The following is a 57,671-nucleotide window of genomic DNA, read 5'->3' as shown; positions in this document are numbered from 1 at the left end:
AAGACCCGCGCCGAGTTCCTCAAGAACCTCAAGCAGATCGGCGAGAAGACCGACGCCGAGCCGATCTACCTGCCCGGCCAGAACTGGTACCACTTCGTCGGCCTGACCATCGGTGAGGGCGCCGAGCTGGTCAAGAAGGACGGCGACAAGTACGTCTCCAACCTCGGCGACCCCAAGGTCGGCAAGGCCATGAAGACGTACAAGCAGTTCGCGGACCTCTCCAAGGCCCCCAAGAACAAGGACGAGGCCACCCCGCAGCAGGCCGAGGTCTTCGCCAAGGGCAAGACCGGCGCCTTCATCGGGATGAGCTGGGAGGCCGCGACCGCGATCAAGGCCAACAAGAAGATCGAGAAGGACATCGGCTACTTCACGATCCCCGGCGCCACGGCCGACAAGCCTGAGGGCGTCTTCCTCGGCGGCTCCAACCTCGCCGTCGCCGCGACCAGCAAGAAGCAGGAGCTCGCCAAGGAGTTCCTGAAGATCGCGCTGTCCGACAAGTTCGAGGGCCAGCTCGCCAAGGAAGGCGGCGTGATCCCGAACAAGAAGGCCCTGGAGTCCAACCTCAAGGGCAACCCGGCCGCCGAGGCCGCTGCCCCCGCCACCGCCGGCGGCGGCACCACCCCGCTGATCCCGGAGTGGGGCGCGGTGGAGAACCCGCCGAACCCGATCAAGAACTACATGACCGCGGTGCTCAACGGTAAGTCGCCTGCCGACGCCGCCAAGCAGGTCGAGGGCGAGCTCAACAAGCGCCTGTCGCAGAAGCAGTAACAACCCCCCTCTTGCCGGGGGCGGCGGGTGACACGCCCTCGCCGCCCCCGGCATACCTCTGCGTACCGCTATGCCCACGAAAGAGATGGCGAGCATGACCGTGCAGAAGACCGAACGGCCGCCCTCCGGCCCGACGGAGGTGCAGACACCGGCAGGCGGGCCACGGCCTGGTGCCCCGCGCAAGGCGACCGGGCGTCTCGCCGGCCTGACGCCCTATCTGCTTCTTGCCCCCGCGATCATCGTCACCCTGCTGCTGCTCGGCTGGCCGCTGGTCAACAACGGGATCCTGTCGTTCCAGAACCTCAACATGCGGCAGTTCATCCTGCACTTGACCGAGTGGAACGGATTCGACAACTACAAGGACGTCCTCACCGGCGAGGACTTCTGGCGGGTCGCGGGACGCTCGGTCGTCTTCACCGCCGTCAACGTCGTCCTGATCATGGTGCTCGGCACGCTGGTGGGACTGCTGCTCGCGCGCCTCGGCCGGAAGATGCGCACGTTCCTCCTGCTCGGCCTCGTGCTCACCTGGGCGATGCCCGTCGTCGCGGCGAGCACGGTCTACCAGTGGCTGTTCGCGCAGCGCTTCGGCGTCGTCAACTGGGTGCTCGCCGAGATCGGCTTCGAGTCGATGGCCGACCACGACTGGCTGGCCACGCAGTACTCGACCTTCTTCGTCGTCCTGCTGCTGATCGTCTGGATGTCCATCCCCTTCGTGGCGATCAACCTCTACGCCGCCACGACCACCATCCCCAAGGAGCTGTACGAGGCCGCGGCGCTGGACGGCGCGGGGGCCTGGAAACAGTTCACCCAGGTGACGCTGCCGTATCTGCGGCCCTTCCTCTACGCCACGACGTTCCTGGAGATCATCTGGGTCTTCAAGGCGTTCGTGCAGGTCTTCACGATCAACGAGGGCGGCCCCGACCGGCTCACCGAGATCCTCCCCGTCTACGCCTACATCGAGGGCATGGGCAACCAGCACTTCGGCATGGGTGCCGCGATCGCGCTGCTCACCATCGTCATCCTGCTGGCCATCACGTCGTTCTACCTGCGGATCGTGCTCAAGCAAGAGGAGGACGAGCTGTGAAGCGCTCGCTGATGGGCCGCCTGTGGCCCAACCTGACCGCAGTCGTCATCTTCATCCTCTGCGTCTTCCCCGTGTACTGGATGTTCGCGACGGCCTTCAAGCCGACCGGCGACATCATCGCCGAGGACCCGGTCTGGTTCCCGACCGACGCCACTCTCGAGCACTTCAAGACGGCGATGGACGCCGACCACTTCTGGACCATGGTCGGCAACTCCCTCATCGTGACGATCCTCGCGGTCGTCTTCTCGCTCATCATCGGCGTGACCGCGGCGTTCGCCCTCGCCCGGATGCGCTTCAAGGGGCGGCGCGGCTTCATCATCGGCTTCATGCTGGCGCAGATGGCGCCCTGGGAAGTCATGGTCATCGCGATCTACATGATCGTGCGCGACGCCGACATGCTGAACAGCCTGATCCCGCTGACCCTGTTCTACATGGTGATGATCCTGCCCTTCACCCTCCTCACGCTCCGCGGCTTCGTCGCCGCCGTGCCCAAGGAGCTGGAGGAGTCCGCCATGGTCGACGGCTGCACGCGCATGCAGGCCTTCCGCCGCGTGATCCTGCCGCTGCTCGCGCCGGGCCTGATGTCGACCTCGCTCTTCGGCTTCATCACCGCCTGGAACGAGTTCCCGCTGGTCCTCGTGCTCAACAAGGAAGCCGAGGCCAAGACCCTGCCGGTGTGGCTGTCCAGCTTCCAGACCGCCTTCGGCGACGACTGGGGCGCCACCATGGCCGCGGCCTCCCTCTTCGCCATCCCGATCCTGATCCTCTTCGTCTTCCTGCAGCGCAGGGCCGTCAGCGGCCTGACCGACGGCGCAGTGAAGGGATAACGCCTGATGACGACACTCACGACGCACGCCGGTGACACCCTCACCCGCAACGCCCTCGCCGTCCTGCAGCCCGGCTTCGACGGCACCACCGCCGCACCGGACTGGCTGCGCCGCCGGATCGACGAAGGCCTCGCCTCCGTCAGCCTCTTCGGCCGCAACGTACGCACCGCCGAACAGGTGGCCGCCCTCACCGCGCAGCTGCGCGCCCAGCGTGACGACCTCCTGATCGCCATCGACGAGGAGAGCGGCGACGTCACCCGCCTCGAAGTGCGCACCGGCTCCTCCTACCCGGGCAACCACGCACTCGGCGCCGTCGACGACACGACGCTCACCCGCGAGGTCGCCGCCGACCTCGGCCGGCGCCTCGCCGCCTGCGGCATCAACCTCAACTGGGCGCCGTCGGCCGACGTCAACGCCAACCCCGACAACCCCGTCATCGGCGTACGCTCCTTCGGCTCGGACCCCGACCTCGTGGCCCGGCACACCGCCGCCTACGTCGAGGGCCTGCAGTCGGCCGGCGTCGCCACCTCCGCCAAGCACTTCCCGGGGCACGGCGACACGGCGATCGACTCGCACCACTCCGTGCCGGTCATCGACGTCGACCGCGACGTGCTGAACTCCCGCGACCTCGCACCCTTCCGCGCGGCCATCGCCGCCGGCACCCGGGCCGTGATGAGCGCCCACGTGCTGGCCCCGGCCCTGGACCCGGACAACCCCGGCACGCTCTCGCGCCGCATCCTGACCGGCCTGCTCCGCGAGGAGCTCGGCTACGACGGCCTCATCGTCACCGACGGCATGGACATGCAGGCGATCGCGGGGACGTACGGCTTCGAGCGCGGCTGCGTCCTCGCCATCGCCGCGGGTGCCGACGCGATCTGCACGGGCGGCGGCCCCTCCGACGAGGGAACCGTGCTGCGGCTGCGGGACGCCTTCGTCGCGGCGGTGCGCTCGGGCGAACTGTCCGAGGAGCGGCTCGCCGACGCGGCCGACCGCGTGCGGGCGCTCGCGGGCTGGGCCGCGTCGACGAAGGTGCCGGGCGCGGCCGAGCGTTCGGGGGGCGCGCCCGACACCGGCATCGGCCTGGTCGCGGCCCGCCGCGCGCTGACGGTCACCCGCGGCGAGACGTACGCGGCCCCGGTCACCGAGGCCCCCTACGTCGCCACCTTCTCCCCGCTCCCCAACATCGCCGTCGGCAACGAGACCCCCTGGGGCGTCACCGCCGAACTGGAGCGCCGCTTCCCCGGCACCGAGTCCGCCACCTACTCCGGCGAAGGCTCGGGCAGCGAGGCCCTCGCGGCGGCCGGCGAGCGCCGCATCGTGGCCGTCGTCCGCGACGCACACCGCCACACCTGGATGGCCGAGGCCCTGCGGACCCTCGTCACGGCCCGACCCGACACGGTCGTGGTCGAGATGGGCGTCCCCCAGTCCGCCCCCATCGGCGCCCTCCACATCGCGACGCGCGGCGCGGCCCGGGTGTGCGGCGAGGCAGCGGCAGAGGCCATCACCACGGGCTGACCCACCCGGCAGGCGGGGCCGGTCTGCCCGTAGGCGGGGCTGGCTTGTCCGCAGGCGGGGCCGGTCTCTCCGGCAGGCGGAGTCGGCCTGTCCGCAGGCGGGGCTGGTCTGCCCGCAGGCGGGGCTGGCCTGTCCGCACGCGGAGCCGGCTTGTCCGCAGGCGGGGCCGGTCTCTCCGGCAGGCGGAGTCGGCCTGCCCGCACGCGGAGTCGGCCTGTCCGCAGGCGGGGCTGGTCCGCTCGTACGCGGAGCTGGTCTGCCCGCACGCGGGGCTGGTCTGCCCGCACGCGGGGCTGGTCCGCTCGTACGCGGAGCCGGCCTGCCCGCACGCGGAGTCGGCCTGTCCGCAGGCGGGGCTGGTCCGCTCGTACGCGGGGCTGGTCCGCTCGTACGCGGAGCCGGCCTGCCCGCACGCGGGACTGGCCTGTCCGCACGCGGAGCCGGTCCGCCCGCACGCGGGGCTGGTCTGCCCGCACGCGGAGCTGGTCCGCCCGTACGCGGCGCCGGTCCGCCCTCTACGCGAAAGGGGCGCCCCCGACGGGGCGCCCCTTTTCGTGCGTTGCCGCCGTCGTTTCTACAGGCCCTGCCACTCCGGCTTGTTCGCGTACGTGTGCCGGAAGTACTCCGCCAGCTTCAGCTTCGACGCGGCGGCCTCGTCCACCACGATCGTGGCGTGCGGGTGCAGCTGCAGCGCGGAGGCGGGCACGACCGAGGCGACCGGCCCCTCCACCGTCGCGGCCACCGCGTCCGCCTTGCCCTCACCCGTGGCGAGCAGCACCAGATGCCGGGCCTCCAGGATCGTCCCGATCCCCTGGGTGATGACGTGGTGCGGGACTTGGTCTATGTCCCCGTCGAAGAAGCGCGCGTTGTCCACCCGCGTCTGCTCCGTCAGCGTCTTGATGCGCGTCCGGGAGGCGAGCGACGAGCACGGTTCGTTGAACCCGATGTGCCCGTCCGTGCCGATCCCGAGCAGCTGGAGATCCACACCACCGGCCTCGGCCAGCGCCTTGTCGTACGCCACGCAGGCCGCCTGCACGTCCTCGGCGCTGCCGTCCGGCCCCATGAAGGAGGCCTCGCTCAGCCCGAGCGGCTCGACGACCTCGCGGAGCACCACGGAGCGGTACGACTCGGGGTGGCCGGGCGGCAGCCCCACGTACTCGTCGAGCTGACAGATGCGCGCCCGCGAGGCGTCCACGGAACCGGACGCGACCTTGGCGGCCAGCGCCTCGTAGATGGGCAGCGGGGTGGAGCCGGTGGCGACACCGAGCAGGGCGTCAGGCTTACGGCGCACCAGGGCGGCCATGGCCTCCGCGATGAGCTCGCCGCCTGCCGTGGCGTCCGGGACGATGACAACTTCCACGCTGGGCCTGCCGATCTGGAGAGGGGCTCGAAAGTACTGGTGGTATAGACCAATCTAGCAGAGCTGCGCCGCTGGAACAGCAGTGCGGCATCGCCAGAACAGCCGATTCCGCCGCTCTTCGATCCATGCTCGACTCTCCGCCCCGGCTCCGCCCGTCGAACCGTGCGCGGAGCCGGAAATCGCCCGGTCACACGCCCAGCAGCGAACCTCCCGTCGCGTCGATGTACTGACCGGTGATCCAGCGCGCGTCGTCCGAGGCCACGAAGGAGACGATGTCCGCCACATCGGCGGGCTGGCCTATGCGGTCGAAGGTCGAATACCCCGCCATCTCCGCCCGCTGCGCCTCGGGGATGCCGTCCATCATTTCCGTCTGGATGATGCCGGGCGCCACCGCGTTGACCGTGATCCCTCGCGGGCCGAGCTCCTGCGCCAGGGTGTGCGTCAGCACATTCACCGCGCCCTTCGTCATCGAGTAGGCCACGGTGACCGGGAAGGCGATGCGCGTGACGCCCGACGAGATGTTGATGATCCGGCCGCCGTCGCGCAGCCGGTCGAGGCCCTTCTGGACGATGAAGAACAGCGCTTTGGTGTTGACCGCGAACACGCGGTCGTAATCCGCCTCCTGGACCTCGGTCACGTGGCTGTAGAGACCGATGCCCGCGTTGTTCACCAGGATGTCCAGGCCGTCCGCGTGCCGGTCGAACTCCGTCCAGAGCGCCTCGGCGTCGCCGGGCACGCCCAGCTCCGTGCCGAACGCGAAGGCGGAGCCGCCCGCCGCCTCGATCGCGGCCACCGTCTCCTTCGCCGCCACTTCGTTGCTGCCGTAGTGCACGGCGACCCGTGCCCCGTCCCGGCCGAGGCGCTCGGCGATGCCTCGCCCGATGCCCCGGCTGCCCCCGGTGACCAGGGCCGTCTTCCCCGCGAGCCTGCCCCGCTGGTTCCCCTGCTCGACCCCGTGCTCGGTCCCCTGCTCGGTCCCCTGCTCGGTCCCCTCGAACGCACCCATGTCAGGCGCCCCCTCTTTCTCCGGCGATTTCTCTAGTGGTCGCTACAGAAAGAACGCTACCCCACGCCCCGTCGCTTTTTCTAGTGCCCGCTATACAATTCACCCCATGGCGACGAAACAGCGCGGACGCCCCCGCTCCTTCGACCGCGAGACGGCCCTGGAGCAGGCGGTCCGTACTTTCTGGGAGAACGGATACGAGGCGACGTCGGTCTCGGACCTCACGCGCGTCATGGGTATCGGGGCGCCCAGCCTCTATGCCGCCTTCGGCGACAAGCGGAAGCTCTTCGACGAGGTCGTCGTGCGGTACGGAGCGACGCACGGCGCCTTCGGCGGCCGGGCCTTCGACGAGGAGCCGACCGCGCGCGCCGCCGTCTCGCGGCTGCTGCACGAGGCCGCGGTTCAGTTCACCGACCCGGGCCACCCCCGCGGCTGCCTCGTCATCACCGCCGCCACCAACTGCACGACGCCGGAGGTGGAGCAGACCCTGCGCGAGCGGCGGAACGCCAACATGGCGGGCATCGAGTCCCGTATCCGCGCGGCCGTCGCGGCGGGGGAGCTGCCGGACCACACCGACCCCGCGGCTCTCGCCCGTTACACGGCGGCGGTCTTCCAGGGGATGTCGCAGCAGGCCAGGGACGGCGCCACCAGGGAGGACCTGGAGGCGGTGGCCGATCTCGCCATGCGGGCGTGGCCGGACCACCAACAAACATCCGTCGACGCATAGACATAAGAGAATGGTCTAGTCCACAATGCGTGGGTAAAGCCTCCGCTCTTCCCGCACAGGAGAGCGGATCGAGGAACCGGCGCTCTCTGCCCTGACCGCGTCGGATCCTCACGATCGGCTGTTCAGGACCGCACATTCTGGCGGCCGATGCACCTGAAGGGCTGCGGTGCCGTGGGTGGGTTGAGGGTCCCACCCTGGCGCCGCGGCTCGTCGGGTACGACCAGAGGTCGTCACGTAGGCCCCTTGTCGGACACATCCGGAGCCCGGCGGGTATGCCGGAGCTTCGAGGCGCGGGCCCACCGGACGCGAAAGGTACGCTCGCACACGTGCCCTCCATGAACGACCTCGTACGCCAGCACACCGCCCTCGGTGACTCCGACCTCGAGTGGCTGCATCTGCTGGTCTCGGAGTGGCAGCTGCTCTCCGACCTCTCCTTCGCCGACCTGGTCCTCTGGGTTCCCACGCGCGACGGGACCCGCTATGTCTCCGTGGCGCAGATGCGGCCCAACACCGGCCCCACCTCCTACCAGGACGACATGGTCGGCCACCTCGTCCCGCGCGGCCGCCGGCCCCTCCTCGACGCCGCCCTGGACGAGGGCCGCATCGTGCGCGAGGGCGACCCGGAGTGGCGCGAGGAGGTGCCGGTGCGGGTCGAGTCCATTCCCGTACGCAGGGAAGGGCGCGTCCTGGGCGTGATCGCCCGCAACACCAACCTGCTGACCGTGCGCACCCCTTCACGGCTCGAGCTGACCTACCTCCAGTCGGCGTCCGATCTCGCGCAGATGATCGCCGCCGGGTCGTTCCCCTTCCAGGGGCAGCAGGTCGACATGGACGCCTCCCCGCGCGTGGGTGACGGTCTGCTGCGGCTCGACGCCGAGGGGGTCGTGCAGTACGCGTCGCCGAACGCGCTCTCCGCGTACCACCGCCTCGGCCTCGCGTCGGATCTCGTCGGCCACCACTTGGGCAAGGCGACGGCCGAACTCGCCCCGTCCCGCGGGCCGGTGGACGAGGCGCTTGCCAAGCTCGCGAGCGGGTGGGCGCCGCGGGAGTTCGAGATCGAGGGCGGCGACGGAGTGATCCAGCTGCGCGCGATCCCCCTCAAGCCCAAGGGTCCCCGCATCGGTTCGCTCGTGCTCGTGCGGGACGTCACGGAACTGCGCCGCCGCGAGCGCGAGTTGATCACCAAGGATGCGACCATCCGGGAGATCCACCACCGGGTGAAGAACAACCTTCAGACGGTCGCCGCGCTGTTGCGGCTGCAGGCCCGCCGCATCGACTCCGCCAAGGGCCGCGAGGCGCTGGAGGAGGCCGTGCGCCGGGTGGGCTCCATCGCGATCGTCCACGAGACGCTCTCCCAGAACCTCGACGAGCGCGTGGAGTTCGACGAGATCGCCGACCGGGTGCTCGCGATGGTCGCCGAGATCTCGCCCGGCAAGGTGGCGGGCCGGCGCACCGGCCGCTTCGGCATCCTGGACGCGGAGGTCGCGACGCCGCTGTCGATGGTGCTCACGGAGATTTTGCAGAACGCTCTGGAGCACGGCTTCCGCGAGGGGGACACCGGCACGGTCGAGGTGTCCGCCGTGCGGGGTGGCACCAGCAAGGAAGCGCGGCTGCTGATCACCGTCCAGGACGACGGCATCGGCCTGCCCGAGGGCTTCGACCCGCACCGCTCCGGCAATCTCGGCCTGCAGATCGTCCGCACCCTGGTCGAGGGGGAGCTGGGCGGCACCTTCGACATGGTCCGCGCCCCGGAGCGCGGCACGCGGGTCGTCCTGGACATTCCGGTGCGCGGCGACAAGTAACGACGCGCCCACAGAAGAAGGACGCGCCCACAGAAGAAAGCAGTGAGCCCCGGACCTGTGTGGTCCGGGGCTCACTGCTCACGTTGCGATGCGCATCGGGGGTACTGCGCGGCTGCGGCTCGGGGGCGGGAGTTGCGTACTCGCTGTACGCGCCGCCAAGCTCAGGCTCGTGGGGGGCGTGGGCGTCAGGCGCTGGCCTGGCGTGCACGGTTGCGAGCGGCGCGGCGCTTCATTGCACGGCGCTCGTCCTCGCTGAGGCCACCCCAGACGCCGGAGTCCTGGCCGGACTCGAGCGCCCACTGCAGGCACTGCTCCATGACGGGGCAGCGGCGGCAGACGGCCTTGGCTTCCTCGATCTGCAGCAGCGCAGGACCGGTGTTGCCGATGGGGAAGAAGAGCTCGGGGTCTTCCTCGCGGCAAACGGCGTTGTGACGCCAGTCCATGGCTGCTACCTCTCCTTGGTATTACATGCGGGTTGCTTGTGAATGTGAACGCTTTCACGAATCCCCCCGCACGGGAAGGGCCGACGCCCAGTTACCTGGTGTGGACCTGTGGTGGAGGAGGGGTTCTGGCGATCTGTGGGGCCGATGTTGCGGGCCGTCCCGATCGCCATGTAGAGATTCGCAAACCTCGGCTGCGGATACAACCCCTTCAGGAAAGTTTTTTTTGATTCCTCAGTGTCGACTGGGTCACAGCCGTACTTCTATGGGGTGGACCCTGGTCTAAACGTTCGAGTGAAAGGACTTTAGCCCCTTCTGCTCACACAATCACACGCAGTGCACGGCGTACGCCTGTGAACGTCACGCTCGTCCGGAGCCCCAAGTGGTCACCGTCCATCTGGAGGGGCAGGGGCACCTTCGAATGCAAGGTGAAGTCGGTGAGGTCGTGGAGCGTAACCGCGTGCTTACCGTGCGGTCCGCGCTCGGGTGTCGAGGTCAGCAGCTGGGTGCCGTACCGGGCCACCGCGGCCGTCGAGAGCTTCTTCAGACCGAGCACGTCCAAGCCCGTGTCGAAGGAGGCCTGCGGGGACGCGTACAGAGGGCGATTGCCCAGGTAGGAGTACGGAGAGGTGTTGCAGACTATCGACATCACCAGGTCCGTCACCGGGTCCTCGCCGGGCCGCTCCAGGGTGATCATTCCGTGCCTGCGATGGGGCTCGTCGATGAACTGGCGGAGCACCTGGCGCACATAGAGGGCGTGCGTCGAGCGCCGCCCGAGCTCGCGCTGCTGTTCGACTCTGCCGACCACTCCACCGTCGAAGCCGAGACCCGCACAGAACGTGAACCAGCGCGACGGCACGGCCTCGTCCTCCGTGCCCGGTGTGCCGCCCGCGATGCCGAGGCCCACCGTGCGCTCGCTGCCCTCGCGCAGGGCGTCCAGCAGGGCGCCGGTGGCCTCCACGGCGTCGTTGGGCAGTCCCAGGGCGCGCGCGAAGACGTTGGTGGAGCCGCCGGGGACGACGGCCAGCCGGGGGAGGCGGTCCGGGTCGGGGCCGTGGTGCAGCAGGCCGTTCACGACTTCGTTGACGGTGCCGTCCCCGCCGAGGGCGACGACCAGCTCGACGTCCTTGCTCTCCGCGGCCTGCCGGCCGAGGTCCCTGGCGTGGCCGCGGTACTCCGTGGTGACCGCGTCGAGTTTCATCTCGCTCGCCAGTGCGTGCACCAGCACATCACGCGTACGCGCACTGGTGGTGGTAGCCGCCGGGTTGACCACGAGGAGTGCACGCATGCGAAGCAGACTACCTAGCGGTCTTGAGACGGCCTAGACCGAGGTGCCGGGGCGGAGGGGCCCGGAGCTACCCTGCTGGAGTGAGTACTGAGCGGAAATCCACCCCCGAAGCCCCGGAGTCGCCCGAGCCGGGCCAGCGGCCCGCGCGGGTGACCGCCGCCGCGGCCCTGGTCGCACTGGAGGGCGTCGCCCTCCTCGCCGGGGGCGTGTACATGCTCGTGATGGGCCTCGCCGGATCACCCGACGATCCGCGGTCGGCCGAGACCGGCGGCATCACGCTGATCGTCCTCGCGCTGCTCCCGCTGCTCGCCGCGCGCGGGCTCCTGAAGCTGCGCCGGTGGAGCCGCGGACCCGCGATCATCACCCAGATCATGGCGCTGCCGGTGTCGTGGCAGATGCTGCAGGCCGACAGCGTGGCGATCCCGGCCGGCATCGTCCTCGCGGTCACGGCCGTCGCCTCACTCGTCTTCCTGATCAACCCGGCGACAACCGAGGCCCTCGGCATCCAGGGCCCCGGCAACGTACAGGATCAGAAGTAAGACGCTCGGACTGACGCTCGGGATCAGGAAAAAGCGACTCTACGGAGAGTGACTACTCCTCGACGAGGAGCTTCTCCCGCAACTGTGCGAGCGTGCGCGCCAGCAGCCGGGAGACGTGCATCTGCGAGATGCCGACCTCCTGCGCGATCTGCGACTGCGTCATGTTGCCGAAGAAGCGCAGGAGCAGAATGCGCTTCTCGCGCGGGGGCAGGTCCTCCAGGAGGGGCTTGAGCGACTCGCGGTACTCGACGCCCTCCAGGGCCTCGTCCTCGGCGCCCAGGGTGTCCGCGACGGCCGGCGACTCGTCGTCCGTGTCGGGGACGTCCAGGGACAGCGTGGAGTAGGCGTTGGCCGACTCCAGGCCCTCGAGGACCTCCTCTTCGGAGATGGCCAGCTTCTCGGCCAGCTCGTGCACGGTGGGGGAGCGGCCGTGCAGCTGGGACAGCTCGGCCGTCGCCGTCGTCAGCGCGAGCCGCAGCTCCTGGAGGCGACGCGGGACGCGGACAGCCCATCCCTTGTCGCGGAAGTGCCGCTTGATCTCGCCGACGACGGTCGGTGTCGCGTACGTGGAGAACTCGACGCCGCGCTCCGGGTCGAAGCGGTCCACGGACTTGATCAGGCCGATGGTGGCGACCTGGGTGAGGTCGTCGAGGGGCTCGCCGCGGTTGCGGAAGCGGCGCGCCAGGTGCTCGACGAGCGGCAGGTGCATGCGGACCAGCTGGTTGCGCAGCTCCGCGTACTCCCGACTTCCGCCGTCCAGGGTGCGCAGCTCGATGAACATCGCGCGTGCGCCGCTGCGGTCCTGCGGATCGTGCCGGCCGTGCTGGTGCTCGCTCATGTTTCCCGCCCGTCGCCCGCCGCCCCGGCCGGAGAGCTGCTTGAGCTCGTCCTTGGCGGTCGGCTCTGCCTGCTCCGACACATCGGCCACCCTCAGCGGACCCGGCTGGTCCGGCTCCTCCGGGTGCGGTTTGGCCTGCTGCTCGGGGATTCCGGTGGTCATACGGCGCAACCCCTCCCTGCCGGCGGCGGGCAGACCCTGTGTGCCGCGCTCTTCGTCCCGCACCGGCCCGTCCCCGTCCCTCACGCCGGCCCGGGTCCCGCGCCGCGCTTCTTGTAGAGGCTGATCGAGACGGTGTTGTCCTCGGCGACCGTCGAGTCCACCTGGCCCGCGAGGGCCGACAGCACAGTCCAGGCGAAGGTGTCCCGCTCCGGGGCCCGGCCGTCGGTCGTGGGCGCCGAGACCGTCACTTCCAACGAGTCGTCGACGAGCCGGAAGACGCAGCTGAGCACCGAGCCGGGCACGGCCTGCTGGAGCAGGATCGCGCAGGCCTCGTCGACCGCGATGCGGAGGTCCTCGATCTCGTCGAGAGTGAAGTCCAAACGCGCCGCGAGGCCGGCAGTCGCCGTCCGCAGCACCGACAGGTAGGCACCCGCAGCAGGAAGGCGGACCTCCACGAAGTCCTGATTCCCGGGCTCGCCTGCGATCTGGGACACCCTCACCTCCAAGGTGGTACAAGCACTTTCGGGGTTCCGGGACCGCCGCCCAGCGGTGGTCCGGACTGCGTCACACGGGTAACGCACCACGTCGTTCTGCGGTGACGCTACCGCGCTCCCCAGCTCCGTGTCCCGGGGACCCCGCCTTGATGCTGTCACTCATAGTAAGCCTATGAGTACGGACAGTGGCTAGGGGTCGCGCAAGCCCAATTGGAAACAACGAGCGCCGGGTTGACGTACCCAGGCGTCAGACGATCGAACCGTCCACAAAGCACCAGCGCCAGCTCTCCCCCGGCTCGAAGGTCCTCATCACAGGGTGTGAGGTCTCCTTGAAGTGCGCCGTCGCGTGCTGGAAGGGCGACGAGTCGCAGCAGCCGACATGACCGCACTCCAGGCACAGGCGCAACTGGACGGGGTGGCTGCCGGCCGCCCGGCACTCGAGACACGTATCGCTCAGCGGGGACACCTCGGGGTGCGGTAGCGCTGCGACGTGCGGGCACTCGTTCATGATTGCCAGGTTACGACGGGAACACGGAGGGTGGAGGGGTCTGCCGATGGATGTATTGCCCCTGGTGGGACTGATCGCGGCGAGCGCCGTGGTGGCCGGGGCGGCGCGCAGGACCCCGGTGCCGGCACCGCTGCTCCTGGTCGGGGTGGGGCTCATCGCCTCGTACGTGCCCGGAGTGCCCGACTACCACCTCGATCCGCACATCGTGCTGCCGCTGATCCTGCCGCCCCTGCTGCACACGGCCGCCCTGGAGAGCTCCTATCTGGACTTGCGCGCCAACATCAGGCCCGTCGCGCTGCTCTCCGTCGGGTACGTCCTGTTCGCCACGGTCACCGTCGGCTGGCTCGCCTATCTGCTCGTCCCCGACCTGCCGCTGGCCGCCGCACTCGTCCTCGGCGCCGTGATCGCGCCCCCGGACGCGGTCGCCGCGACCGCCATCGCGCGGAGGGTGGGGCTGCCCTCGCGGATCACCACGATCCTGCAGGGCGAGTCCCTGGTGAACGACGCGACCGCGATCACCGCCTACAAGGTGGCCCTCGCGGCGGCGGTCGGCGAGGGCGCGAGCTGGTCGGGCGGGGTCCGGGAGTTCCTGGTGGCCGCGGTCGGCGGGGTCGGCGTCGGGCTGCTCCTCATGGTGCCGATCCACTGGCTGCGCACCCACCTGAAGGAGACGATGCTGCAGAACACGCTGTCCCTGCTCATCCCCTTCGTCGCGTACGCCGCCGCGGAGCAGGTCGGCGCCTCCGGAGTGCTCGCCGTGGTCGTCGTCGCCCTCTACCTCGGCCACCGCTCCTGGCAGGTCGACTTCGAGACGCGGCTGCAGGAGGCCGCGGTGTGGAGGGTCGTCGCGTTCATCCTGGAGTCGGCGGTGTTCGCGCTCATCGGCCTGCAGCTGCCCGTGGTGCTCAGGGGGCTCGGCGAGTACAGCGTGGCGCAGGCGGTCTGGTACGCCGTCGGGGTCTTCGTCTTCGTCGTGGTGATGCGCTTCGTGTGGTCGTATCCGGCGACGTACCTCCCGCGCGGCCTTTCGGCACGGATCAGGGAGCGCGAGGGGGACGTGGACTGGCGGCGGCCGCTGATCGTCAGCTGGGCCGGGATGCGCGGTGTGGTGTCACTCGCCATCGCCTTCTCCATCCCGCTCACCATGGAGGACGGGGAGCCCTTCCCGGCGCGCAACCTTGTCTTGTTTCTTACGTTCACCACGGTCATCGGAACGCTCGTCGTGCAGGGCCTGTCGCTGCCTTGGCTGATCCGTGTCCTGAAACTGCCCGGCCGTGACGCGCAGGCGCAGACGCTCGCCGAGGCGCAGGCGCAGAACGCCGCCTCAGAGGCCGCGGAGGCACGGCTGGAGGAACTCATGCAGGACGAGCGCAATGGCCTGCCACAGCCCCTCCAGGACCGTCTGCGCACCGTCCTGGAGCGGCGCCGCAACTCGGTGTGGGAGCGGCTGGGCCAGGCCAACCCGGTGACGGGGGAGTCCGCGGACGACACCTACCGCCGGCTGGCGCGCGAGGCGATCGCCGCGGAGCGCGAGGTCTTCGTGAAGATGCGGGACGAGCGGCGCATCGACGACGAGATGATGCGGACGCTGCTGCGCAAGCTGGACCTGGAGGAGGCGGCCGCCCACCGGGAGATCGAGGAGTGAGGCGGCCTACTCGGCGCCGGACGCGGCGGCGGGCTCCTCGCGGGTGCCGGTGATCACCGCGGTGAGGCGCGTGCCGGGCCGGAAGGCGCCCTCTTCGGAGAGGACGGTCAGGGCGTACAGGAGCTTCGCCACGTAAAGGTGTTCTACGGAGAGGCCGATTTCGCGGCCGTGCCGGTCCTCGAAGTCCTCGGCGAAGGCGATGAGCTCCGGTGGGGTGCGGGCGTAACCGCCCCAATGGAAGCGGTCGTCCAGGCGCCAGTTGGCGGTCGGTTCGCCGAACGTCCGCCGTTGCAGGGTCGCTATGTCGTCGCCCAGGAAGCCGCCCTTGAGCACCGGTATGCCGAGGGCCCGCCGGTCCGGGCCGAGTCCGGCGGCAAGGCCCGCGAGGGTGCCGCCGGTGCCGCACGCGACGGCCGCCACGTCGGTGTGCTCGCGCAGCTCCTCCCCGAGAGCCGTGCAGCCCCGCACGGCGAGGGTGTTGCTTCCGCCCTCGGGGATCACGTACGCGGCCGGGGCGCCCGTCGCGCGAAGGAGCGCCGCCAGGGTCTCCGGCTCGGCCTTCCGCCGGTACGTGCTCCGGTCGACGAAGTGCAGGCGCATGCCGTCGGCCGCGCAGCGCGTCAGTGACGGGTTGAGGGGGCGCCCGGCGAGTTCGTCGCCGCGGACGACGCCGATCGTGGCGAAGCCCAGGAGCCGGCCCGCCGCGGCGGTGGCGCGCAGGTGGTTGGAGTAGGCGCCGCCGAAGGTGAGGAGAGTGTCGTGGCCCGCGTCGGCGGCGGCCCGCAGATTCAGGGCGAGCTTGCGGTACTTGTTGCCCGGCAGGTCACGGTGGATCAGGTCGTCCCGCTTGAGGAGCAGCTGGACGTCGCGACGGGCGAAGCGGTCGTCCGCTATGGGCTGCAGCGGGGACGGCAGCCGGGGGCGCAGGCCGACGGGCGGGGTGGGACGCACCCCGCCATTGTCTCCCGTGGCTCGGGGTCCGACAGGGGGAGCCCTTCGCAGGGGGCTCCCCGGGCGTTCCTCGGCGCCGGGGCCTGCGTGGGAGTGCAGGGCCTGCGGCGCCTACGGGGTTACTTCAGGCGCTCCTCGATGCGGGCCCGCATCGAGTCCATCGTGAAGCCGCGCGGGTCGATCTTGCCCGGCTGCCACTCCAGGTGGCCGATCACCGAGCGCTCCGTCCAGCCGTGGACGCGGCAGACCGCCGCCGAGGCCCTCTCGATGGCATCCAGCTGGGCCTCGGGCCACGGGTCCTCGCCGTCTCCGAGGTTCTCGCACTCGAAGCCGTAGAAGTGGCGGTTGCCGTCGGTGTTCGCCTCGTTGTCCGGAGGCAGCCGCTTCTCGGCGATGACCGCGCGGAGCACGTCGTCGTCGCCGAGGCCCGCGTGGTTGGCGCGGCCGTAGCCGACGAGGTGGACACGGCCGTCCTTGGTGATGACGCCGTGGCAGAGCGGCCCGGGGAGCGAGGCGAAACCGTCGCGGCAGATCTCCACCGTGCGCTCGCTGCCCGAGGTCACGGTGTGGTGGATCACCACACCGTGCACGGGGCCCCAGGGGCCTTTGTGGTTGCGGTTGTGGTGCTCCCAGTCGCCGACCTCGACGACGGTCACGCCTTCGTCCCGCAGGGCCTCCAGGAACCTGCCCGCGGACATGGGTGGGGCCATGACCCCTCCTTTGCAAGGCGGGACGGCCGCCGGTCGCAGGCCGTCTCGTATGCCCTGCTTGTACCGGAACTCCGGTGCCCGGACCAGTTGTTCGGAATCGATCCGAGGGCTGTTCGGGCACCGTGCGAGCCGATCCGGTCAGTTGCCGTGCAGGAAGCCGTCCCCGTGCGTCGCGACATGGGACTCCACGGCCTGCAGCGCCTGCTGGGTTTCCTGCGAGGAGCCGGTGCCCCGGCGCTCCGCGAAGTACGCGGCGCCGAGCTTCTTCAGGAGGGCGTCGCCGGCCCGCTTCTCCTGGACCTCGTCGATCTTCTGCTTGCCCTGAGTGAGGCCCCGCTGGGCCTGCTCTTTCGCGCGATCGAGGAAGCCTGCCATTGCTGTCTCCTGCCGGTTGGTGCGGACGGGGCGAACGGGTTGAGCAGTGCCTCTTCCGCATGGGTTCAACGGTGTCGCGGATCTTGGAGTTCCCTGTGACTCCGAGCCCATCAGGCTGCCCGGTGCGACACCTCCCGAGTTGCGCCGAACGGGTGGAAACGCGCCTCCTGCCCCGCTGGGGCGTGATCCATTCCCGCTCATTTGTGTAATGGCGCGGCCACGTTCCGTGCTGGAAGGCTTGGGCGGGCACATCACCGCAGGCATCAGATCACCGCATCAGATCAGCGCAGGCATCAGATCACCGCATCAGATCAGCGCAGGCACCAGATCACCGCAGGTATTTCGGGAGGGCAAAGCCATGTCGGTAGGCGAAGAGATCCGGACCGAGTCGGAGAAGCCGCAGCAGAGTCTCTGCACATCCGCCGCACGGAATCTGGCCACCACCACCAAATCCGCGCCGCAGATGCAGGAGATCAGCTCCCGCTGGCTGCTGCGGATGCTGCCCTGGGTCCAGGTGCAGGGCGGCACGTACCGGGTGAACCGAAGGCTGAGCTACTCGGTCGGTGACGGCCGGGTGACGTTCGTGAAGACGGGCGACCAGGTGCAGGTCATCCCGGCGGAGCTCTGTGAATTGCCGGTGCTTCGGGACTTCGACGACCAGGACGTGCTGGGGGAGCTGGCACAGCGCTGCCAGCAGCGGGAGTTCGCCGCGGGCGAGGTCCTGACGTCCTTCGGCAGCCCGGCGGACGAGGTGTTCCTGCTCGCGCACGGCCGCGTCGAGAAGGTCGGCACGGGTCCCTACGGCGACGACACGGTCCTCGAGACGCTCGCCGACGGCTCCTACTTCGGCGAGCAGGCGCTCATCAACCCCGAGACCATCTGGGAGTACACCGCGCGTGCGGTGACCGCGTGCACCGTCCTCACCCTGCCCCGCCAGGACCTCGAACAGGTAGCGGAGCGCAGCGAGTCGCTCCGCGGCCACATCCAGCGGCTGCGGTCCATCCCGGCGCAGCGCACCAACAAGTTCGGTGAGGCGCCCATCGACCTGTCCGCCGGCCATGTCGGCGAGGCCGTGCTGCCGGGCACCTTCGTGGACTACGAATCGGCACCGCGTGAGTACGAGCTGAGCGTCGCCCAGACCGTGCTCCGCGTCCACACGCGCGTGGCCGACCTCTACAACCAGCCGATGAACCAGACCGAGCAGCAGTTGCGGCTGACCGTCGAGGCACTGAAGGAGCGCCAGGAGCACGAGCTCATCAACAACCGCGAGTTCGGCCTCCTGAACAACTGCGAGTACGACCAGCGGATCCAGCCGCACCACGGCGTGCCCAGCCCCGACGACCTGGATGAACTGCTCAGCCGCAGGCGCGGGTCCAAGCTCTTCCTCGCGCACCCGCGCGCGATCGCCGCGTTCGGCCGCGAGCTCAACAAGCGCGGACTCGTCCCCGAGACCATCGACATGGCGGGCAACAGGATCCCCACCTGGCGCGGGGTGCCGATCTTCCCGTGCAACAAGATCCCGGTCACCGAGGCCCGCACCACCTCCATCATCTGCATGCGTACGGGCGAGGAGGAGCAGGGCGTCATCGGTCTGCGCCAGACCGGCATCCCGGACGAGATCGAACCGAGCCTGTCCGTACGGTTCATGGGCATCAGCGAGCAGGCGATCATCTCCTACCTGGTGTCGACCTACTACTCCGCCGCGGTGCTCGTGCCCGACGCGCTCGGCGTCCTGGAGAACGTCGAGATCGGCCGCTGGACGTGACCCCGCGGCCGTGTCCCCGGGCGCGGCACGGGGTACACCCCCTCCGTACGCGCCCACAGGCCGAGGAACAGCCACCGTCCGCATCCTTCGCGGGGTGAGTCCATGACGGACACGACGACGGACCCGGCAGGCACAACGGCGGGCGCAGGTGCGGTGGCGGGGGCAGCGGCGGCGGGTGCGGCGGCAGGCGCGGTGGGTGTGCCGGGGAGCGACCCCGAGTCCGGTGACGGATGCGAGGCCGTGGAGATCCTGGCGTCGACGCGGGCGCACGTCGATCCGGAGCTGTGCAGGGCGATCGACACGCTGCCCGGGTCGTTGCGCCGGGTCGCGCTCTACCACTTCGGGTGGGAGCGCGCGGACGGCACACCGGCCGCCGGGCACGCGGGCAAGGCCATCAGGCCCGCCCTCGTGCTCACCGCGGTGCGGGCGCTCGGCGGGGAGCCCGCACTGGCCGTGCGGGCGGCGGCCGCCGTCGAGCTGGTCCACAACTTCACGCTCCTGCACGACGACGTGATGGACCGCGATACCACGCGCAGGCACCGGCCCACCGCCTGGACCGTGTTCGGCGTCGCCGACGCGATACTCGCCGGTGACGCCATGCAGGCACTGGCGCAGCGGCTGCTCGCCGACGACCCCCACCCGGGGGCCGCGGTGGCCGCCGCCCGCCTCGCCACCTGCGTCATGGAGCTCTGCGCGGGGCAGCAGGCGGACTGCGAGCTGGAGCGCCGCGACCCGGACGAGGTCACGCTGGACGAGTGCCTCGCCATGGCCGAGGCGAAGACGGGGGCGTTGCTCGGCTGTGCCTGTGCGCTGGGGGCGGTGTACGCGGGGGTGGGGCGGGAGGAGATCGACGCGCTCGACGGGTTCGGCCGGGAGGCGGGGCTCGCGTTCCAGCTCATCGACGACGTCATCGGGATCTGGGGCGATCCCGGGCGCACCGGCAAACCCGCGGGCGCCGACCTCGCCGTCCACAAGAAGTCCCTGCCGGTCGTCGCGGCCCTGGCGTCGGGCACGCCGGCCGCGGCCGAACTGGCCGAGCTGTACCGGAGGCCGCCCGGTGGGACGGAGGGGGATCCACAGAGCGCGGCGTGCGCGGCCCGCGCCGTGGAGAGCGCGGGCGGCCGCGACTGGGCGCAGGTGCACGCGGCCGACCGGATGTCCCGCGCGATAGTCCTGCTCGCCAGGGCGGTTCCGGACCCGGAGTCGGCGGGGGGTCTGCTGGCACTCGCCGAGTTCGTGACGCGGCGTACGCATTGAAGGGGCGTGCGTAGGTGAAGGGGCGTACGCACTGAAGCGGCGTACGGAGTGAAGGGATATGCGTAGTGAAGGGGTGTGCGGGGGCTCTCTGTGGGAGTGGGGGTGATCGCTTACGCTGCAACCGGCGGTCGGCGGCTCGTAGTTGAAGAGTGCGTGGACGCGCCGTCGGATGCGGGCGAGCGGTGAGGGGCGGGCTATGGGCGTGGCGATCCGGAGGGCCGGAGAAGGTGACCGGGAGGACGTGGTCCGGCTGCTCGACGCGGCGTTCATGCAGGACCCGGTGAGCAGTTGGATCTTCCCCGGCGAGGAGTACCGGCTGCGTACCCATGGTGCGTTGATGGGCGCCTTCTTCGACCTCGCGCTCGGCGAGGGATATGTCGACATCACCGAGGACGGCGCGGCCGTGGCCTTGTGGTGGTCCGTTCCCGCGGGCGAGCACCACGAGGGCGATGACGACGGCCCGGCCCTGCTGCGCCAAGCCGTCGACGCCGACAACGAACGCGTCGAGACCGTCGGCAGGCTGACCGAAGCGATCCACCCGACCGACCGCGCGCACGAATACCTCCACCTCATAGCCGTACACCCGGACCGGCAGGGCGAAGGGCTCGGCACGGCACTCGTCACCGCCGTACTCGACCGGTGCGACCGCGAGGGCCTGCACGCCTACCTGGAGGCGAGCAACACCCGCAGCCGCGACCTGTACGCGCGCCTCGGGTTCGCCTTCATGGGGACGACGCTCGATCTGCCCGACGGCCCCAGGATGTGGCCCATGTGGCGTGAGCCGCGGACGGCGGGGGAGGCGGCCGTCTAGCGGGCGGTCGAAGGGCTGCCCCGGCGGGCCTGACCGGAATACTCTGAGCGGTATGGGCAGCGAAGGGCCAGGGCCCGGCCCCGCCCCGCAGGACGAGCCGGTGTGCGCGGCCTGCGGAGGGCCGGTGGGTACGGCGATCCGGCGGCGCAAGGTGCTTGGGGTGTTCGTCCCCGTGTGGGGCCCCGGGCCGTGCCGCAACGCGCAGTGCGAGGCGTGTGTCGACGAGGTGGACGCGGAGTCGGCTCGGCCGGGAGGCAGGGGGAGCGGCCGGGCGAGTGGGCGCGCGAGTGCGAGGCGTTCCCGGTCGCGGTACGGCAGAAGGCCGGCCGGGCCCGGCGACGGCGAGAACAAGTAGCCCCCCCCAGGGCGGCACGGCCGCGTGATCGGCTGTGGCGGCAGTGGCGGTAGGGTCCCCGTTGGTTCGGTGAAGGTGCCGGTGGGGGGCGGGGTGCGATGAAGGAACGGTGGGGTGTGCTCGCCCTGGCGGCGGCCGTGTTGGTGGGATGCGGCTCCGGTGCGGGGACGGACGACGGATCGCTGCCCGCGTATGCGCGGGAGCCCGGAGTGCCACGCGTGGAGAGTGAGGACGATGTGCCCGCGCTCCCGCTGGAGCGTTACGAGTTCAGCAGCAAGGACGACAAGCGCATGGGGCAGGCGCGCAGTCGCCTGCAACGGAAGTGCATGCGGACCTTGGGGTTCGACGACTTCCCGCTCGATCCCGGCTTCGGCCCTCTGGGCGGGGCCCGTATGTCGGAGTCCTTCACCTCGACGCTGGTCCGGGTGTCCCCGTACGGGATGCTCGACCTCGACCAGGCCCGCCGCTGGGGCTACGGCCTCGACCCCGACCGTGCGAAGGCGCTGGAAGCGGAGCTGGAGCCGACGGGGCGAGACCTGACGTCGCGGGAGTACGAGGCGCTGTACGGACCCGACACCGGGAAGGGCGGCCGCTCGGTGAACGGCCGGAAGGTCCCGGAGGGAGGCTGCGCCGCGGAGGCGACGCGGCAGACCACGAGGGGCGTGGCCGATTCGGGGCGTCTCTGGGGTTATGTGCCCCAGCGCATCGAGAAGATCGACAAGGCCGTCGCCAAAGACGCCCGGGTACGCAAGGCCTTCCGTGACTGGTCGCGCTGTGTCGAGGACAAGGGTTTCAAGCGGTACGGGAGCCCGGCGCAGGCTTTCGGTGACAAGGCGTGGTGGAAGGGGGGCGAGGACGGCAACACCGGGCGTTCGCAACGGGAGTTGGGTACGGCGGTCGCCGACGTCGAGTGCAACCGGAAGCTGAACACCGCCGGTGTGTGGTGGAGCGTGAGCAACGAGAAGCAGCGCGAGGACCTGCGCCGCAACAGGTCCCGGTACGAGGCCGTGCGCAAGGACCAGGACCGGGTACGGGCCGAGGTCCGCGCGGCGCTCGGCGAGAAGTGACGCCGGGGCGGCGGGGCGGCGGTCGGGCTGGGCGACGGCTCGGCGTATCCGTGTTCCTGTGTGCCCGCCTGCCCGCCTGCCCGCCTGCCGCCTGCCGCCTGCCCGTCTGCCGTCTGCCCGCCCGGCCCCCCGGGCGTCCCGCTACCCCGTGATAGACACAGGGGATGACGATCTGCGGTCGGGTGTTCGATGCCGTGCTGTGTGACCTCGACGGTGTGATCCGGTTCTACGACATGGCGGAGCTGGAGGAGCTGGAGCGCACGGCCGGGCTGTCATCCGGCAGTACCGCCGAGATCGCCTTCCGGCCCGAGACCGACATGCCGCTGATGCGCGGCGAGATCACCAAGGAGCAGTGGATCGCGGCGATCGCGGACGGCCTCGCCGACCGGGTGCCGTGGGCGCGCGGGCACGAGCTCGGGACGGTGCTCGCCGAGACCAAGTTCCGGGCCGACGACGCCGTGGTGGGGCTGCTGCGGCAGGCGCGTACGGCCGGGCTGCCCGTCCTGCTCGTCACCAACGCGACGCCGTGGCTCGCCGACGATCTCGCCCTGCTCGGTCTCACCGGTCCTGGCGGCTGCCTCGACGACGTCGTCAGCAGCGCCGACCTCGGCATCACCAAGCCGGACCGGCGCATCTACGAGACGGCCGCCGAGCGCGCCGGTGCCGCCCCGGACCGCTGCCTCTTCGTGGACGACCGGCAGGAGAACGTGGACGCCGCCGTCGCGCTCGGCATGACCGGCCTGCTCTACCGCGAACCGGCCGACCTGCGCGCGGTGTTGGCCCGGCTGATCTGACCGCGGCGGTCGTGGGCGGCTCTCAGCAGGAGTCCTCCAGATACGTGCGGGCCAGGGCCGCGGCGCCGGTGAGCCAGTCGGTGATCACCGCGAGCTCCTCCGCCGAGTACCGCGCGCAGAGCTCGGTGAGCAGCTTGGAGTACGGGCCGTAGACGGCCTGCACCCGCTCGGCGGCGGCCGGGACCGGGGTGACGAGCACCCGGCGCCGGTCGGTGGGGTCGGGTCTGCGCTCCACGAATCCGCCGCGCTCCAGGCGGTTCAGGATGCCGGTGACGGCGCCCGTCGTGACCTGGGCCCGGCCGGCCAGGTCACCCGCGGTGACCGGCGCGTCCGCCTCCAGGACGTGGGCGAAGCAGACCAGGTCCTTGACGCTCAGGCCCAGGTTGCGAGCCAGTTCCTGACGGCCGATCAGGTTGGTGGCGACGAGGTCGTCCAGCGCGCCGATGGCGTCCGCCGCGGAGACGGCGGGGCGGGTCTTCCCCTGCTTCCCCTGCATTCCCGGCATTGAACTCCCTTACTGGCTAAGATAAATTACTTACCTGCTAAGACATCTTACGGCGTGTGTGCGCGTACAAGAAGGAGGCAGGAACGTGAGTGGACTCCACGACGAGGGCCACACTGTCGCGGGGTGGACGGGCTCCCTCATCGCGATGCTCGGGGCCGTGTCCGCGGGGGTGGGCGTCGTCGGCTGGCGCCCCGGGCTCTGGCTGGGGGCCGGTCTCCTGGTGGTGGCGCTGCTCGCCACGTGGGTCCTGCACCTTGCGGGCTGGGGCAAGCCGCCGACGCCGCGCAGCCACGACCTGCGGTGAGGGGCGCCGAAGCGTCCTGACGGTGTGGAGGGTGCGCCGGTGGCTCCGTCCGCCTACCTCCGGCGCACCGCGTCCAGCGCCGGCGCGATGACGGCGAAGACCCGGTCCGTCAGGGCGGCCGGGTCCTCCGCCCCGTCCCCCGCGCTCCACCTCTGCAGCACGGCTCCGAAGGCGGACAGGGCGATACGGGCGGCCAGTTGGGGATAGAGGTCCGTCCGCGGGTCCAGGTCGAGGCGGTGGGCGAGTTCCTCGGCGAGTTCGTCGCCCCACTGTGCCTGGCGTTCCAGGAAGCGGGCGTGCAGGGCGGGGCTTTCGAGTATCAACTGGGTGACGCGCAGGGCCTGTTGGCCCGGCCCCGCGCAGGCGTTCACGGAGACCCAGACGGTGTGGCGCAGTGCCACCGACGGCGGTTCGTCCGCCGGGCGGGACGCCAGCTCCGCGCGCATGTCGGTGCCCACGTCGGCCAGCAGGTGGATCACCACGTCCTCTTTGGACGCGAAGTACCGGAAAAAGGTCCGCTTGGACACCCCCGCGACGGCCGCGATCTCGTCGGCCGTGACCGCGTCGAACCCCCTCCGGGCCAGCAGCCGCAGCGCGGCCGACGTCAGCTCGTCCGAGACGAGTTGGCGCTTGCGTTGGGCCAGGCTCACTTCCGGGTGGGTACTCACTGCCTCAGTGTACATTTCGTGCCCTGCGCGGCATCAAGAGTACGAGGCGGCATCGAAAGCAACTAGAGGCATTAAAGGCAAGTCTTGACGCCGAGTGTCACGTGGGGCAGCTTGTGTCGTATGAGTAATCAGCGTGGCTGGACCGCCGAGCAGATCCCTGACCAGAGCAACCGAGTCATCGTCGTCACCGGGGCCAACAGCGGCCTCGGTCTCGCGACCACCCGGGCCTTGGCGCGCAAGGGCGCGCGCGTGATCCTCGCCGTACGCGACGAGGCCAAGGGCCGGGCCGCGGCCGAGCGGCTCACCGCCGAGATCCCGGGCGCCGCCCTTGAAGTGCGGCGCGTCGACCTGGCGGACGTGGACTCCGTCCGCGCCTTCTCCGACAAGCTGCACGCGGATCACGCGCGCCTGGACGTGCTCGTCAACAACGCCGGCCTGATGGCGCCGCCGAACCGGCTGCTCAGCCCCCAGGGCCACGAGCTGCAGTTCGCCGCCAACCACCTCGGCCACTTCGCGCTCACCGGGCTGCTGCTCGACCTCCTGGAAGCCGGGGACGACCCCCGCGTCGTGACCGTGAGCTCTCCCAACCACCGCCAGGCGAAGCTCTTCTTCGACGACATCAACGGCGAGCGCAAGTATTCGCCGATGGGCTACTACAACCAGTCGAAGCTGGCGAACGCCGTCTTCGGCTGGCAGCTCCACCAGAAGCTGACCGCGGCTGGGAGCCCGGTGCGCAGCCTGCTCGCCCACCCCGGCTACACCTCGACCAACCTTCAGACGAGTTCGCCCGCGGGCATGGTGAAGTTCCTGTTCGGGCGGCTGCTGCTGCCGCTCGCCCAGACCCCCGCCCAGGGCGCGCTGCCCACGCTGTTCGCGGCGACCGACCCGAGCGTGACGGGTGGCCAGTTCATCGGCCCCGACGGGATGGCCGAACTGCGCGGCGCGCCGAAGACGGTGGAGCTGGCGCCGCGGGCCGCGGACGAGGAGAGCGGCCGCAGGCTGTGGGACCTCTCGGAGGAACTCACCTTCGTGCGCTTCGCGTTCCGCGCCGCCGCCTGACCGGCGAAGGGCGAACGGAGATGACTGCGAAGGGGGAGCGAGGATGACCACGAAGACCGCGGGGAGCAGTCCCTGGATCCGCCGGTACCGGCCGGCCGAGGGGGCGCGCGCGAGGCTGCTGTGTCTGCCGCACGCCGGCGGCTCCGCCTCGTTCTACCTGCCGTTCGCCCGTGCGTTCGGGCCGGAGGTCGACGTACTGACGGTGCAGTACCCGGGGCGGCAGGACCGCTGGCACGAGCCGTGCGTCGACTCCGTCACCGGTCTCGCCGACGCGCTGCTCGACGAGGTGCTGCCGTGGGCCGACCGGCCGCTGGCGCTCTTCGGGCACAGCATGGGTGCGATGGTCGGTTACGAACTGGCCGTACGCCTGGAAAGCGCGGGTTCGCCGCCGCTGGCCGTGTTCGCCTCCGGCAGGCGCGCGCCGTCCCGGCTGCGCGACAACCCGTCGCCCATCCATCTGCGGGACGACCGCGGCCTGATCGACGAACTGCGGGCGCTCAGCGGCACCGACGCCCGGGTCTTCGAGGACGAGGAGCTGCTGCGCAGGGCGCTGCCCGCGATCCGCAGCGACTACAAGGCGGCCGAAACCTACCGGTACGTACCCCGTCCCCCGCTGTCGGCGCCCATCCACGTGATCGTTGGCGCCGACGATGGCCGAGTCACGCCCGAGGAGGCCGGTGCCTGGGCCGAGCACACTGAGGGCGGCTTCGAAATGGAGACCCGGCCCGGCGGGCATTTCTATCTCACGGAACAGATGTCAAGCGTCGCCGATACGGTCTCCAGCCGGATTCTAGCGAGAATATTGCCGTGATCCAGCGGAACTATTGCGGAATTGTTTTTATGGTGTGACCTTGATCACGACGAAATCTATCCCCGTAAACCGGCTTGTTTGAGCCAACCGCCTTGTTAGGCTGAATCCACTTTCGGATACGAGTCGTGCGAGGTGTTGGAAAACATGGGGGACGTGGCCGAGATAGACATTGCCGGGCTGCCGGCATACCCGTTCATTGGTCCGGACGACAATCCGTTCATCCCGGTCACGGGATCGGACCTGGAACGGCTCGAAGGGCCCGTGGGGAAGGTCAGGCTTCCGTTCGGGGGGTGGGCGTGGCTCGTCACCCGCCACGAGGACGTGCGGCAGCTGCTGCGGCACCCGGGCTTCAGCTCCGATCAGTACAAGCCCGGGTTCCCGGTGCTGAACCCGATCCCGCCGAAGCAGGACGACGCGTCGGGCCTCTTCATCTTCATGGACGGCGACGCGCACAGCCGGTTCCGCAAGATGCTGACCGCCGAATTCATGATCAAGAACATTCGGCGGATCGAACCGCTCATCGAGGAGACGGTCGTCGAGGCGCTCGACCGGATGGAGAAGCTCGGCGCGCCCGCCGACCTGATGGCGGAGTTCGCGCTCCCCGTCCCGTCCATGACGATCTGCCACCTGCTCGGCGTCCCGTACGCCGACCACGACTTCTTCCAGGACCACAGCCGCGTGATCATGGACAGGAAGTCGGGCCCCGCGGAGGTCGAAGCGGCTCTCGGCGCCCTCGCCGGCCTCCTCGGCGACCTCGTCGACGCCAAGCGTAAGGACCCCGGCGAGGACCTCCTCAGCCGGCTCACGCTGGAGCGCGTGGACACCGGCGAGCTGCGCAAGGACGAACTCGTCAGCCTGGCCATGCTCCTGCTGGTGGCCGGCCACGAGACCACCGCCAACATGATCGGCCTCTCGGCGCTGGTGCTCCTGCAGCACCCCGAGCACCTCGAAGCCCTGCGCGAGGACCCGTCGCTGGCGCCGGGCATGGTCGAGGAGCTCCTTCGCTACCTCACCGTCGTACGCACGGGGCTGCCGCGCCTGGCGATGGAGGACGCGGAGATCGGCGGGCAGCAGATCCGCGCGGGCGAGGGCGTCGTCGCGATGCTCGCGATGTCCAACCGCGACCGGTCGGTCTTCTCCGACCCGGACCTGTTCGACCCGCAGCGGCGCGAGGCGCACCGCCACATGGCGTTCGGCTTCGGCCTCCACCAGTGCATCGGCCAGCCGCTGGCCCGCGCCGAGCTGCGCGTGGCACTCGTCGAACTGGCCCGCCGCTTCCCGAAGCTGCGCTCCGAACTCTCCCTCGCCGACGTCCCGCAGCGCCCCATGGCCGTGACGTTCGGTGTGGCCGAGCTGCCGGTGACGTGGTGACGTGATGACGATGCGGATCACGGTGGACAGGGGGCTGTGCGCGGGCGCGGGCAACTGCGTGGCGACGGTCTCGGAAGTGTTCGACCAGGACGAGAAGGAGGGGCTCGTGCTGCTGCAGATCGCGGAGCCGCCCCAGGATCTGTACGAACTCGTCGAGACGGCGGCGCAGATGTGCCCGGTGGGCGCGATCGAGATCGAGGAGCGTGTGCCTGCGTCGTCATGAGGGCGGCGCCCGCGCCGTCCCTCGCTCGGAAAATCTGAATAGGCCGGTGCGTTCTTTTTCGCTGGGCGAAATATGCGCGACGAAAAAGAAGGCTCGATCAACGGGGGGTCTTCCAATTGAACCGGGGAAGTCAGCGAAGTCAGGCACGAATCATCATTTGTGATCCGCATCCCTATGCGCGTCTCGGCATCCGGAGATCGCTGGAAAAGGATCCCGCACTGTCCGTCGTCGCCGAGGTCGCCGAGCTCTCGGAGCTCCTTTCCGCGGCGGAATTGTGTGATCCGGATGCCGTGGTGCTCGACGGGCAACTGCATCTCGGCCACGCCCGGGAACTCGCCGGTGTCGATGCCGCGCTCGTCGTCGTCGGGGACACGGATTCAGCCACCCGCTGGATCAGCCTCACGCAGGTGAACGTGGGTGCGCTGGTGCACTGCTACGACCCCGTGGAAGACCTCGCCGTGGCGGTCCGCAAGGCGGTCGACGGCACCGGTTACGTCTCGCCCGGTCTCAGCGGGGCGCTGCTCAAGCTCACCCGGGCCATGGCCCCGCGCCACCTCTCGGCGGTGCCCACACATGCGCCGCTCACCTCCCGCGAGTCCGAGGTGCTGCAACTGGTGCGCAGGGGGCTCGCGAACAAAGAGATCGCCCGGCGGCTCGGCCTGAGTGAGAAGACGATCAAATTCCACGTCTCCAATGTGCTCGCCAAGGCCCATGTGGCTTCCCGGGCACAGCTGATCGCCCTGGCGCCGGCCATGTGAGGACGGCGCGCTGGTACGCGACGACGGGGGTGCCCGCACGGTTCGGCCGTGCGGGCACCCCCGTCGTCGTACGGGGCAGGGACCTGGCCGAAAGTCCAGGTTCCCGGGCTCGTACCTGCCCCTAAGCCCGGCCGACGAGCACCGTCCTCTGGCCGAAGTCCATACCCGGGTCCGAACCAGATACTCGCCGTATGAAGGCATCCAGGTCAGACGAGCAGAGGACGGGCGAGGCCCGCGGCACCGCCATCGCAGTGATCGGGGCCTCCTGCCGAGTGCCCTCGGCGTCGACTCCGGCACAGCTGTGGAGCCTCCTGATGGAGGGCACCGACGCCGTCTCGGCCTGGCCTGCGGACCGCGGTGCCGGCAGCCCGTCCTGGCGCGGCGGCTTCCTCGACGACGTCGCCTCCTTCGACGCCTCCTTCTTCGGCATCGCCCCCGACGAGGCGGCCGCGATGGACCCCCAGCAGCGCCTCGCGCTGGAACTGGTGTGGGAGGCCATGGAGGACGCCGGTGTCCGCGACGACCGGCTGCGCGGCTCCCGCACCGGTGTCTTCGTCGGCGTCTCCTCCGACGACTACGCGGGTCTCGCCGCCCGCGGCGAGACCCCGGGACCCGGCGGACCGCACGACTTCACGGGCCGCCACCGCGCCGTCATCGCCAACCGCGTCTCCTGGCACCTGGGCCTGCGCGGCCCCAGCCTCGCCGTCGACGCCGCACAGGCCTCGTCCCTGGTCGCCGTCCACCTGGCCTGCGAGAGCATCCGCAGCGGCGACGCAGACCTCGCCTTCGCGGCCGGCGTGAACCTGATCCTCTCGCCGGAGAGCATGCGCTCCACCGCCGGCCTCGGCGCGCTGTCCGCGAAGGGGCGCTGCGCCACCTTCGACGAGAACACCGACGGGTTCGTACGCGGGGAGGGCGGGGGAGTCGTCCTCCTCAAGCCGCTGGACCGCGCGCTCGCGGACGGCGACCGCGTCTACTGCGTCATCGAGGGCAGCGCCGTCAACAACGACGGCGGCGGCGAACGCCTCACCGACCCCGACGCCGACGGCCAGCGCGACGTGCTGCGCCGGGCCTACGCCGACGCCGGGATCAGCCCCGACACCGTCCAGTACGTCGAACTCCACGGCACCGGTACGCCCGTCGGCGACCCCGTCGAGGCGGCGGCCGTCGCCGACGTCATCGCGCGCGGCGGTGCGGCCGGGGACACGGGCCGGGAGCCGCTGCGCGTCGGCTCGGTCAAGACGAACATCGGGCACCTGGAGGCCGCCGCGGGCATCGTCGGCCTGCTGAAGGCCGCACTGGCCCTGCGTCACCGCAGGCTGCCGGCCAGCCTGCACTTCACCGCGCCCAACCCGGCGATCCCCCTGGACGACCTGAACCTCGTGGTGCAGACCGAGCCGGGCGACTGGCCCGCGCCCGACGAGCAACTTGTCGCGGGCGTCAGCTCGTTCGGAATCGGCGGCACCAACTGCCACGTCGTCCTGACGGAGGCGCCCGAACCCGCCGAGACCCTCGACGACACACTTCGCCCCGCCGAGGCCCACGACGGCACACCCCGCCCCGCCGAGGCCTTCGACGACACCCCCCGCCCCACAGCCGACCGTCCTCTTCCCTGGGTCCTGTCGGCCCGCACCGGTGAAGCCCTCGATGCGCAGGCCGCACGCCTGCTCACCCACATCGAGCAGCACCCGGACACCGGCACCGCCGACGTCGCCCGCACGCTCGCCGCCGGACGCTCCACCTTCGAGCACCGTGCCGTCGTCGTCGGCAAGGACCGGGACGACTTCACGGCAGGCCTGGCACGCCTCCACGAAGAGGCCGTGACCGGAGTCGCCGAGCCCGGCCGGACCGCGTTCCTGTTCTCCGGCGTCGGCTCCCACCGCGTCGGCATGGGGCGTGAACTGTACGAGACGTACCCCGTGTTCGCCGCCGCCCTCGACGAGGTGCTCGACCACTTCGTCCCCGGCCTCGAGCTGCGCGCGGTGCTGCTCGGCGACGATGACGACGCGGCCGCCGAGGCGCTCGACGGCATGCGGTACATGCAGCCCGCCCTGTTCGCCTTCCAGGTCGCCCTGTACCGCCTCGTCACCTCCTGGGGCGTCACCCCGGACCTGCTGGTCGGCCACTCCTTCGGTGAGATCGTCGCCGCCCACGTCTCCGGCGCCCTGCCGCTCGCCCACGCCGCCGCCCTCGTCGCCGCCCGCGGTGAACTCATGGAGCAACTGCCGCCCGGCGGCGCCATGATCGCGGTCGAGGCGACCGAGGAGGAGCTGCTCACCGCCCTCGACGGCGTCGACGACGTCGCGGTCGGCGTCATCAACGGCCCCCGTGCCGTGGTGCTCTCCGGCGCCGACGAGTCGGTCACCCGGATCGCCGAGGCGCTCGCCGCCCGCGGCCACCGCACGAGCCGCCTGCGGGTCAAGAACGCCGCCCACTCGCCGCTGATGGCCCCCATGCTGGACGAGTTCGCCCGCCGCATCCGCGGCCTCGACGTCTCCGAGCCGACCGTCCCCATCGTCTCCACCGTCACCGGACGGACCGGCGCCGCGCTCACCGAGGAGTACTGGATCGGGCACCTCAGTGCCACCGTCCGCTTCCACGACGCGCTCGCCGAATGCCGCGTCCAGGGCGTGACCCGGTTCGTCGAACTCGGCCCGGGCAGCGTGCTCACCCCGCTCGTCGCGACCACCGAGACGGAGATCGCGGTGGCGCTGCAGCACCGCGACCACCCCGAACCGCAGGCCCTGCTGACCGGCCTCGCCACAGCGTGGACCGCGGGCACCCCCGTCGACTGGACGGCTGCCGTCGGCCTGGCGCGGATGGTGGACCTGCCCACGTACGCCTTCCAGCGCCGCCGCCACTGGCTCGACGAACGGCCCGCCGCCGAGGAGGCCGAGGAGCACCTCAGCTCCGCGACGCTCGCCCTGCGCGACAGCATCCGCAGCGAACCCGACGGCTTCCTGGTCCGCTGGCTCGCCGACCACATGGCGCGCCTCACCGGCACCGCGACCGTCGACCCGGACGCGACCTTCCGCGACCTCGGCCTGGACTCGGTCCTCTCCGTCGAGCTGCGCAACCGCCTCGTCTCGGCGACGGGCCTGCGGATGCCCGCGAGCATTCTCTTCGACTACCCGACGCTCCGCGACCTCGCCGACCACCTGCACGAACGCATCGTCGGCGCGCTCGACGCGCCCGCAGACACCACGGCGGCCGCCGGGGCGCCGGGGGCGGCGGCCGGCGACGACGATCCCGTGGCGATCGTCGGCATGGCCTGCCGGCTGCCCGGCGGCATCGACTCGCCGCAGCAGCTGTGGGAGGCGCTCGCCGCCGGCGTGGACGCCACGTCCGACTTCCCCGAGGACCGCGGCTGGGACCTGGCGAACCTGTACGACCCGGACCCGGCCAACCCCGGCACGACGTACACGCGCCGCGGCGGATTCCTGTCCGCCGCAGGCGACTTCGACGCCGAGTTCTTCGGGATCAGCCCCCGCGAGGCGGCGGCGATGGACCCGCAGCAGCGGCTCCTCCTGGAGACGGCGTGGGAGGCGCTGGAGCGGACCGGGATCAACCCGGACTCCCTGCGCCGCAGCAGGACCGGCGTCTTCGTCGGCGCCACGAACATGGAGTACGGTCCGCATCTCGACGCCCCGACGGACGGCACCGAAGGCTTCCGGCTCACCGGCAACACCTCCAGCGTGGCGTCGGGCCGCATCTCGTACCAGCTGAGCCTCGAGGGCCCGGCGATGACGGTCGACACCGCCTGCTCGTCGTCCCTGGTGGCCCTGCACCTGGCGGTGCGGTCGGTCGCGAGCGGTGAGTGCTCGCTGGCTCTGGCGGGCGGCGTGACGGTGCTGTCGACGCCGGGCATGTTCGTCGAGTTCTCCCGCCAGCGCGGCCTCGCCGCCGACGGCCGCTGCAAGCCGTTCTCGGACGACGCGGACGGCACCGGCTGGGCCGAGGGCGTGGGCATGCTGGTCGTGGAACGCCTCTCGGAGGCGCGTCGGCTCGGGCATCAGGTCCTTGCGGTGGTGCGGGGCAGTGCGGTCAACCAGGACGGCGGCAGCAACGGCCTGACCGCCCCGAACGGCCCCTCGCAGCAGCGTGTGATCCGTGACGCGCTGGCCAGTGCGCGGCTGTCGTCGGCGGATGTGGACGTGGTGGAGGCGCACGGTACGGGTACGTCGCTGGGTGACCCGATCGAGGCGCAGGCGCTGCTTGCCACGTACGGCCAAGGGCGGGACGCGGAGCGGCCGTTGTGGCTCGGTTCCATCAAGTCCAACATCGGCCATACGCAGGCGGCGGCGGGTGTCGCCGGCGTCATCAAGATGGTGCAGGCGATGCGCAACGGCGTCATGCCGCGCTCCCTGAACGTCTCCGCGCCCTCCCGGCACGTCGACTGGGAATCCGGTGCGGTGAGCGTGCTGGCGTCGCAGCAGGAGTGGCCGGAGCTGGATCGGCCGCGTCGCTCTGCGGTGTCGTCGTTTGGCATCAGCGGTACGAACGCGCACGTGATCCTCGAAGCGGCGCCTGAGGACGACGTGTCGGTGCCTGTGGTTGAGGGGCCCGCTTCGGTGGTGCCGTGGGTGTTGTCGGCGCGGAGTGAGGCGGCGCTGGCGGAGCAGGCGGGGCGGTTGGTGGCCCGGCTCGGTGAGGGTGAGCTGCCGGGGCTGGGGCTGCGGGATGTGGGATTCACGCTGGCGAGTGGGCGTGCGGGGTTGGAGCACCGTGCGGTTGTACTCGGTAGCGATGTGGGCGAATTGACGGCGGCTTTGCGTGAGTTGGCGGCCGGTCGTGAGGCTTCGGGTGTCGTGTCGGGCCGTGCGGGCTCGGGTGCCGCCGATGGTGGCGCGGTGTTCGTGTTCCCGGGGCAGGGCTCGCAGTGGGTGGGCATGGCTCGGGAACTCCTCGAGTTCTCGCCGGTGTTCGCGTCGCGGATGGCGGAGTGTGGTGCGGCGCTGGAGCCGTTCGTGGACGGCTGGTCTCTCTTGGACGTGGTCCGGGAGGGCGATGAGGAGCTGCTGCGTCGGGTTGATGTGGTGCAGCCGGTGTTGTTCGCGGTGATGGTGTCGCTGGCGGAGTCGTGGCGTTCGCTGGGCGTGCGGCCCGCTGCGGTGGTCGGGCACTCCCAAGGTGAGATCGCTGCCGCGTGTGTCGCGGGTGCTCTGTCGTTGAGTGATGCGGCGCGTGTGGTGGCGTTGCGGTCGCGGGCGATCGTGCGGTTGGCGGGCAAGGGCGGCATGGTGTCCGTTCTGGCGCCGGAGGCACAGGTTGTGGGGCGGTTGACCGCGGGGCTTCAGGTTGCTGTGGTCAATGGTCCTGAGCAGGTGGTGGTGTCGGGTTCCCCCGGCGAGCTGGATGCGTTCATGGCCGCCTGTGAGGCCGACGGGGTGCAGGTGCGGCGGATCGCGGTGGATTACGCCTCGCACTCACCGCAGGTCGAGGCCCTGCGCGATGAGCTGCTGGATGTGCTCGGGGAGATCGAGCCGCGCAGCGGTCAGGTTCCGCTGTTCTCCACCGTCACCGGTGATGTGATCGACACGGCGGTGATGGATGCCGAGTACTGGTTCACGAATCTGCGTCAGACCGTCCGCTTCGATGCCGCCCTGCACCACCTCCTGGAGGCCGGTCACCGCGTCTTCGTCGAGGCCAGCCCCCACCCCGTGCTCGTGGGGGCGGTCACGCAGGCCGCCGAGGGTGAGGGTGTCGCGGGTGTGACCGCGGTGGGGACGCTGCGGCGGAATGAGGGCGGTTCGGCTCGGCTTGCGCAGAGTCTGGCCGAGGTGTTCGTCGCGGGCGTGGCGGTGGACTGGTCGCCGTGGGTGGCGGGTGGTCGGCTCGTGGAGCTGCCTACGTACGCCTTCCAGCGTCGTCGTCACTGGCTGCCCGCGGGGCGTTCCGTGGTGGACGCGGCCGGGCTCGGGCTGCGGCCCGCCGGGCACCCGCTGCTCGGCGCCGCCGTTGCTCTCGCACCGCAGGAAGGCCTCGTCCTCACGGGGCAGCTGTCGCTGAACACGTACCCGTGGCTGGAGGACCATGCCGTCTACGGAACCGTCATCCTGCCCGGTACCGCCTTCGTCGAGCTGGCGCTGCACGCCGGGAGCGAGGTCGGTTGCGGTGCCATCGACGAGCTGACGCTGGAGCGACCGCTCGTGCTGTCGCCGGGCGTGTCGACGTCCGTGCAGGTGTCGGTGGGGGCCCCGGACCAGGAGGGGCGCCGGACCATCTCCGTGCACTCGCGCGTCCAGGAAGCCGACGCTGCTCTGGAGTCGGGCGCGGAGTGGATCCGGCATGCCGTGGGCTCGCTGGCCGACGGGGCGTCGGCCGGAGCCGAGCGGCTGGAGGGGCAGTGGCCGCCGGCCGGTGCCGAGCGCGTGGACGTCGCGGACGCCTACGAGACGCTGGCCGGCCTCGGCTACGGCTACGGGCCCGTGTTCCAGGGGCTGAGCGCGCTGTGGCGTGCGGGGGACGACCTGTTCGCCGACGTGCGGCTCCCGACGGAGGCCGATGAGTTCGGCGTTCACCCGGCGCTGCTGGATGCGGCGCTGCACCCGCTGCTCGCCGGGGAGATCGTGGTCCCCTTCTCGTGGAGTGGGGTGCGGTTGCATTCGGTGGGCGCGTCGGCGCTGCGGGTGCGGTTGTCGAGGGCCGTGGACGGTGCTGTGCGGTTGGCGGCGTTCGATGGTGCGGGTCTGCCGGTGGTGTCGGTGGACGAGCTGCGGTTGCAGAAGATGTCGCGGGAGCAGCTGGGTGCGGCGGTCGCGGGTGGTGACCCGTTGTTCGAGGTGCGGTGGGTCGACGTACCCGTATCGGCGGCGCTGTCTGGTGCTTCCGGTGGTGGGCTTCCGGACGATGTCGTCGTCGCCCACGTCGAACCCGGCGGGGACGCCGGTGCGCGGGTCGCGGAGGTGCTGGAGACGGTGCAGCGCTTCCTGGCCGAGTCGGCGGAGGAAGCCCGCCTCGTCGTGATCACGCGCGGCGGGATGACGGAGACGCCGGATCCGGCGACGGCCGCCGTGTGGGGTCTGCTGCGTTCGGCGCAGGCCGAGCAGCCCGGGCGGATCGTGGTCGTCGACGTGCCCGAGAGCGCGCAGACGGACGCGGAGATGGACACAGTTGTCGTGTCGGCGCTGTCCAGCGGGGAACCGCAACTCGCCCTCGACGGCGGCAGGGTGCTGGCGCCCCGGCTGATGACCGTCACCGAGGAGACGGGTGCCGCGCCGACGTGGAACCCCGACGGCACGGTACTGATCACGGGAGCGAGTGGCGCGCTGGGGCAGCTCTTCGCCCGGCACCTCGTGGCCGAGTACGGCGTACGTCATCTGCTGCTCGTCAGCCGTCGAGGCGCCGAAGGGTCCGAGGAGCTGGCTGCCGAGCTGACCGAGGCCGGTGCGACCGTGACCTTCGCGGCCTGTGATGTCGCCGACCGGGAGAGCCTTGCGGCCGCTCTGGCGGGCATTCCGGACGACCGCGCGCTGACCGCCGTGATCCACGCGGCGGGCGTGCTGGACGACGGCATCGTCACCGCCCTGACCGCAGAGCGGGTCGACACTGTGATGCGCCCGAAGGCCGAGGGGGCCAGGCTCCTGGACGAGCTGACGCGGGACGCCGACCTCGCCGCGTTCGTGCTGTTCTCGTCCGCCGCCGGTGTGATGGGTACGGCGGGCCAGGCCAACTATGCAGCCGCCAACGCCTACTTGGACGCTCTCGCCCTCGGTCGCCGTGCCGAAGGGCTCGCGGCTACCTCGCTGGCCTGGGGCCTGTGGGCCGGCGACAGTGCGATGACCGCGCACCTCGACGAGGCCGACATCGCGCGGCTCTCCCGCAGCGGCCTCGGGTCCATGTCGATGGCCCAGGGCCTCGCCCTCTTCGACGCCGCTCTGGCGGCCGACCGGGCGACCATCGTCCCGGCCCGCTTCGACCTGCCCGCGCTGCGCAACCAGGCGGCGCAGGACCGGCTGCCCGCGGTGTTCAAGTCGGTGGTACGTGCGCCCGTACGCCGGGCCGTCGCGCCCACCGCGGAGGAAGCCTCGTCGTGGGCCGCCGGAATGGCGGCGCTGGAGGAAGGCGAGCGGCGCGAGGCGTTGCTCGAACTCGTCCGTGGCCAGGTGGCGTTGGTGCTGGGCCTCGGTGCGGGTTCCTCCGTCGAGGCGGACCGCGCCTTCCGTGATCTGGGCTTCGACTCCCTGACGGGCCTGGAGCTGCGGCAGCGGTTGCAGACGGCGACGGGGCTGCGGCTGCCTTCGACTCTCGTCTTCGATTATCCGACGCCGACCGCGCTGGTCGGTTTCCTCCAGGAGGAGGTCGGAGGGACGGACGCGGCTCCGTTGGCACCGGCGCTGATGGCCGGGGGAGTCGCCACGGACGACGACCCGATCGCCATCGTGGGGATGGCCTGCCGTTTCCCGGGCGGGATCGGGTCGCCGCAGGAGCTGTGGCAGGCGACCCTCGACGGGGTCGACGCGATCACCGACTTCCCTGAGGACCGCGACTGGGACCTGGCGAACCTCTTCGACCCGGACCCGGGCCACGTCGGTACGAGCTACTCCCGCCGGGGCGGATTCCTGGCCGGTGTCGGCGACTTCGACGCGGAGTTCTTCGGCATCAGTCCGCGTGAGGCGGCTGCGATGGATCCGCAGCAGCGGCTCCTGCTGGAGACGGCGTGGGAGGCGCTGGAGCGGACCGGCATCGACCCGGACTCCCTGCGCGGCAGCAGGACCGGCGTCTTCACCGGGCTCATGTACCACGACTACGGAACCTGGATCGGCGAGGCGACCGAGGACGTCGAAGGCCTGATGATCACCGGTAACAGCGGTGGCGTGGCGTCGGGCCGCATCTCGTACCAGCTGGGGCTCGAAGGCCCTGCGATGACCGTCGACACGGCCTGCTCGTCGTCGCTGGTGGCGCTGCATCTCGCGGTGCAGGCGATCAGGAACGGGGAGTGCTCGCTGGCTCTGGCGGGTGGCGTGACGGTCATGTCGACGCCCACGACGTTCGTGGAGTTCTCGCGGCAGCGAGCGATGTCGGTGGACGGTCGCTGCAAGGCGTTCTCGGACGACGCCGACGGGGCGGGCTGGGCCGAGGGTGTGGGCCTGTTGGTCGTCGAGCGGCTGTCGGATGCGCGGCGCCTCGGGCATCAGGTTCTCGCGGTGGTGCGGGGCAGTGCGGTGAACCAGGACGGCGGCAGCAACGGCCTCACCGCGCCGAACGGCCCCTCGCAGCAGCGCGTCATCCGCGACGCGCTGGCCGGCGCACGGCTGACCACGGCCGACGTCGACGCCGTCGAGGCGCACGGCACCGGCACCGCACTCGGCGATCCGATCGAGGCGCAGGCGCTGCTCGCCACGTACGGTCAAGGGCGGGACGCGGAGCGGCCGTTGTGGCTCGGTTCCATCAAGTCCAACATCGGGCACACGCAGGCCGCGGCCGGTGTCGCGGGCATCATCAAGATGGTGCAGGCCATGCGGCACGGCGTCATGCCGCGCACGCTCCACGCCGACACGCCCTCCCACCACGTCGACTGGGAGTCCGGCCAGGTCAGGCTGCTCACCGAGAACCAGGAGTGGCCGGAGCTCGACCGCCCCCGCCGCTCCGGTGTGTCGTCCTTCGGCATCGGCGGGACGAACGCGCACGTGATCCTGGAGGCGGCCCCGGCCGAGGAGACCGTGCCGACCGAGTCCCCCGCACTGCCCGAGACGCCGGCCGTCGTGGCCACTCCGGTGGTGCCGTGGGTGTTGTCGGCGCGGAGCGAGGCGGCGCTGGCGGAGCAGGCGGGGCGGTTGGTGGCCCGGCTCGGTGAGGGTGAGCTGCCGGGGCTGGGGCTGCGGGATGTGGGCTTCACGTTGGCGAGTGGGCGTGCGGGGTTGGAGCACCGTGCGGTCGTACTCGGCAGTGACCTCGATGAACTGACGGCTGCTTTGCGTGAGTTGGCGGCCGGGCGTGAGGCTTCGGGTGTCGTGTCGGGCCGTGTGGGGTCGGGTGCCGCTGATGGTGGTGCGGTGTTCGTGTTCCCGGGGCAGGGCTCGCAGTGGGTGGGCATGGCGCGGGAACTGTTGGAGTTCTCGCCGGTGTTTGCGTCGCGGATGGCGGAGTGTGGTGCGGCGCTGGAGCCGTTCGTGGACGGCTGGTCCCTTCTGGATGTGGTTCGGGAGGGGGATGAGGAGGCGCTGCGTCGGGTTGATGTGGTGCAGCCGGTGTTGTTCGCGGTGATGGTGTCGCTGGCGGAGGTGTGGCGTTCGCTGGGCGTGCGGCCTGCTGCTGTGGTGGGGCACTCACAGGGTGAGATCGCTGCCGCGTGTGTGGCGGGTGCTCTGTCGTTGAGTGATGCGGCGCGTGTGGTGGCGTTGCGGTCGCGGGCGATTGTGCGGTTGGCGGGCAAGGGCGGGATGGTGTCCGTTCTGGCGCCGGAGGCACAGGTTGTGGGGCGGTTGACCGCGGGGCTTCAGGTTGCTGTGGTCAATGGTCCTGAGCAGGTGGTGGTGTCGGGTTCGCCCGATGAGCTGGATGCGTTCATGGCTGCGTGTGAGGCCGATGGGGTTCAGGTGCGGCGGATCGCGGTGGATTACGCCTCGCATTCGCCGCAGGTCGAGGACTTGCGCGAGGAACTGCTGGACGTGCTGGCGGCCATTGAGCCGAAGAGCAGCCAGGTCCCGCTGTTCTCCACCGTCACGGGTGATGTGATCGACACGGCGGTGATGGACGCCGAGTACTGGTTCACGAATCTGCGTCAGACCGTCCGCTTCGATGCCGCCCTGCACCACCTCCTGGAGGCCGGTCACCGCGTCTTCGTCGAGGCCAGCCCCCACCCCGTGCTCGTGGGGGCGGTCACGCAGGCCGCCGAGGGTGAGGGCGTCGCGGGCGTGACCGCGGTGGGGACGCTGCGACGCAACGAAGGGGGTTCGGCTCGGCTTGCACAGAGTCTGGCCGAGGTGTTCGTCGCGGGTGTGGCGGTGGACTGGTCGCCGTGGGTGGCGGGTGGTCGGCTTGTCGAGCTGCCGACGTATGCCTTCCAGCGTCGTCGTCACTGGCTGTCCGCGGGGCGTTCCGTGGTGGATGCGGCCGGGCTCGGGCTGCGGCCCGCCGGGCACCCGTTGCTCGGCGCCGCTGTCCGGATGGCCGGTGGCGACGAGGTGGTCCTCACCGGGCGGCTGTCCCGTTCCACTCACCCGTGGCTCGACGACCATGGTGTCTTCGGCACCGTCCTCCTCCCGGGTACCGCCTTCATCGAGATGACGCTCCGCGCCGCCGACGAGGTCGGCTGCGGTGTCATCGATGAGCTGACGCTGGAGCGGCCGCTCGTACTGGCGGAGGACGATCAGGTGTCGGTGCAGGTCTCGGTGGGGGCGCCGGACGACGCCGGGTGCCGGACCGTCACCGTGCACTCCCAGGTCCAGGACGCCGACGCCGACATGGCCGGGGGAGCGGACTGGGTGCGGCACGCCGTCGGAGTGCTCACGGACACCGCTTCCGTCGCGTCGGAGGAGCGACTGGAGGGGCAGTGGCCGCCGGCCGGTGCCGAGCGCGTGGACGTCGCGGACGCCTACGAGACGCTGGCCGGCCTCGGTTACGGCTACGGGCCTGTGTTCCAGGGGCTGAGCGCGCTGTGGCGCGACGGCGACGAACTGTTCGCCGAGGTCCAGTTGCCCGTGGACAGCGACGAGTTCGGCATTCACCCGGCACTGCTCGACGCGGCCCTGCATCCGCTTCCCTCGGGCGACCTGTGGGTGCCGTTCTCGTGGAGTGGGGTGCGGCTGCATTCGGTGGGCGCGTCGGCGCTGCGGGTGCGGTTGTCGAGGGATGCCGACGGTGCTGTGCGGTTGGCGGCGTTCGATGGTGCCGGGCTGCCGGTGGTGTCGGTGGACGAGCTGCGGTTGCAGAAGATGTCGCGGGAGCAGTTGGGTGCGGCGGTCGCGGGCGGTGACCCGCTGTTCGAGGTGCGGTGGGTCGACGTACCCGTATCGGCGATACCTTCTGGTGCTTCCGGTGGTGGGCTGCCGGCCGATGTGGTCGTTACCCACGTCGAACCGGGCGGGGACGTCCGGACCAGCGTGGCCGACGTACTGGAGACGGTCCAGGACTTCCTCTCCGCATCGGCCGACGACGAGGGGTCCCGGCTCGCCGTCGTGACCCGAGGCGGCATCGCGGGCACGCTGCCCGACCCGGCCACCGCGGCCGTGTGGGGCCTGCTGCGCTCGGCACAGACCGAGCACCCCGGGCGGATCGTGGTCGTCGACGTGGCCACGGAGGACGCACCCGCGGACAGCGAGACCCAGTCGGTGCTGCTCGCCGCACTCGGCTCCGGCGAGCCGCAACTCGCCTGGGTCAATGGAAAGTTGAGTGCGCCGCGATTGATGACCGTCAGTGCCGAGACCGACTCCGGTGCCGCCCCCTCCGCTCCTCGGTGGAACCCGAACGGCACGGTCCTGATCACCGGTGCCGGTGGCTCTCTCGGTCGGCTTGTCGCGCGGCATGTCGTGGCCGAGTACGGCGTACGCCATCTGCTGCTCGTCAGCCGTCGTGGCGCCGAAGGGTCCGAGGAGCTGGCCGCCGAGCTGGCCGAGGCCGGTGCGACCGCGACCTTCGCGGCCTGTGACGTCGCCGACCGGGAGAGCCTCGCGGCCGCCTTGGCGGGCATTCCGGACGACCGCGCGCTGACCGCTGTGATCCACGCGGCGGGCGTACTGGACGACGGCATCGTCACTGCCCTGACCCCCGCCCGCATCGACACCGTCATGCGCCCGAAGGTCGACGGAGCCCGCCATCTGGACGAGCTGACGCGGGACGCCGACCTCGCCGCGTTCGTGCTGTTCTCGTCCGCCGCCGGTGTGATGGGTACGGCGGGCCAGGCCAACTACGCCGCTGCCAACGCCTACTTGGACGCCCTCGCCCGCACTCGCCGATCCGAAGGGCTCGCGGCGACCTCGCTGGCCTGGGGGTTCTGGGCCGGCGGCGACAGCGCCATGACCGCGCACCTCGACGAGACCGACATCGCCCGGCTCACCCGGGGCGGGCTCGCCCCGATGTCCCCCGCGCAGGGCCTCGCCCTGTTCGACGCGGCCCTTGCCGCCGACCGGGCCACCCTGTTCCCGGCCCGCCTGGACCTGCCCGCGCTGCGCAACCAGGCGGCGCAGGACCGGCTGCCCGCCGTGTTCAAGTCGCTCGTACGTGCCCCCGCGCGCCGGGCAGCGGCCGCCGTCGGGGCCGGACAGGCCTCGTCGTGGGCCACCGAGATGGTGGCGCTGGAGGAGGGCGAGCGGCAGGACGTACTGCTCGAACTCGTGCGCAGCCAGGTGGCGTTGGTGCTCGGGCTCGGTTCGGGTTCCTCCGTCGAGGCGGACCGCGCCTTCCGCGAACTGGGCCTCGACTCGCTCACCGGCCTTGAGCTGCGGCAGCGGCTGCAGACGGTGACAGGCCTCAAGCTGCCCTCGACTCTCGTCTTCGATTATCCGACGCCGACCGCGCTGGTCGGTTTCCTCCAGGAGGAGGTCGGAGGGACGGACGCGGCTCCGGCGGCGCCGGCCCCGGCGGCCGGGGGAGTCGCCACGGACGACGACCCGATCGTCATCGTGGGGATGGCCTGCCGTTTCCCGGGCGGGATCAGGTCGCCGCAGGAGCTGTGGCAGGCGACCCTCGACGGGGTCGACGCGATCACCGACTTCCCCGACGACCGCGGCTGGGACATCGCCGACCTGTACGACCCCGACCCCGACCGGGCCGGCAAGACGTACACCCGACGCGGTGGCTTCCTGCACGACGCCGCCGTGTTCGAGCCCGAGTTCTTCGGGATCAGCCCCCGCGAGGCCGCGGCGATGGACCCGCAGCAGCGGCTCCTCCTGGAGACGGCGTGGGAGGCACTGGAGCGGACCGGCATCGCCCCCGACTCCCTGCGCGGCAGCAGGACCGGTGTCTTCACCGGACTCATGCCGATGGAGTACGGTCCGCCGCTGCACGAGCCCGTCGAAGGCATGGACGGCTTCCGCATGCTGGGCAGCGCGTCCAGCGTGGCGTCGGGCCGCATCTCGTACCAACTGGGGCTCGAAGGCCCTGCGATGACCATCGACACGGCCTGCTCGTCGTCTCTGGTGGCTCTGCATCTGGCGGTGCAGGCGATCAGGAACGGTGAGTGCACCCTCGCTCTGGCGGGTGGCGTGACGGTCATGTCGACGCCGACGACGTTCGTGGAGTTCTCGCGGCAGCGGGCGATGTCTGTGGACGGCCGTTGCAAGGCGTTCTCGGACGACGCCGACGGGGCGGGCTGGGCCGAGGGTGTGGGCCTGTTGGTCGTCGAGCGGCTGTCGGATGCGCGGCGCCTCGGGCATCGCGTCCACGCGGTCGTACGAGGGTCGGCGGTGAACCAGGACGGCGGCAGCAACGGCATGACCGCCCCCAACGGGCCCTCGCAGCAGCGCGTCATTCGCGACGCGCTGGCCAGTGCGCGGCTGTCGTCGGCGGACGTGGACGTGGTGGAGGCGCACGGTACGGGTACGTCGTTGGGCGATCCGATCGAGGCGCAGGCGCTGCTTGCCACGTACGGTCAAGGGCGGGACGCGGAGCGGCCGTTGCGGCTCGGTTCCGTCAAGTCCAACATCGGGCACACGCAGGCTGCCGCCGGTGTCGCGGGCATCATCAAGATGGTGCAGGCCATGCGGCACGGTGTCATGCCGCGCACGCTCCATGCCGACACGCCGTCCCGGCACGTCGACTGGGAATCCGGTGCGGTGAGCGTGCTCGCGTCGCAGCAGGAGTGGCCGGAGCTGGATCGGCCGCGCCGTGCCGCCGTGTCGTCGTTCGGCATCAGCGGGACGAACGCACACGTGATCCTCGAAGCGGCGCCTGAGCCGGCGCCTGAGGTGGCACCTGAGAACGCGTCGGCGCCCCAGGACGCCCCCGGCACCCCCACCACCCCCATCATCCCCTGGCCCCTGTCGGCCAGGACCGCCGACGGGCTGCGGCGGCAGGCGGCGCGGCTGCTCGACCACCTCGCCGAGGGCACCGCCGGGGACACCGCCGTCGACCCGCGCGACATCGGCCACACCCTGGCCACCGGCCGTGCGCTGATGGACCACCGGGCCGTCGTCCTGGGCACCGGACTCGACGGCCTCACCGAGGCGCTCGCGGCCGTCGCCCGCGGCGAGGACGCCCCCGCCGCCGTCACCGGCGCCGTCCCGGCCGTCGGGGCGGGCGGGCTCGCTCTGGTCTTCTCCGGGCAGGGCTCCCAGCGCGCCGGCATGGGGCAGGAGCTGTACGGGCGGTACCCCGTCTTCGCCGAGGCCTTCGACGCCGTGTGCGCCGCGGTCGACGCCCACCTCGACGGATACGCCGAACACCCGCTGCGTGACGTCGTGTTCGCACCCGAGGACTCCCCGCTCGCCCCGCTGCTGCAGCAGAGCATGTACACCCAGACCGGCCTGTTCGCACTGGAGGTCGGCCTCCTCGCACTGCTCAGGGACTGGGGGGTGGCCCCCGGACACGTGATGGGGCACTCCCTCGGCGAGATCACCGCGGCCTACGCGGCGCACGTCCTCTCGCTGCCCGACGCCTGCGCCCTCGTCGCGGCCCGCGGCCGCCTCATGCAGGCCCTGCCGGAAGGCGGGGCGATGGTGGCCGTCGCGGCAGACGAGGAGGAGACCCGCGCGTACATCGCGGAGGCGGGCCTGGCCGACGCCGTCGGGATCGCCGCCGTCAACGGCCCGCAGTCCGTCGTCGTCTCCGGTGACGAGGCCGCCGCGCTCGACGTCGCCGACCACTTCCGGGCCGCAGGCCACCGGGTGCACCGGCTCGCGGTCTCGCACGCGTTCCACTCGCACCGCATGGACGCCATGCTCGACGAGTTCGCCGAGGTGCTGTCGGGGCTGTCCTTCAACGCGCCGCGGATACCCGTGATCTCGAACGTCACCGGCGGCCCTGTCGACACCGAGCGCCTGTGCACCCCCGAGTACTGGGTGGAGCACGTCCGCAGCGCCGTCCGCTTCGCCGACGGTGTGCGCGCCCTCGCCGAGCACGGCGTCCGCGCCTTCCTCGAGGTCGGTGCCGAAGCCGCCGTGACCCCGATGGCGCACGCCACGCTCGACGAGTACCTCGGGGACGACGGAGACGCGTACGTCGCCGTGTCCACCCTCAAGTCCGGTCAGGACGAGGCCCTGGCCCTCGCCCGGGCCCTCGCCGAGACGTACGTGACCGGCACGCCGGTGCAGTGGCACCGGGTGCTGCCGGGCGGCCGCTCCACCGAACTGCCCGGCTATGCCTTCGCGGGACAGCGCTACTGGCAGGACGCCGCCGCGTCGACCGTCGGCATCCGGGCCGCCGGCCTCACCGGCACCCGGCACCCGCTGCTCGGCGCCGCCGTCCACCTGCCCGACGGACAGACGGTGCTCACCGGGCGGATCCTGCCCGGCGCCCATCCGTGGCTCGCCGACCACGCGATCGGCGGCACGGTCATCCTGCCCGGCACCGCCTTCCTCGACCTGGCCCTGCACGCCGGCGCCGAGACGGGCTGCCCCGTCGTCGAGGAACTGACCCTCCAGGCACCGCTGCCGCTGCCCGCCGACGCCGCCGTCTACCTCCAGGTGGTCGTCGGCGCCCCGGACGCCACAGGCCGCCGCACGGTCACCGTCCACTCCTCGGCCGCCCCGGCCTCCGGCACCGAGCCACAGGTCCGGCACGCGACGGGCACCCTGGCCGACACGCCCGCGCACCCCGGCGAGCTGGGGGATCCGGTGCCCGCCGACGCCGAGCGCATACCTGTCGACGGTCTCTACGCCGACCTGGCCGCGCGCGGCTACGGCTACGGGCCCGTCTTCCAGGGCCTGCGCACCGCATGGCGCACGGCCGACACCCTCTACGCGGAGGCGGAACTGCCCGCGCCCGCCCAGCCCGGCGCGTTCGGCATCCACCCCGCGCTCCTCGACGCCGCCCTGCACGCCGTCACACTCGGTGTGCCGTCGCTGCCCGGCGCCGACGGGCCGCGGCCGCTGCTCCCGTTCTCCTGGACGGGTGTCACCCTGCACGCGTCCGGGGCCGGTGCGGTACGGGTCCGGCTCACCGCCACCGCCGACGGTGCCGTCTCCCTGACGGCCGTCGACACCGCGGGGCAGCCCGTGGTCACCGTGGACGCGCTGCTGCTGCGGCCGATGTCCGCGGCCACCGCGCCCGCCGGCGACAGCGGACTCCACCTGCACTGGCGCCCGGTGCCCGTCCCGGAGACCGCCGGGGCCCTCGTGCCCGGCGTCACGGTCACGGAGGTCGGGTCCGGCGGCGACGACGACGTGCATGCCCGGCTCTCCGAGGTGCTCGTCCGCGTACAGCGCTTCCTCGCGGAGACGTCCGAGACGTCCGAGACGTCCGAGACGTCCGAGACACCTGAGGCATCCGAGATATCTGAGGCATCCGGGACGTCCGGTGTCGCCACGGGCGGCGACGGCGAACGGCTCGCCGTCGTCACCCGGGGCGACATGATGGGCCTCCCCGACCCGGCGACCGCCGCCGTATGGGGTCTGATCCGGGCCGCCCGGGCCGAACATCCCGGGCGTCTGCTGCTCGTCGACGTCGACGTCAGCACCGCCCGCACCGCCGACGCCGTCGCCGCGGCCGTCGCCACCGGCGAACCGGAGATCGTCTGGCGCGACGGGCAGGCGTACGTGCCCCGGCTGAGCCGCACCGCCCCTGACCTGCTCGACCTGCCGGACGGCGCACCCGAGTGGCGTCTGGAGGTGACCGGCGAGGGCACATCGCCCGCGTCCGCGCCCGACCGCGAGGACGGCGGCAACCTCGCCCTCGTACCCGTCGTCTCCACGGCCCCCCTCGCCCCGCACGAGATCCGGGTCGCGATCCGCGCCGCCGGCATCACCCCCGACGACCTGACCGACGGGGACAGGACCCCCGGCGTCGAAGGCGCCGGAGTCGTGACCGAGGTCGGCGCGGAGGTCACGGCATCCGCCGTGGGCGACCGCGTCTGGGGCGTCTTCCCCGAGGGTGGCGCCGCCGCCAGGACCGCCGTCACCGACCACCGCTCCGTCGCCCCCCTGCCGAAGGCCCTGACCTTCGCGGAGGCAGCGGCGGCGGCGACCCCGTGCCTCGCCGCCTGGCACGCACTCGTGGACGAGGGCGGGCTCCGGGCGGGCCATCGGGTGCTGATCCACGCGGCCGCCGACCCCGTCGGCCTCGCCGCGGTCCGGATCGCCCGGCACCTGGGCGCCGAGGTGTACGCGGCCGCGCCGCCGGCCGCCCACGACGCCCTGCGCGGCCTCGGCCTCGACGGCACCCACCTCACCGGGCCCGAGCCCGGCGACATCGCACAGCGCGTGCCGGCCGGTCTCGACCTCGTCGTCGACCCGCACCGCAGCACCGGCGCCGAGGTGTCGGCGGCCCTGCTGCTCACCGCCGAAGGACGGTACGTCACCGCCGACGCGCGCGCCGCGGTCACCGTCCCCGACGCCGGGCGGCGGCAGGCGATCCTCGCCGAACTCTCCGGACTGTTCGACTCGGGCGCGCTGCCCGCGCTGCCGTTCACGGCGTACGACGTACGGTCGGCCCCCGAGGCGTACCGCCGCCTCACCACGGAGAACGCGCCGCGTGGCCGCGCCGTCCTGACCATCCCCCGCCCCATCGACCCCGCCGGCACGGTCGTCGTCACCGGCGCCAGCGGCACCCTCGGCCGGCTCGTCCTGCGCCGCCTCGTCGCCGAACACGGCGTACGCGACGTCCTGCTGCTCAGCCGCAGCGGTACCGACGCCCCCGGTGAACTCCTCGACGTCCTCGACTCCGTGGACGTACGCGAGGACGGGCTCCGGATCCGTTCCGTGGCCTGCGACGTGGCCGACCGCGAGCAGCTCGCCGCGGCTCTCGCCGGCATCCCCGCGGAGCGTCCGCTGACCGCGGTGGTGCACACCGCGGGAGTCCTGGACGACGGGGTCCTCGCGTCCCTCACCCCGGAGCGCCTCGCCACCGTGCTGCGCCCGAAGGCGGACGCCGTACGGGCCCTGCACGACGCGACCGCGGACGCGGACCTCGCCGCCTTCGTCGTGTTCTCCTCGGTCGCCGGAGTCCTCGGCTCGGCGGGGCAGGCCAACTACGCCGCCGCCAACGCCTACCTGGACGCCTATGCCGCCCGCAGGCACGCGGCGGGCGCCCCCGCGGTCTCCGTCGCCTGGGGACTGTGGCAGGAGACCAGCTCGATGACGGCCGGCCTCGGCGCCGCCGACCTCGGCCGGATCGCCCGCACCGGGCTGCTGCCCACGACCACCGAGGAGGGTCTCGCCGCCTTCGACCTGGCGCTCACCGCGGCCACCCCGCACCTCGTTCCGGTACGCGTCGACAGCGCCGCGCTGCGGACGGCCGACACCGTGCCGCCGCTGCTCCGGGACCTGGCGCCCGCACGGCGGACCCGGACCGCGGCGAGTGCGTCGGGCACGTCGGCGGCGCCCGCCGAGTCGCTGGAGAGCAAGCTGCGCGGCCTCCCGGCCGAGCAGCGCACCGCGCTCCTGCTCGACCTCGTCCTGGCGGACGTCGCCCAGGTGCTCGGGCACGGCGATCCGCGCGGCATCTCCGCCGACGGGGCGTTCCGCGACCTCGGGTTCGACTCGCTGACCGCGGTGGAACTCCGCAACAAGATCACCAACCGGGTCGGTGTGAAGCTCAGCGCGACCGCGGTGTTCGACCACCCGAGCCCGCGCGCTCTCGTCGACCACCTCGCCACGAAGCTCACCCCCGCCCCGGCCCCGGCCTCCGCAACGGCACCGGCCGCCGAACAGCAGCCCGGCTACGAAGGGATCATGGCCGACCTCGCCAGGATCGGTGCCCGGCTGAACGGGCTGCGGCTCACCGGCGGCCAGCGCGCCGCCCTCGCCGAGACCGTGCGCTGCCTGACCGAACCGCCGGCGCACGGACACCCCGTACCGGCCGACGACGAACCGGCACCCGCGGAGCCGGCCGCGGACCTGGCGGCCGCCACGGCGGCGGAGGTCCTCGACTTCGTCACCAACAACCTCGGCATCTCCATCACGGGCCACGCCGACCCCGACACGTACGCCACCGACCAGAGTTGAGAGTGAGTTCATGCCCACCGAGAACGAACTGCTCCAATACCTCAAGGCGGTCTCGCAGGAACTGCACGCCACACGAGGGCAGTTGCAGAGCCTGGAGGACCGTCGCAGCGAGCCCGTGGCGATCGTCGGGATGAGCTGCCGGCTGCCCGGCGGGGTGTCCTCGCCCGACCACCTGTGGGACGTCGTCCTCAAGGGCGAGGACATGATCGGCAACTTCCCGGCCGACCGCGGCTGGGACATCGACGCCCTCTACGACCCGGAGCCCGGCAACCCCGGCAAGACCTACACCCGCTCCGGCGGATTCCTGCACGACGCGGCGGACTTCGACCCGGCCTTCTTCGGCATCACGCCACGCGAGGCCCACGGCATGGACCCGCAGCACCGCCTCATGCTGGAGGCGTCGTGGCAGGCCCTGGAGAGCGCGGGCATCAACCCGCAGACCCTCAAGGACACCGCCACCGGCGTCTTCGCCGGGTCCTTCCACCACGACTACGACCCCGGCGGCGGCAGCGTCGGCAGCCTCGTGTCCGGGCGCGTCTCCTACGCGCTCGGCCTCCAGGGCCCCGCCGTCACCGTCGACACGGCCTGCTCGTCGTCGCTGGTGGCCCTGCACCAGGCCGTGCAGTCGCTGCGCGACGGCGAGTGCACCCTCGCCCTGGCGGGCGGCGTGACCGTGCTCTCCACGCCCGGCGTCTTCGTCGAGTTCTCCCGCCAGCGCGGCCTCGCCGCCGACGGCCGCTGCAAGTCCTACGCCACCGCCGCCGACGGCACCGGCTGGGGCGAGGGCGTGGCCGTACTGGCCCTGGAGCGCCTGTCCGACGCGCAGCGCAACGGCCACCGGGTCCTCGCGGTCGTCCGGGGCAGCGCGGTGAACCAGGACGGGGCGTCCAACGGCCAGACCGCGCCCAACGGCCCCGCCCAGCAGCGGGTCATCCAGGACGCCCTCGCCTCGGCCAGGCTGACGACCGCGGACGTCGACGTCGTCGAGGGCCACGGCACGGGCACGACCCTCGGCGATCCGATCGAGGCGCAGGCGCTGCTTGCCACGTACGGTCAAGGGCGGGACGCAGAGCGGCCGTTGTGGCTGGGCTCCGTCAAGTCCAACATCGGGCACACGCAGGCCGCCGCCGGTGTCGCGGGCATCATCAAGATGGTGCAGGCCATGCGGCACGGCGTCATGCCGCGCACGCTCCACGTGGACGAGCCCTCGCGTCACGTCGACTGGACCGAGGGCCAGGTCAGGCTCCTCACGGAGAACCGCCCGTGGCCCGAGGGCGACCGCCCGCGCCGCGCCGGGGTGTCGTCCTTCGGCTACAGCGGTACGAACGCGCACGTGATCCTTGAGGCGGCGCCTGAGGACGACGTGTCGGTGCCTGTGGTTGAGGGGCCCGCTTCGGTGGTGCCGTGGGTGCTGTCGGCCCGGAGTGAGGCGGCGCTCGCGGAGCAGGCGGAGAGGCTGCTGGCCCGCCTCGACGAGGGCGGGCTGCCGGACCTGCGGGACGTGGGTCACACGCTGGCGGCCGGACGCGCGGTGTGGGAGCACCGTGCGGTCGTACTCGGCAGTGACCTCGATGAACTGACGTCTGCGCTGGGTGAGTTGGCGGCCGGGCGTGAGGCTTCGGGTGTGGTGTCCGGGCGCGCCGGGGCGAGTGCTTCGGGTGGTGCGGTGTTCGTGTTCCCGGGGCAGGGCTCGCAGTGGGTGGGCATGGCTCGGGAGCTCCTTGAGTTCTCGCCGGTGTTTGCGTCGCGGATGGCTGAGTGTGGTGCGGCGCTGGAGCCGTTCGTGGACGGCTGGTCCCTTCTGGAGGTGGTGCGGGAGGGGGATGAGGAGCTGCTGCGTCGGGTTGATGTGGTGCAGCCGGTGTTGTTCGCGGTGATGGTGTCGCTGGCGGAGTTGTGGCGGTCGCTGGGCGTGCGCCCCGCTGCGGTGGTGGGACATTCGCAGGGTGAGATCGCTGCCGCGTGCGTCGCGGGTGCTCTGTCGTTGAGTGATGCGGCGCGTGTGGTGGCGTTGCGGTCGCGGACGATCGTGCGGTTGGCGGGCAAGGGCGGGATGGTGTCCGTCTTGGCGCCGGAGGCCCAGGTTGTGGGGCGGTTGACCGCGGGGCTTCAGGTGGCTGTGGTCAATGGGCCTGAGCAGGTGGTGGTGTCGGGTTCACCCGGCGAGCTGGATGCGTTCATGGCTGCGTGTGAGGCCGATGGGGTTCAGGTGCGGCGGATCGCGGTGGATTACGCCTCGCACTCGCCGCAGGTCGAGGACCTGCGCGATGAGCTGCTGGACGTACTGGGGGAGATTGAGCCGCGCAGTGGTCAGGTTCCGCTGTTCTCCACCGTCACGGGTGATGTGATCGACACGGCGGTGATGGACGCGGAGTACTGGTTCACCAACCTGCGTCAGACCGTCCGCTTCGATGCCGCCCTGCACCACCTCCTGGAGGCCGGTCACCGCGTCTTCGTCGAGGCCAGCCCGCACCCCGTGCTCCTCGGCGCCGTCGTGCAGTACGCCGATCACCTTCGTACGAAGGGCGTGACCGCCGTCGGCACGCTCCGGCGCAACGAGGACGAGGAGGCCCAGCTGCTCCGCGGCCTGGCCGAGGTGTTCGTCGCCGGCCTCGACGTGTCCTGGTCGCCGTGGCTGGCCGGCGGCGGACTCGTCGAGCTGCCTACGTACGCCTTCCAGCGCCGCCGGTACTGGCAGCCCGCCGCGGCCGCCTCCGCCGACGTCGGCTCCGCGGGCCTGGAAGCCGTACGGCACCCGCTGCTCGGCGCCGCCGTCCGGCTCGCCGACAGCGACGACGTCGTCCTCACCGGACGCCTGTCCCGCGCCGCCCAGCCCTGGCTCGCGGACCACGCGGTCTTCGGCACGGTCATCCTGCCCGGCACAGCCTTCGTCGAGCTGGCCCTGCGCGCCGCCGACGAGGTCGGCTGCGACACCGTGCGGGAGCTGACGCTGACCGCGCCGCTGCGGCTGCCCGAGCAGGGCGACATCGACGTCCAGGTGCGGATCGGCGGCGCTGACGGCGCCGGGCGCCCCCTCGACATCTACGCAAGGCCCCGCAGGGCCGACGGTTCCGGACCGTGGACCCGGCACGCGTCCGCCGTCCTGACCACCGCTGTCCCGGCCACCGGCGGCGCGCCGACGGACACCGACGGCAACCCGCTGTACGGCGCCGCCTGGCCGCCCGCGGGCGCCGAACGCCTCGACGCGGCCGCGCACTACGACACGATGGCGGACGCGGGCCTGGAGTACGGGCCGGCGTTCCAGGGCCTGTCCGACGTGTGGCGGCTCGACGGCGAGATCCTCGCGCAGGTCGCCCTGCCCGGCCGGCAGGCGGAGGAGGCGCGGCGCTTCGGTGCGCACCCCGCCCTCCTCGACGCCGCGTTGCAGGCCGCGGCGGTGGACAGCCTCGAAGGCGCCACGCCGCTGCCGTTCTCCTTCGGCTCGGTCACCCTGCACAGCCGGGGCGCCGACGAGGTGCGTGTACGCATCGTGCCCACCGGCGACGACACGTTCACGGTGGAGGCGGCCGACCCGTCCGGTACGCCGGTCGCGCGCATCGACTCCCTCCTCGTACGCCCGGTCTCCGCCGGCGATCTCACCACCCCGGACAGCAGTACGCCGTCGCTGCTGTCCCTCACCTGGAAGCCGTACGTCGTGGGTGACGGCGGGGCGGCGCCGGGGACGGAGACCCCGGACGTCACGGTCCTCGACGTCACCGCCACACCCGCCGTCGGCGACACCGACGCCGCCCGCGCCCGGGCCGTCCTCCAGGACACCCTGGCCCGGGTGCAGGAGTGGCTGGTGCGGGACAGGACGGCCTCGGCCCGCCTGGTCGTGCTCACCCGCCACGCCGTGCTCACCGGGGCCGAGGCGCCCGACGCCGCGCTCGACCTCGCGCAGGCCCCCGTCTGGGGCCTCGCCAGGGCCGCACGCGCGGAGAACCCCGGCCGCGTGATCCTCGTGGACACCGACGCCACCACCGACGGCGACGGCCTCGCCCCCGAGGTGCTGAGCGACGTCCTCAGGTCCGGCGCGCCCGAACTGGCTCTGCGTGGCGGCGGGTTGTACGTGCCGTCCCTCCGCGCCGAGGACGCCCAAGCGGCCCCCGGTACCGCCCCAGGCGCCGCCCTCGGCACGGGCACCGTCCTCATCACCGGCGGTACGAGCGGCCTCGGCGCGCAGGTCGCCCGGCACGCCGCCCGGCTCGGCGCCCGGCACCTCCTCCTGCTGTCCCGGCGCGGCCCCGCGGGCGAAGGCGTGGCGGCCCTGAGCGACGAACTCACCGCCGCGGGAGCCCGGGTCACCGTGGTCGCCTGCGACGCCGCCGACCGCGAGCAGCTCGCCCGCGTACTGCGCCACCTGCCGGAGGAGTATCCGCTGACCGCCGTCGTCCACGCGGCGGGCATACTCCGTGACGCCGTCGTCGAGTCCATCGACACGGACGGCCTGAACGCGGTGCTGCGGCCGAAGTCCGACGCCGTCTGGAACCTGCACACGCTCACCGAGGGCATGGAAGTCTCCGCCTTCATCGCCTTCTCCTCCCTGGCCGGCGTCCTCGGCGGCGCGGGCCAGGCCGGTTACGCCGCCGCCAACGCGTTCCTCGACGCGCTGATGCAGCAGCGCCGCAGGGCCGGACTCCCCGGACTTTCCCTTGCCTGGGGCCTGTGGGCCGAGGCCACCGGCATGACCGGGCACCTCGGCGACGCCGATCTGGAGCGCATCAACCGCGGAGGCATCGCCGCGCTCTCCACCGAACAGGGGCTCGGGCTCCTCGACGCGGCGCTCACCCGGGACGCGGACGACGCGCTGCTCCTTGCCGCCGCCCTCAACGAACCGGTCCTGCGCACCACCGAACCGGCGCTGCTGCCCCCGCTCCTCGCCGGCCTGTACCCGCCGCGCCGCCGCCTCGCGGGCTCCCGCCAGGGGCGCCCGGCGGACGCCGGAGGACGGCTCTCCCTCGACTCGCGGGACGCGGTCGTCGACCGGCTGCGGTACCGGTTCGCCGCGACGATGGGCTTCGGCACCGAGGAGCTCGACGCCGGTGCGGCACTCGTCGGCCAGGGCCTCGACTCCGTGATGGCCATGCAGATCCGCAGCCTGATCGAGGCCGACTTCGGCCAGTCCCTGCCGATCGCCTCGCTGTTCAACGGCGCGAGTGTGGACTCCATCGCGGACCAGCTGATCGCGGGTGCGGAAGGGGCCGTCGAGTCCGCCCCGGAGGGCGCCCCCGCCGAGGGCGCCGAGACCGTCCCCGACGTCGTACGCCACCCGGCCACCCGCGACGTCGTACGCCTCCTCCGTGCCGAACAGCACGGCACGCCCGGCGTCACCCACCACATCGGACTCGCCGTGCGCCTCACCGCGCCGACGACCCCGGAGCGGCTCGCCGAGGTCATCACCGCGCTGGCCGCCCGGCACGCCGCGCTGCGCACCGCGATCGTCCAGGACGCCGACGGCGTACAGCAGTTGGAGGTACGCCGCACACTCGACGGCGAACTCGTGCGGTGGTCGGACGTCGCCGAGGACACCGACGTGGACGAGCGGCTGTGCGCGCTGATGGAGCCGCCGTTCGACCTGGCCGCGGCCCCGCTGTGGCGGTTCGAGCTGCTCGCGCGCCCGTCCGGCGAGCAGGTCCTCGTCTTCGGCGCGCACCACGCCGTCTCCGACCTCGCCTCGCTGATGCTCGTGGCGCACGGCCTGGGCGCCGGGCTCGCGGGTGCGGAGCCGCCCGCCGAGGTCACCAACCGCGACATCGACCTGCTGCTGCGCGCCCAGAGCGCCCAGAGCGCCCAGAGCGCCCAGAGCGCCCAGCACGGTCCCGGCACGCGGCCCGGGGAGGGGGCCGCCACCGACTGGCGTGCGGACTTCGCGGGGGCCGGACGGCTCGACCTGGAACTCGCCGCGCCGCGTCCCGCGCAGCGGTCGTACCGCTCGGCCATGCACCTCGCGGACCTGCCGCGAGAGCTCCAGGAGCGGGTGGAGAGCGGGGCCAGGGGGCTCGGCATCACGCCCGCCGCGTTCTGGCTCGGCGCGCTGACCGCGCACCTCGCGCGGCTGCGCGACCGGGACCGGTTCGTCCTCGCGGTGCCCGTGGACACCCGCATGCACGTGTCGGCGCTCGACGCCGTCGGCTACTTCGGACTGCCGATCCCGTACGCCGCGCAGGTCGACGCCGACGACACCGCCGAGGACGTCCTCCGGCGCACCGACAGCCGGCTCAGCCGGGTCCTGGAGCGCGGCGTCACGTTCTTTGACGCGATGTCCGCACTCGTCCAGGAAGGCCTGTACCGCAAGGACGCGCCGCTCGTCGAGGTCTACTTCAACTACATGCCGCCGCAGGCCGGAGCGGCGGAGGGCCTCCACATCGTCCCGGCGGGCACCGGCTACTCCGACCTCGACCTGATGGTCACGGTCATGCCGGGCCTCGGGAAGGTCGGCCTGGAGTACAACACCGACGTACTCGACGACGCGTCCTGCGCGTCGCTCGCCGAGGACTTCCTGCGCCTCGCCGAACAGTTCGCGACGGACGCGACGACACCGGCGCGCCGGACGGCACCCGAGCCCGCTCCCGCGCCCGCCACGGACCCTGCGCTCACCACCGGCCCCGCTCCCCAGATCGCCCTCGCCGCGACCTTCGCTCTCGGCAACCTTCCGGCCATGCTGTCCTTCGCCGTGCGGGACGCCGGGGTCGAGGGCGGACCCTTCGAGGTGGTGGAAGCGCCGTACCACCAGGTCCTCGCGAGCCTGCACGATCCGGGCAGCGTGTTCGTCCAGGCGGCGACGGCCGTCGGGCTCGTCCTGCTGCGGCCCGGCGACCTCACCCGCTTCGCGGACGCCGGAAGCGGCGCGGAGCACGCGCTGCTCGACCAGCTCGCCGACGAGTACCCGGCGGCGCTGCGCTCCCTCGCCGAGCGCACCCGCAAGCCGCTCGTCGTCGCCTTCCTGCCCGAGAGCGCCGGCGACGGGCGCCTCCGGGACTGGGAACAGCGGGTGACGCGGCGCCTCGCGGAGGTCCCCGGCCTCGCCGTCCTGCCCTCCGGCACGTGGACCGGCGACGACTACCCGGTGGCGGACGTGTTCGACGCCCACACCGACGCGATGGCCCACCTGCCGTTCCAGGACGAGTTCCAGGCACTGGTGGCGCTGCGCCTCGCCGACGTACTCCAGCAGGTGCGCCGGCGTGCACCCAAGGTGATCGTCGTCGACGGCGACGAGACGCTGTGGAGCGGCATCGCGGGCGAAGTCGGCCCGGAGAACGTCGACTTCACCGGGCCTCGTGCCCTGCTCGCCGCGCGGCTCCTCCAGTGGCGGGAGGCAGGCGTCCTGCTCGCCATGGTCTCCAACAACGACGAGGAGACCGTGCACCGCATCCTCGACCGTCCCGACAGCCCGCTGCGCCGCGAGCACTTCGCCGCGATCTCCGCCGCCTGGGAACCCAAGTGGACCCGGATCGTACGGATCGCCGAGGAGCTGCGGCTCGGCCTCGACAGCTTCCTCTTCCTCGACGACAACCCCGTCGAAATCGCCGGGGTCCGTGCCCAGTTGCCGGAAGTCCTCTGCCTCACCTGCCCGAGCGCCGACGAACTCGCCGAGTTCGTGACCCGGTTGTGGCCGATGGTGCCGCGGGCCGCGACGGCGGAGGACTCCGCCAGGGCCGACTTCTACCGGCAGGAGCAGGTGCGCGACGAGGCCAGGGCCCAGCTCGGCTTCGCCGAGTTCCTCGAGAACCTCCGGCTCGAACTCGACATCGAACCGGTGAACGAGGAGACCGCCGAGCGCACGGTGCAGCTCAGCAGGCGCACCAACCAGTTCAACCTGCGGCCCCGCCCCCTGGACGACGCCGAACTGGCGCGACTGCGGCAGAGCGGCGAGGTGTGGACGGCGACCGCACGGGACCGCTTCGGCGCGTACGGGCAGATCGGCGTCCTGGCCGTCACCGTCGACGGGGACGCGCTCGAAGTCGTCGCCTGGATGATGAGCTGCCGCGTGCTCGGCCGGGGCGTCGAAGACCGGCTGCTGCAGTGGCTCGCCGACCGCGCCGAGGCCCACGGCTGCACCACGGTGCGCCTGATCGCCGACAACACACCACGCAACATTCCCGCCCGACGCCTCGTGTCCCGCCTGGGTGGCGGCGACGTCGACGCACCCCGCCTGGAGACGGCGGTGGGGCTCGCACACCTTCGGGAGTTCCGTTCCTGGGACCCCGCATCCGATCACGCAGCGGAGGACAGCAATGCCTGAGGCGGCCAGCGGCACGAGTCGCAACCGCAGTGTCAACCGGCGACCCGAGGAGGAGGCGATCGAGCGCAGCGGCCCCGGCAGAAGCGCCGCGGCCAATCTCCTCGCCCACTTCCGGAAACCGCCGACCGGCCCTGCCCCCACGCAGCCGCCTGCGGGGGGCGCGGGCCCGTCCGCAGGGGATGCGAGCCCGTCCACGGGGGATGCGAGCCCGTCCACGGGGGATGCGAGCCCGTCCACGGGGGGCGCGAACCCGACGGTCGGTGCCGCGGGCGCGACGGGCGCCGACGCGGGCCCGACGGGGGCTGGCGCAGCCCTGCAGGGCGCTGGCGCGGGCCTGACGGGTGGCAGCGCTGGTCTGGCGGGTGGCGGTGCGGGCGCGGCGGGCGTCGGCACGGGTCCGGCGGGTGGCGGCGCGGACTTGAAGGGTGCCGGTGCGGGCCTGGCGGGTGGCGGCGCTGGCCTGGCGGTTGGCGGTGTGGGCGCGACGGGCGTCGGCGCGAGTGCGTCGGCAGGCGGCGCGGACTTGAAGGGTGCCGGTGCGGGTCGGACGGGTGGCGGCGCTGGTCTGGCGGGTGGCGGTGCGGACTTGAAGGGTGCCGGTGCGGG

General features: G+C 71.8%; 32 protein-coding genes and 2 pseudogenes (2 of these 34 running past the window's edge). 22 read left to right on the top strand and 12 right to left on the bottom strand.

The window, feature by feature from the left end:
* From ACZ7LU_RS13370 to ACZ7LU_RS13355, 4 genes are all read left to right on the top strand, one after another.
* On the top strand, window positions 1-768 hold the 3' portion of the coding sequence (locus tag ACZ7LU_RS13370) for an extracellular solute-binding protein (RefSeq protein ID WP_471916753.1). It extends 507 nt beyond the left edge of the window; the window shows 768 of its 1,275 coding nt (coding positions 508-1,275); its start codon lies off the left edge, out of view; the stop codon is at window positions 766-768.
* Between the two features lie 94 nt (window positions 769-862).
* Window positions 863-1,852 (top strand): carbohydrate ABC transporter permease, encoded by a 990-nt coding sequence (locus ACZ7LU_RS13365; protein WP_471916752.1) that lies wholly within the window; start codon window positions 863-865, stop codon window positions 1,850-1,852.
* The gene (locus ACZ7LU_RS13360) at window positions 1,849-2,679 is read left to right on the top strand and encodes a carbohydrate ABC transporter permease (protein ID WP_398301028.1); all 831 of its coding nucleotides are present in this window, start codon (window positions 1,849-1,851) and stop codon (window positions 2,677-2,679) included. Before ACZ7LU_RS13365 ends, ACZ7LU_RS13360 begins: the two co-directional genes overlap by 4 nt.
* 6 nt (window positions 2,680-2,685) lie before the next feature.
* A complete protein-coding gene (locus ACZ7LU_RS13355; RefSeq protein WP_471916751.1) occupies window positions 2,686-4,194 on the top strand; it encodes a glycoside hydrolase family 3 protein in 1,509 nt (502 codons plus the stop codon).
* A gap of 574 nt (window positions 4,195-4,768) precedes the next feature.
* Here the strand turns inward: ACZ7LU_RS13355 and nagB are convergent.
* A complete protein-coding gene (nagB, locus tag ACZ7LU_RS13350; RefSeq protein WP_398301032.1) occupies window positions 4,769-5,554 on the bottom strand; it encodes a glucosamine-6-phosphate deaminase in 786 nt (261 codons plus the stop codon).
* Window positions 5,555-5,741: 187 nt separating this feature from the next.
* The gene (locus tag ACZ7LU_RS13345; protein WP_471916750.1) at window positions 5,742-6,560 is read right to left on the bottom strand and encodes an SDR family oxidoreductase; all 819 of its coding nucleotides are present in this window, start codon (window positions 6,558-6,560) and stop codon (window positions 5,742-5,744) included.
* Window positions 6,561-6,666: 106 nt separating this feature from the next.
* Between ACZ7LU_RS13345 and ACZ7LU_RS13340 the strand changes: the two genes are divergently transcribed.
* Entirely contained in the window at window positions 6,667-7,284 is a 618-nt protein-coding gene (locus tag ACZ7LU_RS13340) for a TetR/AcrR family transcriptional regulator (RefSeq protein WP_398301036.1), read from the top strand.
* A 335-nt stretch (window positions 7,285-7,619) separates the two neighbouring features.
* Window positions 7,620-9,086, top strand: coding sequence for a sensor histidine kinase (locus ACZ7LU_RS13335; protein ID WP_398301450.1), 1,467 nt, complete (start codon window positions 7,620-7,622; stop codon window positions 9,084-9,086).
* 185 nt (window positions 9,087-9,271) lie between these two features.
* On the opposite strand, the gene ACZ7LU_RS13330 is transcribed toward ACZ7LU_RS13335, so the two are convergent.
* Entirely contained in the window at window positions 9,272-9,529 is a 258-nt protein-coding gene (locus ACZ7LU_RS13330) for a WhiB family transcriptional regulator (protein ID WP_016639615.1), read from the bottom strand.
* Between the two features lie 316 nt (window positions 9,530-9,845).
* Window positions 9,846-10,814, bottom strand: coding sequence for a diacylglycerol/lipid kinase family protein (locus ACZ7LU_RS13325; protein WP_398301038.1), 969 nt, complete (start codon window positions 10,812-10,814; stop codon window positions 9,846-9,848).
* A gap of 80 nt (window positions 10,815-10,894) precedes the next feature.
* On the opposite strand from ACZ7LU_RS13325, the gene ACZ7LU_RS13320 reads away from it, so the two are divergent.
* Complete coding sequence (locus ACZ7LU_RS13320; RefSeq protein WP_468311280.1) at window positions 10,895-11,353, top strand: hypothetical protein; 459 nt, start codon at window positions 10,895-10,897, stop codon at window positions 11,351-11,353.
* A gap of 52 nt (window positions 11,354-11,405) precedes the next feature.
* Here the strand turns inward: ACZ7LU_RS13320 and ACZ7LU_RS13315 are convergent, their stop codons facing one another.
* From ACZ7LU_RS13315 to ACZ7LU_RS13305, 3 genes are all read right to left on the bottom strand, one after another.
* Complete coding sequence (locus ACZ7LU_RS13315) at window positions 11,406-12,416, bottom strand: RNA polymerase sigma factor SigF (RefSeq protein ID WP_398301042.1); 1,011 nt, start codon at window positions 12,414-12,416, stop codon at window positions 11,406-11,408.
* Window positions 12,417-12,433: 17 nt separating this feature from the next.
* On the bottom strand, window positions 12,434-12,847 hold the full coding sequence (locus ACZ7LU_RS13310; protein ID WP_030780840.1) for an ATP-binding protein: 414 nt from the start codon (window positions 12,845-12,847) through the stop codon (window positions 12,434-12,436).
* A 247-nt stretch (window positions 12,848-13,094) separates the two neighbouring features.
* Window positions 13,095-13,355, bottom strand: a complete 261-nt coding sequence (locus tag ACZ7LU_RS13305) for a UBP-type zinc finger domain-containing protein (RefSeq protein ID WP_365358711.1) — start codon at window positions 13,353-13,355, stop codon at window positions 13,095-13,097.
* A 46-nt stretch (window positions 13,356-13,401) separates the two neighbouring features.
* Here ACZ7LU_RS13305 and ACZ7LU_RS13300 point away from each other — a divergent pair, with 46 nt between their 5' ends.
* A complete protein-coding gene (locus ACZ7LU_RS13300; protein WP_471916749.1) occupies window positions 13,402-15,000 on the top strand; it encodes a Na+/H+ antiporter in 1,599 nt (532 codons plus the stop codon).
* A 6-nt stretch (window positions 15,001-15,006) separates the two neighbouring features.
* Here ACZ7LU_RS13300 and ACZ7LU_RS13295 read toward each other — a convergent pair whose 3' ends face one another.
* The 3 genes from ACZ7LU_RS13295 to ACZ7LU_RS13285 all read right to left on the bottom strand — a co-directional run bounded on the left by ACZ7LU_RS13295 (window position 15,007) and on the right by ACZ7LU_RS13285 (window position 17,036).
* Entirely contained in the window at window positions 15,007-15,951 is a 945-nt protein-coding gene (locus ACZ7LU_RS13295; protein ID WP_471916748.1) for a 1-aminocyclopropane-1-carboxylate deaminase/D-cysteine desulfhydrase, read from the bottom strand.
* 119 nt (window positions 15,952-16,070) lie between these two features.
* Window positions 16,071-16,661, bottom strand: a complete 591-nt coding sequence (locus ACZ7LU_RS13290; RefSeq protein WP_398301048.1) for an N-acetylmuramoyl-L-alanine amidase — start codon at window positions 16,659-16,661, stop codon at window positions 16,071-16,073.
* 138 nt (window positions 16,662-16,799) lie between these two features.
* Entirely contained in the window at window positions 16,800-17,036 is a 237-nt protein-coding gene (locus ACZ7LU_RS13285) for a hypothetical protein (protein ID WP_398301050.1), read from the bottom strand.
* Window positions 17,037-17,394: 358 nt separating this feature from the next.
* Between ACZ7LU_RS13285 and ACZ7LU_RS13280 the strand changes: the two genes are divergently transcribed.
* The 5 genes from ACZ7LU_RS13280 to ACZ7LU_RS13260 all read left to right on the top strand — a co-directional run bounded on the left by ACZ7LU_RS13280 (window position 17,395) and on the right by ACZ7LU_RS13260 (window position 23,085).
* Window positions 17,395-18,801, top strand: a complete 1,407-nt coding sequence (locus ACZ7LU_RS13280; RefSeq protein WP_471916747.1) for a family 2B encapsulin nanocompartment shell protein — start codon at window positions 17,395-17,397, stop codon at window positions 18,799-18,801.
* A gap of 102 nt (window positions 18,802-18,903) precedes the next feature.
* Window positions 18,904-20,058 (top strand): family 2 encapsulin nanocompartment cargo protein polyprenyl transferase, encoded by a 1,155-nt coding sequence (locus tag ACZ7LU_RS13275; protein ID WP_471916746.1) that lies wholly within the window; start codon window positions 18,904-18,906, stop codon window positions 20,056-20,058.
* Between the two features lie 196 nt (window positions 20,059-20,254).
* Entirely contained in the window at window positions 20,255-20,869 is a 615-nt protein-coding gene (locus ACZ7LU_RS13270) for a GNAT family N-acetyltransferase (protein ID WP_468564184.1), read from the top strand.
* 453 nt (window positions 20,870-21,322) lie between these two features.
* A complete protein-coding gene (locus ACZ7LU_RS13265) occupies window positions 21,323-22,291 on the top strand; it encodes a hypothetical protein (protein WP_471916745.1) in 969 nt (322 codons plus the stop codon).
* Between the two features lie 164 nt (window positions 22,292-22,455).
* Window positions 22,456-23,085, top strand: coding sequence for an HAD-IA family hydrolase (locus ACZ7LU_RS13260; protein WP_471916744.1), 630 nt, complete (start codon window positions 22,456-22,458; stop codon window positions 23,083-23,085).
* 22 nt (window positions 23,086-23,107) lie between these two features.
* On the opposite strand, the gene ACZ7LU_RS13255 is transcribed toward ACZ7LU_RS13260, so the two are convergent.
* Window positions 23,108-23,581, bottom strand: a complete 474-nt coding sequence (locus ACZ7LU_RS13255; protein ID WP_471916743.1) for a MarR family winged helix-turn-helix transcriptional regulator — start codon at window positions 23,579-23,581, stop codon at window positions 23,108-23,110.
* A 94-nt stretch (window positions 23,582-23,675) separates the two neighbouring features.
* On the opposite strand from ACZ7LU_RS13255, the pseudogene ACZ7LU_RS13250 reads away from it, so the two are divergent.
* A pseudogene (locus ACZ7LU_RS13250) lies at window positions 23,676-23,885 on the top strand (HGxxPAAW family protein); the annotation flags it as partial.
* Between the two features lie 62 nt (window positions 23,886-23,947).
* Here ACZ7LU_RS13250 and ACZ7LU_RS13245 read toward each other — a convergent pair.
* Window positions 23,948-24,577 carry an acyl-CoA-like ligand-binding transcription factor gene (locus ACZ7LU_RS13245; RefSeq protein WP_468092299.1) on the bottom strand — a complete coding sequence of 210 codons (630 nt, stop codon included), beginning with the start codon at window positions 24,575-24,577 and terminating at the stop codon, window positions 23,948-23,950.
* A 105-nt stretch (window positions 24,578-24,682) separates the two neighbouring features.
* Between ACZ7LU_RS13245 and ACZ7LU_RS13240 the strand changes: the two genes are divergently transcribed.
* The 8 genes and pseudogenes from ACZ7LU_RS13240 to ACZ7LU_RS13205 all read left to right on the top strand — a co-directional run.
* Entirely contained in the window at window positions 24,683-25,621 is a 939-nt protein-coding gene (locus ACZ7LU_RS13240; RefSeq protein ID WP_471916742.1) for an oxidoreductase, read from the top strand.
* Between the two features lie 43 nt (window positions 25,622-25,664).
* Window positions 25,665-26,432: a thioesterase II family protein gene (locus tag ACZ7LU_RS13235; RefSeq protein WP_471916741.1), complete on the top strand. Its 768-nt coding sequence runs from the start codon at window positions 25,665-25,667 to the stop codon at window positions 26,430-26,432.
* Window positions 26,433-26,576: 144 nt separating this feature from the next.
* A complete protein-coding gene (locus tag ACZ7LU_RS13230) occupies window positions 26,577-27,803 on the top strand; it encodes a cytochrome P450 (RefSeq protein ID WP_468564195.1) in 1,227 nt (408 codons plus the stop codon).
* Between the two features lie 4 nt (window positions 27,804-27,807).
* Window positions 27,808-28,026, top strand: a complete 219-nt coding sequence (locus ACZ7LU_RS13225; protein ID WP_471916740.1) for a ferredoxin — start codon at window positions 27,808-27,810, stop codon at window positions 28,024-28,026.
* A gap of 116 nt (window positions 28,027-28,142) precedes the next feature.
* Window positions 28,143-28,784, top strand: coding sequence for a response regulator transcription factor (locus ACZ7LU_RS13220; protein WP_468092307.1), 642 nt, complete (start codon window positions 28,143-28,145; stop codon window positions 28,782-28,784).
* Between the two features lie 191 nt (window positions 28,785-28,975).
* Window positions 28,976-48,823 carry an SDR family NAD(P)-dependent oxidoreductase gene (locus ACZ7LU_RS13215; RefSeq protein WP_471916739.1) on the top strand — a complete coding sequence of 6,616 codons (19,848 nt, stop codon included), beginning with the start codon at window positions 28,976-28,978 and terminating at the stop codon, window positions 48,821-48,823.
* A gap of 109 nt (window positions 48,824-48,932) precedes the next feature.
* Window positions 48,933-57,065 (top strand): annotated as a pseudogene (locus ACZ7LU_RS13210) (HAD-IIIC family phosphatase); the annotation flags it as partial.
* A 586-nt stretch (window positions 57,066-57,651) separates the two neighbouring features.
* Window positions 57,652-57,671: the 5' end (the start) of a thioester reductase domain-containing protein gene (locus ACZ7LU_RS13205; RefSeq protein WP_471916738.1), read on the top strand. The gene runs 2,341 nt beyond the window's last position; 20 of the gene's 2,361 nt are visible here — the first part of the coding sequence; the start codon lies at window positions 57,652-57,654; its stop codon lies off the right edge, out of view.

It is taken from the genome of Streptomyces sp. NPDC039462 (genome assembly GCF_055639375.1).
The sequence above is the reverse complement of the archived record's forward strand: the minus strand, read 5'-3'. Positions and strand labels throughout refer to the sequence as shown.

Bases quoted from the DNA above. Each gene is read 5' to 3' on its own strand.
- ACZ7LU_RS13365 (WP_471916752.1), top strand. From the start codon at position 863: ATGACCGTGCAGAAGACCGAACGGCCGCCCTCCGGCCCGACGGAGGTG.
- ACZ7LU_RS13355 (WP_471916751.1), top strand. From the start codon at position 2,686: ATGACGACACTCACGACGCACGCCGGTGACACCCTCACCCGCAACGCC.
- ACZ7LU_RS13345 (WP_471916750.1), bottom strand. From the start codon at position 6,560: ATGGGTGCGTTCGAGGGGACCGAGCAGGGGACCGAGCAGGGGACCGAG.
- ACZ7LU_RS13340 (WP_398301036.1), top strand. From the start codon at position 6,667: ATGGCGACGAAACAGCGCGGACGCCCCCGCTCCTTCGACCGCGAGACG.
- ACZ7LU_RS13335 (WP_398301450.1), top strand. From the start codon at position 7,620: ATGAACGACCTCGTACGCCAGCACACCGCCCTCGGTGACTCCGACCTC.
- ACZ7LU_RS13330 (WP_016639615.1), bottom strand. From the start codon at position 9,529: ATGGACTGGCGTCACAACGCCGTTTGCCGCGAGGAAGACCCCGAGCTC.
- ACZ7LU_RS13325 (WP_398301038.1), bottom strand. From the start codon at position 10,814: ATGCGTGCACTCCTCGTGGTCAACCCGGCGGCTACCACCACCAGTGCG.
- ACZ7LU_RS13305 (WP_365358711.1), bottom strand. From the start codon at position 13,355: ATGAACGAGTGCCCGCACGTCGCAGCGCTACCGCACCCCGAGGTGTCC.
- ACZ7LU_RS13300 (WP_471916749.1), top strand. From the start codon at position 13,402: ATGGATGTATTGCCCCTGGTGGGACTGATCGCGGCGAGCGCCGTGGTG.
- ACZ7LU_RS13290 (WP_398301048.1), bottom strand. From the start codon at position 16,661: ATGGCCCCACCCATGTCCGCGGGCAGGTTCCTGGAGGCCCTGCGGGAC.
- ACZ7LU_RS13285 (WP_398301050.1), bottom strand. From the start codon at position 17,036: ATGGCAGGCTTCCTCGATCGCGCGAAAGAGCAGGCCCAGCGGGGCCTC.
- ACZ7LU_RS13280 (WP_471916747.1), top strand. From the start codon at position 17,395: ATGTCGGTAGGCGAAGAGATCCGGACCGAGTCGGAGAAGCCGCAGCAG.
- ACZ7LU_RS13275 (WP_471916746.1), top strand. From the start codon at position 18,904: ATGACGGACACGACGACGGACCCGGCAGGCACAACGGCGGGCGCAGGT.
- ACZ7LU_RS13270 (WP_468564184.1), top strand. From the start codon at position 20,255: ATGGGCGTGGCGATCCGGAGGGCCGGAGAAGGTGACCGGGAGGACGTG.
- ACZ7LU_RS13265 (WP_471916745.1), top strand. From the start codon at position 21,323: ATGAAGGAACGGTGGGGTGTGCTCGCCCTGGCGGCGGCCGTGTTGGTG.
- ACZ7LU_RS13260 (WP_471916744.1), top strand. From the start codon at position 22,456: ATGACGATCTGCGGTCGGGTGTTCGATGCCGTGCTGTGTGACCTCGAC.
- ACZ7LU_RS13255 (WP_471916743.1), bottom strand. From the start codon at position 23,581: ATGCAGGGGAAGCAGGGGAAGACCCGCCCCGCCGTCTCCGCGGCGGAC.
- ACZ7LU_RS13245 (WP_468092299.1), bottom strand. From the start codon at position 24,577: ATGTACACTGAGGCAGTGAGTACCCACCCGGAAGTGAGCCTGGCCCAA.
- ACZ7LU_RS13240 (WP_471916742.1), top strand. From the start codon at position 24,683: ATGAGTAATCAGCGTGGCTGGACCGCCGAGCAGATCCCTGACCAGAGC.
- ACZ7LU_RS13235 (WP_471916741.1), top strand. From the start codon at position 25,665: ATGACCACGAAGACCGCGGGGAGCAGTCCCTGGATCCGCCGGTACCGG.
- ACZ7LU_RS13230 (WP_468564195.1), top strand. From the start codon at position 26,577: ATGGGGGACGTGGCCGAGATAGACATTGCCGGGCTGCCGGCATACCCG.
- ACZ7LU_RS13225 (WP_471916740.1), top strand. From the start codon at position 27,808: ATGACGATGCGGATCACGGTGGACAGGGGGCTGTGCGCGGGCGCGGGC.
- ACZ7LU_RS13215 (WP_471916739.1), top strand. From the start codon at position 28,976: ATGAAGGCATCCAGGTCAGACGAGCAGAGGACGGGCGAGGCCCGCGGC.